Raw genomic sequence first — 57,671 nt, 5'->3', positions numbered from 1 at the left:
GATTCTGCTGGTAATACAGTTCGCGCGTCGCGTTCAGGGACGAATACGCCACCAGTGACATCACACAGACTGCAACACCGCCGGCAATGACCAGAGCAATAGCCAGCACCTGCCCCCTCATCCGCCAGAGTTCTCGCCGCAACTTGGTGCCAAGCACACTCCGGGCGAGAAACATCAGGCTACCAGCTCAGCTCTGTCGGTGGCTGGCGTTTGGTGTTGCGTCGCTCACCACTGATGCTGCCATCAGACATCGTGATTACCCGGTCCGCCATGCCGGCAATGGCCGCGTTGTGAGTGATGATCACGGTTGTGGTTCCGGTTTCGCGGTTGGCACTCTCCAGGGCTTCGAGCACCAGGATACCGGTGGTGGAATCCAGTGCTCCGGTGGGTTCGTCGCACAGCAGCACCGCCGGGCGCTTGGCGATGGCCCTCGCAATGGCCACCCGTTGCTGTTCACCGCCGGACAGTTGGGCCGGAAAATGGAGCCCACGATCCTGCAGCCCGACCAGCCTCAGTGCCTCTTCCGGGGTCATGGGGTTGGCGGCGATTTCAGTGACAACGGCAACATTTTCAAGAGCGGTCAGGCTTGGGATCAGGTTGTAGAACTGAAACACAAAACCAACATGCTCGCGGCGGTACCGGGTAAGCAGTCGATCATTCGCGACACTCAAATCCAGATCGCCATAGCTAACTTCGCCGGAGGTGGGCAAATCCAGGCCACCGAGGATATTGAGCAAAGTTGACTTGCCGGAACCGGATGCCCCCAGCAAGACCACCAGTTCGCCGGTGTACAGTTCCAGATCCACACCGCGGAGTGCGCGAACGGTAACCTCCCCCTGATCATAGGATTTGGTTAGGCCCCGGGTCCGGAAGACTGGCTGTGACTCCATCGTCGTCCAAACTCACCGGCGGCCGTCACTCACCGGCGCAGTCCACACAGACGGTGGTGTATGGCAGCACCTGCAAGCGTCGGGGATCGATAGGCTCGCCACAGGATGCACACTCGTCGCCCAGGCCGTGCTCGATGCGCTCCAGGGCACGCTCAATTTGCACCAGTTCCTCACGGGTTTCGGTTTCAAGAGAATCCACCACTTCGTCATTCTGGGTTTGGGTGGCCTGCTCCTCGAAATCTTTGTCCAGAGCACCATCTTCCCGATGCTGGTGGGCTTCAAAGCGGGACAACCTGGCCTTCAGGTCCGCTCTCAGGGTTTCAAGTTCTGCTTTGCGATTCGTCATCAGCGTCTCCTGCCAGTCCGCAGACCGGTCGTGTATTGGCTATTCCTCACCTTAAAGGATAAGCCCGTCCTTTGATTGATGCTTGTCAAAATTCCAAACGCGGCAGGGATAAGCACCCCAAGCCCCGCCATGGCGCGGTTCTGACTCGCCGCTCCCAAGCGGTTGTGGCACTATTGCCTTCCCTTTGACTGGCGGAGCCCCCAAATGTTCTACACCACCGTGGCAGCACTGACTGCCGCCCTGCTCGTGTTTACCTGGTTGGGGCTGCGCGCCCGTCTGGCCGACGGCGGCCTGGACGATTTCGTCACCGCTCGCAATACCCAGGGTGCCCGGGCACTGGGGCTTTCGTTCCTGGCTTCAGGTATGGGTGGCTGGATTCTGTTCGCGCCGCCTGAAGTGGGCGCCCTGGTTGGCCCGGTAGCACTGGCCGGTTACGCCATCGGTGCCGCACTGCCGTTCATCGTGTTCGCCTTCTGTGGGCCGGCAATCCGGCGTTTTCTGCCTCAAGGTCGCAGCATTGGAGAGTTCGCACAGGCTTGTTACGGCCGTGGCGTGAGGCACTACGTCTCGCTGATTTCCGTACTCTACATGCTGTGTTTTCTGACCGCCGAATTGACCGCTATTGGCGCAATCACTTCCATGCTGTCGGGAATCAACGGCAAACTGGTGGTGCTGGGCGTTGCCATCACCACCCTGATCTACACCGCTTGGGGCGGCTTGCGCGCCAGCATTGTGACTGACCAGTGGCAGGCGTTCCTGCTGATTGGCCTGCTTGCCATCGTGGGCTTTGTTGGGCTTGGGCAACTGCCGGAACTTTCCGCAGCGCGTCTGCCCGATGTACCCACAGCCAGCGCCCTCAGCGTGGCGCTCACTCTGGTGATTGCCGTTACCGCGGCCAACCTGTTTCATCAGGGCTACTGGCAGCGCCTTTGGTCGGCCCGGGACACCGGCAGCCTGAGCCGTGGCGCTGCCCTGGGCGGCATCATTACCGTTATCGTCGTCGCGCTTGTCGGCGGCCTGGGCATCATGGCCGCTCTCAGCGGTACCGACCTGGGTAACCCTCCGATTCCGTTCTTTGCCTTGCTGTCAGAGGCACCGGTGTGGCTTACGCTGCCGGCACTCATCCTTGCCATAACCTTGGTCGCCTCGTCGGTTGATACCTTGCAGAACGCCCTGGCCTCTCTGGCGGTCACCGAAAAAAAGGGCCTGTCCTTGAATACGGCGCGTTGGATCACCGTGGCGCTGATGGTACCGGTGGTGCTGGTGGCATTGCAGGGCATCTCGGTTCTGAGGCTTTTCCTGATCGCGGACCTGCTGTGTGCCACCGCCGTTCTGCCGGTATTGATGGGTTTGTGGTCACGGATGACGACGACAGCCGCCATCCTCGGTGGGCTGGCCGGTCTTCTGGGAGCAATCCTGCCGGGCTGGATCGCAGGCGGATCGGTGATGGCGGGTCTGGAAGCGGCCAGTTTCCCCGGCAGTATCCCGACCCTGATGCCGTTCGTAGGCGCCCTGGTCGGCTCGGGTCTGGTCAGTGTGGCGTTTGCCCTGGCCCGGTCGAAAAACACCCGGGCCTGAGCAGGGAACAACTGTTGTCCGGCCAGGTCTTAGCTGGACAACAGTTCAATCGGGTAGCGGATCTTGGTGGTGTCGACGCCCGGACGGGCCCCAAAATCCACCAACCGCAGGCGGTTACAGATTTTGTTCTCGAGCGCCGGTGCATTGAGAGTCGATTCCACCACCGAGCAGCTGGAAACACGGCCACTCTCCTCGATCACCAATTCCGGCGTGATACTGCCCTGCAACGAGGGTTTGCGTCGTAGCTCCCGATTGTAAATGCTGTAAATCGCTGACTTGTTGGCATCCATGGTGCGCCGCAATTCTTCCTTGCTACGCGTCTTCGAGGCCACTTGTTGCTGCTCGCGTCGCGCTGCCACTTTGGCCGCCGCTACCCGTTCAGCCTCTTTGACTTCCGCTCGCTGCCGCTCGGCCAGCGCCACCTGACGGGTTTCCCGCTGCAGTGCCCCCTCGTCCACCCCGGCACTTTTGCTGGTCGCCGTGGCTCGGGCCGCCAACGCGTCTGTGGTCTTGCGGGCGATCGGCTCAGCCGTTTTGGTCACCGGCGCGTCCAGTTTCACCGACTTCGCCAGTGAACTCAGTTTGGAGAGTTCGTTGCCCATGGCCAGGATGCCAGTATTCCGTGCTTTCTCACGGGCCTTCTCAACCTCCTGAGGCTTGGGCTCAGGTTCAGGCTTTTCGGCCAATTCAGGTTCAGGCTCAGGCTCAGGTTCCGGAGCCGCTGCCGGCGGTTCGGGAACCGGTTCAGGCTCGGCCACCTCCACCGGCTTTTCCTCCGGCTCTGGTTTTTCCGGCTCGGGCTCTGGTTCCGGTTCAGGCATTGCCGGTTTCGGCGGTTCTTTTTTGTCGATGATGAGCTTCGCCAGTTGCGGCGGCAGCGCCTCTTTTTCCTTGCGATCCTGCTCCGGCAACTCGATCCAGGTGACGTACCCGCCAAAGGCGAGAAACAGCGGAAGCACCACCGACGCCACCGTCAGCAGGCGTTTCCGCTCGCCACGCTCGCGGTTCCAGGGGAGTCCGTGCCGATAATCCATCATGATCAGGCCCCCTGCTCTGTGCGCTGGTTCACCGCCAGGGAAATGGCCGCGTAACCGGCATCCACACAAGTGGACATGATCTTCTTCAGCAACTCATAAGGCAGTTCCCGATCCGCCAGGATGGTTATCGGGCGACCTGCCTCAGGCGCCGGTGTGCTGGAACGTCCGGCCTGGTAGCTGAGTTCTTCCTTCAACGCCGGCTCCACCTGGCCGTCAAAGGCCTGGAAACGGGCACGATCGAGCACTACCCGACCGTTCACCAGGATATCGCTGTCGGTCACGGTGAGCGCCAAGACATCATCCGGACGTTGCTCAGCGGTGGAATCCGGCAGTTTGATGGTGCTGTCCTGGTTCAGGACCTGCACGTCGGAGGACGAGTTCACCATCAGAAAGAACACTAGGATGGTAAAGATGTCCATCAGCGACACCAGATTCATCTTGCCCTGGTTCTTATTGCGCCGGTAATGACGTTTGAGCCTTCTCGCTTTTGCGGATTCTTTCATGAGCTCACCTCGCCACCCTTGACCGTGCCAGCCTGCTCGGCCTGCACCGGCGCGTCACCCAGAGAGATATCCGGGAACAGCTCGGCTTCGACCACGCTTCCAGCCACCACTGCTTCGTAAGACCTGACTGTGTCCATCACCGACACCAGGGTCTGATACGAGGTTTTCCGGGAGGGCATGATGATGACGTCCTTCTTGTCCGGGACCCGGCTCTTCAGTTCTTTCATGACGTCTTTCAGCAGCCCGAAATCGTAGTTGCCTTCGTGCTCCGGGATATTTTTGATCACCCCGCCCTGGTTGTCGGCAACCACCAGGCGGTTATCGTAAATCACCACCTGAATCTGTAGTTCTTCCTTCCGCTCCGACGACACACTGTCTCCGGTCGGGAAATTGAGCTCGAGCACGCTGGTATGGGCGAACACCATATTCAGCAGCAGAACCGGCACCAGCACGATCATGAGATTCATGAACGGGGTGATGTCGAGATCCGCCTCACTCTGTAGCCTGCGATGCTTGCGTCTCATGGCCTGATGTCCTTTTTACTGGTTATCAGGCCACCGATCCTGCCGGTGCAGAATTGTGTGCTGCCGCGGGCGCACCCTGCGGCTGTGCCGGAGCACGCTGTCCTGAACCATCGCTCAGGAGGTTAAGCACCTTGATGCCCGCCATCTCAAAGCTGTCGACGATTTCGTTGGTCTTGGTCTGAAGCAGCGAGTGAATCAGCAGCATGGGAATGGCCGACATCAGGCCGAACGCCGTGGTGTTCATGGCCACAGAGATACTCTGGGACAACAGACTGGCCTTTTGCGCCGGATCGGCCGCTGCCACCGCGGTGAACGCGGAAATCAGGCCGATGATGGTGCCCAGCAGGCCCAGCAGCGTGGCAATGTTGGCAAGAGTTGCCAGATATTGGGTGCGTTTCTCCAGACGCGGCATTACGTCCAGCAAGCCCTCTTCCATCGCGTACTCGATCTCTTCCCGACCTTGGCGACGAGCCAGACGCTGCAGCCCAAAACCAATCATGGTCGACATGGCGCTGCCAGATTCCTGGGAAAAATTGAGCGCTCCTTTGAGATCACGCTTGGCGATCATCTGGTGCAGGCGATTGAAGTCGCGTCGGTTGGTCAGCTTCTGGGCTGACAGGTATACGTATCGCTCGATGGCTACAATGAGTCCGACGATCAGCACTACGGCTATCGGATACATAAAAAAGCCACCTTCCTGGAAAAAGCGAACGGCGGTATCAATCATTATCTGGGCGCTCCATGGTGCGGGTTTTGGATCAGTGTAATAGGTGGCTTCTGCAGAAGCCGTAAGTTCGCGAAAGACTTTGTTGCGGTTTGTGTTTGCTTGCGGTCAGCCACAGAAAATCTGTGATGCGGATCACACAAATTCTCGATTCAGGTTTCAGGGATCAATGTCATTGCCTTGCTCATTGCCCTGCTGGTCGCTGAACGCCTGGTGATACCGAATGAGGCGCTGAAACTCGTAGCGCTCGATCGGCGCAAACGCCTGGTCCACCATCAGGCGCTCATCGGGCGCACGCAACTCTTCCACTTCCGGTGGTTGCCAGGGCACCAGATACATCACGGTGGGGACTTCCTGGTCACCCCGGATGCGCGTTCCCTCAATGGTCACAATGCCAGAATCCTGGGCCAGTACCGTAACCGGCACCAACACCGCAGCAACAGCGGCAATCAGACGAACGGGCAGTCGCATAGGTCACTCACTCTGGTCGTGGCGTCAGATTTAAGGACGAAGTTACAGTCGGTTTTTTGCATCGAAAATCCAGTCTTCCAGCCTCGGATTAGGATCCGTGGCCTGGCTTTGGTATTGCTCATACAGCCCCAGGGCATCACCCGGACGTCCCAGATAGATATCCAGCAGGAAAGCCAGGTTGAGCATGGCCGGCAGATGGTTCGGATCGGCGTCCAGCGCTCGCCGGTAATACGCTTCGGCGGCCTCGAATTCACCAGCCTCACGGGCAATCACCCCCAGGTGGTTGAGCGCAACGGGGTGGCTGTCATCCAGAGCAAGCACGGCGTCGAAATGGGCGCTGGCCTGTTCGGTGTCGCCAGCCTCATAAGCGAGAATACCCAGGTTCGCGAGGGGGCCGGTGCGGGCTGGGTATTGCTCGGCCAGTTGCCCGAACCGGTCCCTGGCGGCCTCCAACTCACCCGCCTGTTTCAGGGCGACCGCAGCCTGGAAGTCCTCAGCCAACTGCGCTTCTGCCCGCTGGCCCTCGGCCTCCGGTGATGCCAAGGCGTCATCCTGTCCCGGGCTCAGGGCGCAGCCAGACAGGACCACCAGCAACATTGCCACAGCGATTGTTTTATCCCAGCTCATTGACCACCCCGGCAGTGATTTCCTGCTTGTTGTAACGGCCCGGCAGCAGGCGCTTCAGCGCTTCATAGCTCCGCTGCACCCATTCGTCGTAGATGCCCTCGCGGGCGCGCCGAATGTTCTGCTCATGGATATCGATGGCGTTATCCTCAAACGGATACGCCTGCTCTTCCAGCAGCAACTCGTATTGGGCCAGCTCCAACTCACTCAAACCGGGCGGCCGCTCCGATGCCATCAGATCAGCCCCCAGGCGTCCGTATATGTGGGCGATCTGATAGCCCGCCTCGGTTGAAAACGCGGACAGTCCGTAACTGGCAGTTTTCTGATACGCGTTGACCGCTTCCTCCAGCGCATTCGTTTTAGCCACCATGCTTTCATTAAGCGGCAGGGTCAGGCTGATGGCGTCGTAACGTTCCAAGGCTTCCCGCGCCAGCGTGGCCGACGCCGATGCCGCCAGCCAACGCATGCGGTCGTCGCTGGATTCCGGATTGTCATCAACAAACGCCATCTGCCGACGCAGCCAGAAATCCCGACGAGTAATGTCCCCCTCGGCCTGGTAAAGCTCGGCCAGGCGGTTAGAAGCCTCCATGTAGGCATCCGCCGGTTCCGGATAGGCGTTGGCGTACTGTCGCCAGGTATCGATAGCCTTGCCGGTGTTACCCGCCTGGTCGTACAGCTCTGCGGCAATCTGCAGGTTCTGCCGCTGCTCTTCCGGTGTCGATGCCAGCGCGACCATGCGTCTGAGCTCATCGCCGGCCTGTTCCCACTGTCCGGTCTCCCGATAAGCCAATGCCAGTTTTGGGGGTACCGTGTCGATCAGCTCATGGTCAGGGAATTCGGCCCGGAAAGCCGTCAGTACCGAGATTGCTTCATCCCAGCGTGCGGCGGTAACCAACAAGGACGCCGCGTCGTATTCGGCATTGGCCCGCAACGCGGATTCCGGCACGGCTGCTCCCACTCGGAGGTACTCGCTCACCGCTGCGTCCACGTTGCCCGCTGCTGCCAGTTGCTCGGCCTGCCGGAACACGGTTGCCGCAAGATTTTCACGCACGCCGTCGCGGCGCTCGTCGGTCTCGGCCATGGCCACTAGCGCATCGCGATAGGCCTGCTCCGCTTTGGCATAACGCTCAAGCTCAAACAGACTGTGTCCGGACAGCAACAGCGCCTCGGTGATCAGCTCTTTTCTGGGTGCCGGTTGCCAGGCCGCCAGACGACTGGACATGGCCACCGAGTCTTCCCAGTTCTGCTGATCAAACTCTCGTTGCAATGCCATGAAGAACACGTCCGGAGCCCGTGAATCAGCTGGAAAAGCATTGGCAAACCGCAAGCGATTCAGCTGTTGCATATCCTCATAACTCTGCTGCTCGCTCGCCGACTCGGCCTGCCAGGCCCGAGCATATTCCCGGTAGGCCAGAACCGAGGCGTAACCCGCTTCAGCGGCCCGTGCCGGCGGCTGTCCCTCATAGGGGAAATCGTACGCGACGCGCTCGAACGCCTCGATGGCCGAGGCCCAGTCTTCCAGTTCCAGGTAGGTTTCACCGAGCAGGAACAGACGTTCGGGCGTTCTTGGATGGCTTGGGAAAGTTGCAGCAAATTCCGCGTAATACTCAGCCGCCCGGTAGTAATTGTCGCGCGCGCTGGTTTCCGATTCCGCTTTACCCGCGAGCAGATAGTGGCGATCCGCCAGCTCGGGCAATAGCTGCTCCAGCTGTTCCCGGATGTAGACCAGCGTGTCCGGTTCAGCATTGCGCCAGTAGCTGCTGTACAGGCCGTAGTTGGCGACGAATTCGGCCTTGCGCTCGGGCAGTGTGCGTTCAAAGCCGGCCAATTCGAGCGTGGCAATGATGTTCATGTGATAACGAGGCGCCCAGCGACTACCGGGATGGTCTTCAATGAAGGCCTCGTAGACGTCGATGGCGTCAGAGTACTGTTCCCGCTCCAGTAGCAAGCTGCTGTAGCGGTCGTAAATCAGGATTTCATAGGGCCGACTGCCGGTCTGCCTGAACAGAGCCTGCAGGGTTTCAGCGCCCTCGAGATAAGACAGGGACAGTCCGAACACCCGGAACAGGTCTTCAATCAGGGTTTTGTTGCGTTGATCAATGTCCTGTACCGGCTGGCCTTCCGGCAGGACCCGGTCCAGCACCTCGATGTAGCTGGTCAGAGCAAGCCGATACTGGCCCTGTTTGAACTGGCTCCAGCCACGCATGTAATAGGCGTTAACCAGGAACGAGGGATCGGTCTGCTGTTGCTGGCTGGTCTGGGCCACCTGATGGAACGCCTGCTCGGCCTCGTCGTAACGGCCATTGATGAACAGCAGGTCGGCCCGCCGGAACTGGGCTTCGGTCCAGTAGGAGGAGTCCGGGTAGCGCTCAACCAGGGTATTGAGCGCAGACAATTGCTGAGACGTCATGCCCCGCAGCTCCCAGGCGCGGGATAGCTGATAGTAGATCTGGTCATTGCCAGCCCGATCCGGGTATTCGCGGAGCAGGGCCTGATACGCCTCAATGGCGTCATCCAGCTCGTCCTGCGCAGTGTCCGCCATTTTCCGCTCGGCACGGGTGAATTCCAGGTCTGCCAACCGATGGCGAATGGTCACCTGTTTGCGCGGGTCCTCTACCAAGGGAAGCAGCGATCTATAGCTGGCCATGACGGTTTCCAGAGACACCGGCTCAGCACTTGCCGACGCGGACTCCAGGCGTACGGGCGCAGAAGGTTGCCCTGCTTGCGGGTCGGACGTCGCAGCGACGGCGCCAATGGTCCCCGCTCGCATTTCCGGCGTTGTTCCATCGCCGCCCCCCATCGGCCATGTCAGGCTTTGACAGCCGGCCAGCGCTACCGCCAAGGGCAAGACGGCCAATCCACGCCGGGGCATAAGCCTGGAGACTCTATTCATCGCCCGCCCCCTGTCTGCTTTGGAGCTGATACAGGCGGTCGGCCAGGCGGGCCTGGGCATGACGAGAAGCCACCCGATAGCTACGCATTTGTTTACGCTGCTCCAGCAAGGCCTGATCCACCCCGGCCATCAACCGGCCCCGGGCCTCCGACAAGGCAAGTTCCAACTCTTGGCGCAGGCTTGTCAGCTCCGTTTCCCTCGCTGCCAAGCGATCGCTCAGCCGCTGATGCTGTTTGTCGTCAGCCATCAACGTCTCGATGGTCTGACGTTGCGACCGGAATTCCGCCATCGCCGTGTCCAGCTCACGAAGCTGTCTTTGCGCGGCCCAGCGATTCACGCCGTAGTCATCCACGATCATCCAGTCGAAATGGGCCTGCATCCGCCGATACTGGGCGCGCTGACGCTGGGTGCGTTCGTCGTCGGGCAAGGCCGCCAGGGACTCGGCAACGCGCTCAAGCCTGGTTTTCAGTTCTTTTTGTTCGGCGGTCATGAAGAATTGGTAGTCTTCCCGCGCCAATGCCTCGGTAATCTGCTGCCGGTACTCCTGATGTTCCGCCGCCCACTGATCGGCCTCTTGCTCGGCCAGTGCCTGCCGGGTGGCTTTAATCCGGGCCGTGCGTTGCAACTGGCGGGTCTCCAGCATCAGCTCAAAGGACGCCAGTTGCTGCTGCCAGTCATCCAGGAAAGCCTGCATGCGATAGAGATCGTGCAACTCGCTGAGGGCTTGCTGAAACGACTCCGTTGCCAGGATTTCAGATAAACCAAAATCACTGGGTATGACCTTCAGCCGCCCGTAGGCATCGGTCATCTTTCCGTCGCCGTCCTGCTGGAACTCCAACCGGGCCATCAACGAGTCTTCGTTGAGCGCGGTCCGGGCCGTAACCAGTTCCGCCTCCAGTCGTGCATATCGATCAGCGGCTTCTTGGAAGGCTGCCAGCGCCTCTGCCGGTCGATTCATCTGCTCCAGCAGATAGCCGCGGGCGTAGGGCACCTGTTGCAACCAGGGGCTGAACAATTGCCGCGAGGACAACACGTTAATCGCGTTCAACGCCCGATCCATCTCACCCTGCCCGGCTGCCGCAACGGCATACTCGAACAGCGCCCGGTCGGAAAAAGGCCCCTCCGCCGAGAGCAATTCCAGCGTTCTGAAAGCCTGATCAAAGCGACCGTTCGCCAGGTAAATTCGCGCCAGGGACAGTCGGCTTTTTTCCACCAGCGCCTGCTGCTCCGCGTTATCTGCAGGGCTATCGCCGGCTTCGGCTTCCATCTGCCGGATCAGCTCCGCCAGAGTGGCAATCGCTGCTTCACCATTGCCATCGGCAAGCTCCGCCATGGCGGCGTTATAAGTAAGGTAATGCGCCCAAATGGCATTTGGGTCGAGCTGATCCCGAAACTGGCCAATGGCGTCCGGGTCTGGCTGACTGGCCAGCTGCCCTGCCAGACGGGCCTGCAGATAGAGCCACTCCTGGTAGAGTTCAGGCTCGCTGGTTTCCAGTGTTGCACCGTCGACCCGGTTCAGATTGGCTTCCGCGAGCTGGTAATCGCCCTCCAGATACAGCACCTTGCCAAGATAGAACCAGGCCTGGTTGCGAACCTCAGGCGACAGCGCACTGCCCTTGCCATCGTCACCCAACAGCCTGGTAAACAGTTCACCAGCCTCACGGGTCATGCCATAAGACAGCAACAGGCCGCCTTCAACCAGGGCGGGATGGGCGCCATGGCCCTGAATACCGCCTTGCACACTGGCAACCGACAGCTGGGTCAGCGCATCGAAGGCCTGGCCCTGGTGGTAGTTGTAGAGCACCCAGCCATAACGGAGATCCTGGACCCGTTCCGGCGCAGGCTCATTCGCCCACCCCGGCGCGCTCGCCATCAGCCACAGGCAGCTGACCGCGATCCAGGTCGAACGTTTTCTGGCTAAGATGCCCGCTTTCAATGCCACGATTCAGTTCACTCCCCAGCTCAATCCCACGCCGCTAATCCCACGCCACTATCGACACGGTGGGTTGGTAGTCGGAGGAGCGGTCCTGCACCCGGATTTCCAGTGCTGCCGTGCCGGTGCCCTTTTCGAAATCGAGGGTGGCTGCTTGTTTGTAGGCGCGATTGTCTGGCCCGATGCCCTCGACAAACGCTGTCACTTCGTGGTTTCCGGTCTTCAGGTTGCCCACGTACAGACGCTGCATGCCACCCCGCTCTAGGGCCTGAACCTGGCGCTCGGTGTAGAGGTACGAGGCCACCACTTCCCCATCGACCTTGAGTTTCACCGCGTCCAGTTTCAGGAACTGGCCGGTGTCGACACTCACGAACACCGCAAACTGGGTACTGGCGGGGAACAACAGGTCCTCTTCCAGAATGAACAGATCCCGATTCAGGCGAATGACCTGCTTCTTCAAGGATTCGACACTCTGGGCAACGGACTTGTCGTCGGCATTGTCACCGGACTGAGCCAGCGCCGGGCCGGAAATCAAAACAGCGCAGCCGGTTGCCAGAGCAAAAATGAGGGACTTAAGTGGTTTCACCATGATCAGTGTTCCTGCCAACTCAGTATTCAAGAATCAAGGACGCGCGCGTAACCAGCGCGTCAAACGAATAAAGCGGTTCTTCCCCGGGCAAGAAATCGCCCTTGGCGGTCACGTCCCGGAAATCGTCGTATTCGAAGTTCAGCCAATCCAACAACAGGCTGAACTGAAGCCGTTTGATGCCGGGCAGCGAGGTCTGCTTCCACTCATAGACTGCACCGGTACCCAGGGTGGTGCCCGACAACGTGCTCAGTTCCTTGTCCCGGGCCAAGTGAGTTTGGGAGTTCTCGAACTCGTACAGATCGCTGTAGAAGTCAGCCGCTTCCTGGGTGTAATAACGGACCGAACCTTCCAGGGTCCAGCGATTGTTCAGGGCATGCACATAGGCCAGTTCAACGGTATGGGCATCGATACCCCAGCTGTCCGTAAAATAACGATACTCGCCGCGAATTGAGGCCCGGTATGGCAGGTAGTACAGGGCCCGGGTCGCCACCGAGGTGCTGGTTCGGGTCTCCGGGTACCGCTCCGGCTGATACAGGAACGACGTTGAATCATTCGGGTCGCGATACCGGTTCTGGCGGTAGGGGTTCTGAAGAAAGCCTTCATCGGACACCACTTCCAGATCGATTCCCAGCAGGCTGTTTCGGGTCAGGACCTGGCTCAAACCAAGCTGGTAATTCCGTCGGTCGGCTTCTTCACTGAAGTTGTCGTTGCCAACCCGGCCCACGTCGTCCCAGCCATTGGCATAGCCCATGGTTACGGTGGACATGCCACCGAAGAATTCCTGACTGACGGAGAAGTAGACAGTGTTGGCTTCGTAGTCGTTTTCCGAGCTGTTGGTGTAGCCCAGGCTGAGGATGGCGTCTTCATGCAGGTAGTCCACGCCCAGTGAATACTCATCCCGCTCTTCCGTGTAGGGGCTGGCAGTAGCCAACACATCCACCGACGCGGCGGACACCGAGTCCACGTAGTACTGGCCGGTAAACGACACCTGGGGCCCGGCATTCTTCCGCACTAAAACGGACGGTCCGTCGATCACCATGCCACCACCGTCGTAGCGATGGTAAAGCATATCGACGTTGTCCTCGGGCAGGGTCGCGGCCGAAACCAGCGGCGCCGCCAAGGCCAGTAACAGGGCCAGCAGCAGCGCCAGGCCATAGTGGATTCGGCGCGCCTCAGTTACAGCCACAACCACCTCCAGAACCGCCCTCAGAGCCACGCGCCGATTCCCGGGCCTGGTAAACGTGGTGCATATAGACGTCGGCCTTGCCATGCCGGCTCAGACTCATCACCGGGTCCGCCAGCTTGTCGCGCTCATACGGTTTCACCCAGGGTTTGATGTCGCTGCAGCCCGCGGTGGACATCAGCACCAGCACCAAACCCAGGAGCATCGTCAGAGATACACCACGCATAACGTCCAACCTTCCCCGGTTAATCCTGCCCCAGCTCACTCGCGCACCAATTCCCGAATCTGCTGTTCGTAGTCGTCCTCGTAGCCCGGCTGATAACCGTAATGCACGAATCGGGCATTGCCATTGCGGTCTATCATGACCGTAGTAGGCATGGCCTGGACTTCGTACAGCTCACTGACCCGGCTCTCGGGGTCATAGAGAATCGGGTAATCCACCGGCACGGCATCCAGAAACCGCAAAGCTTCGTCCCGGTTCTCATCGACATTGACCGCCAGGATGGTAAAGCCAAGATCCTTGTACTGGCTGTAGAGCTCGTCCATCAGCGGCATCTCCTGACGACAGGGGCCACACCAGGAGGCCCAGAAATTCAGCATCACCACTTCGCCGCGGTAGTCTTCCAGGCGCAGGTTTTCACCGGACCGGCTCTCCAGGGTAAAGTCCGGCGCCGGCACGTTGATGGCCTCGGCCTGGGCCATCATCGCCAGCCCGGTGAACGCCATACCAACCATCAGCAAGGGCAATAATCTGGTCATAACAAGTGACTCCCGTTGTTATTGAGTTGTTGTTAGAAAAAGACCGACAGGCCGGAACTGACCTCGGTGTTAATGGACGTTTTCTCGCTGCCCAGGACATCTATCCGGTAAAAGTGCTGGCGAACACCAAGGTGCACGGCAACGCTGTCCGTCAGCAGTACCTGGTAGCCCGCACCGGCATTTACGGTGAAGCGCGTGTCACCCGCGAAATCCGTCGCGCCGGCCCCGGCAATTAAATAGAAGTTGGTGTTAAAGGCGTAGTTCTCGGTCAGGAACGCTTCACCGGGCAACACGTTGTAGCCCAGGTTGATGTTGTAATAGGTGTAGTCCCGCTCGTCTTCGGTCAGAACTTCCACATTACCGGCCAGTTTTTCGAAACTGGTTTCGCCGGCTTCGGCAAATCCTACTCCGGCTTCGAAGAAGAACGATTCGCTGAGGTGATAAGTAAGCTTGCCGCCATACACCACAGAGCTTTCGAAATCTTCGATGGTGAGGAAACCCACAAAGGCACCCACCTCGAAATTCTCGGTATCGATCAGGGACTCATCCACCGGCACCGGTGTTACGTCCGACTCAATCAATGGACGGTCGTCGTCGGCTGCCATCGCGCCTACCGGCATCAGCAGGGCGGCGGACAGACACAGTCCGTTCAGAAAAAGATGCTTAGTCCGATTTTCCATTCTGTCGCTTCTTCGTTGGTCGAGCGCGTGGTGAAGATCTTGTAGTCCTTCACTTCCGCCCGAATAAAGTATCGATCGGTGATGTATGCCCGGACGCCGAGGCCAGCATGGCCAACCGTGTTATCCCGTTCCTCCGGTTCGGCCAGGGTCACCTTCGGGTCAACCCAGATATGGCCAATACCAAGGGTAAAAAACGGCGATACCCGCCAGTGTGGGAATGGCTGGTGCACCAGATTGGCGTTAACCAGACGCAGTTCCGAGGCGCTACCCAGCACCTGCGATGCCCAGAGTTCAGCGGACAGGTTCCGGGTCATCCCGTAACCGCCGTAGGCCGAGGTGACTGCGGCACCCTGGAACTCGCCCATCATCAGTCCGGCTTCCCAGCGACGATTGCGAAATTCCTCGAAGCTGGGCACCGACAGCTGCACCAACTCGCCCGTGGCATCCCGGGTCTGGGCAATCGCAGCCACCGAAATCCAGCCTTCCCGGCCCCGTTCGTCGCGAACCTTGATCCAACCGGTTTTCCGTTGAAGCAGTTGCAACCATTCCCCTTGCTCACTGGTGTGGAACACCGGGTAGCCCACCGCCGGGCCACTGCGCCATTCAACAAACGGTTCGCTGACCTGAACCTTCGGCAACGCCTGCTCGCCAGAGTCCCACAGCCAGCCGGCCCAGCCGGTAACAGGCAAAATAAAACTCAGCAGCAGCAAGGCGAGGCGCATGATTCGGGGGTCGGTCCTATGTCAGTCTTCAGGGGCATCGAACGGGTTGTTGTAATACTGGGCACCAATATCCAGCCATTCCGCAATCAGACGCAGTTCGGCGTCGGTCATGCGGCCTTCATGAGTACCACCGGCCTGGAACAGGGACATGAAACGACTGGCCCGGGCGCCGTTGACCGACATGCTGGCCGCTACTGGCACCGTGGCAAAGATGGGCTGTTGCATACCATTGGCATCGAGAATGGGGTTGCCCTCCTCGTCCCGCAACACTTCGCCGGTGTCGACCAGGCGATCCACCAGGGCATCATTGACCAGCTCCTGCTCGTTATCGGTGAACAGCAACTCGCGATAGGCGTTGAAATGCAACGGCTCAGCCGGCGAGGGTCCGTTGGTCAGGTCGAGCTGGCCGGCAGGCACCTGGGCCATGCCACCGTCATCAGTGGGGGCGTGACAGCCGGTGCAGGTGTTGTCTTCCAGTACGGTGACACCGTTGGTGTCCAGGACCTCACGATTCAAATTCCACAGAGGGTGAACGTTCTGCTCGTAATTGATCACAATCCGGCAATTGGGCGCCCACTCGGTGGCACAGACTCCAGAAATGGGTGGAGGGGTATCCAGATCACCGTAGGCAAGCGTGAAACTTGCGGCTTTGGCCGTTGCCCCTGGATCAGTCCATTCGTCTTCGTAGATCAGGTCGGCCGTTGGTTTGCGGGTTTCATTCACCCGGGCATAGGTCTGCGCCATGGTTTCGCCCATGTCAGCGAACAGCGCGGATTCGGTATTTGGAAACGGCAGGCCGGTGGTGGGCGCCCCGGCCCACACCGAATCCGGGCCGGCATCCGGACGACCGTGAGGAACATCACTGTTGGGATCGTGACAGCCCTGGCAGGCCAACACCTCGCCCGGGCGCACCGACAGCCAATTCTGGTGGCGTGGGCCAACCCGCTGGCCGTCTGCATCCAGGACACTGACCGCAAAGGCAACATTGGCAGGCACCGCCACCCTCACTGAACCATCAGGTTCCACCGGCACATAGCCGAGGATTTCCCGCATCAGCTGACCGCGACTGCGACCGAACGCGCTATTGTCGAAGTCGCGCACGTTGTCATCGGGCATGGCCACCGGTTTTTCCAACCGCAGGAAACGTGCGGGGCGGGCATCGGCTGGGGTTTGTACCGGATCGGCCGTTATTGAAATGCCACCTGGAGCGGTATCCACGCCGTCCAGATCGTACACGCTGCGGATATCGAGCACTCCGTAGCCATCGTCCGCCAGCACCCCCTGATCACCGGAGAACTGGCTCTCAGGCAAGAAGGTTTCCAGAGTGCGCTCTTTCAGCAACACCGCCTCATCAAACTGTTCGCCTTCAATGGGCGGAACGACAGGACGCAGGGTGCCACTGGCAACGTCCAGCAGCCAGAGACCGTAAACCGGGGCGGCCGGTTCGTAGGCTTCTGAATCCAGTCGTTCCTGGGTGCAATTCACGATCTGCTCGCGAGCGATATCCCGCAGCCGGCACGGCGTCCAACTCACCAGGTAACGGCCGGTACCATCCAGCAATGGCGATACTGATCCGTAACTGCCCTGCAACGACGGCTCACCGTCAAAACCCACGTCGGCCACCAGCGTGCGCTGACCGGAGCCGGCACTGCCGTCCAGGCGCATGTCGGCCTCAACGTATTCGTCCACAGATATTTCCGCGGGTACCGATGCGTAATCGTTACTTTCAAAGGGTCGCAGCTGAACCTGCACAGCACCGGAGTCAGTTTTCTGCGGCTTCAGATACTGAACGTCGCTGCTGTCGGACACTGAATCATGAGAATGCCGGCCATACAGATAGCTGAGGCCGGTGCCATCAGGGTTGACCTGGTAAAGATTGACGCCGTTATCGCGGGTTTGCCCGGCGTTGTCCCATCGGCTGAACACAATGGTGCCGTTGTCGGTCACCAGCGGGTCCAGGTCGTGGCTTTGATTGAAGGTCATCTGTTCGATGTTTTCGCCGTCATCGTCCATCACGTGCAGCACGAATGCGGCGGTGTCCCGGTCTTCATCCAGGCCCGGGAACTGGGGCTTGCCCTCATCGAGCAGAATGGCCTTGGAGGTGCGCTGGCGCGTGGATGAAAACACAATCCGGCCATCGGGCAGATAGGCTGGCGCTACGTCCTGCCCGGCCCGGGCAGTAACATCGGAACCAATAATCCGGCTGAGTGTGTCGGACGCTGAGTCGTACTCCCAGATGTTCCAGGTCGGCTGATCCTCGTTGTCCGCGCCCTCAATTTCCGGCGCGCGCATGGCAAACAACAGCCGCGTGCCATCCTGGGACACGTGCAGGTCCTTGACGTCGTAGCGCAATTCGCCTTCATCATTCAGGAAACCGGCACCGGCGAAGGCCCTTGAGGTGATGTCCCGCGCGCTGGCGCCAGCCGCTGCGCTAGGCTTCAGATAGAGCCTTGCACCCGGTCTAAACGCCGCCGGGTCCGCCAGATTGTCTTCAACCAGCGCCCCAGAATTCTCTTCAATCTGCAGGGTGCGCTGGACATAGGCGACCGGATTTTCGACCACCACAGGGTCTGCGGTCTGGCTGTCACTGCTGGACAGGCAGCCGGACAGCGAAACCGCACTGATCAGGCCAAAGGCTGGCATCAGTGATGGCAGAATCGCTCGTAATGAAAATCGTGTAGTCAAAATGGACAAACCCTGTGCTGGTCAACGTTTCCATCAATAAACTAAGTCGGATTCGGTCCCCAGCTCCAAGGCTTTTGAGTAACGCAATGTAATTCCGTGGCCCATCCCTCATTTTGGCCTAGATTACCAAGATTAAACTGTTGACTGTGTTAACTCTGGTTTACGTTAGCGTCGCGAATAACCCACCGAGGACCCGGACATGAAAGCCCGACACCGCACCAGACTGCTGGTAGGCAAGGCGAGTAGTACATTGCTCCTTCTCACATTGGCACTGTTTCAGGCCAGCGTTGCCCAGGCCGGCCCCAGAGAACAGGCCAAACGAATTCACGATCGGATTGCGGGTGTTCCACCCTCAGCCACGGTCCTCAATAACATGGCAGCACAGATCAGCGGTGGTAACGAACTCGCCGCCGCTGACATTGCCATGGAAAACAGCGCCTTCTACGACGTTACCCTGAAAAACCTGGCGGCGCCCTGGACCAACGAAGCCCAGTCCAAGTTCGTACCATTAAATGACTACATCGCCACGGTGATCGGGCTGGTGCGGGACGACGCGGATTTTCGCACCGTGCTTTACGACGATGTTCTCTACATCGGTAACCCGGCGCTCGGCCTTCCGGGCTACTCCCAGAGCAACAACAACCATTACGAAGCGCTGGAAGACGGCGGCTTCAGCCTCAAGGACAACCTGATCCGGGTGAACCAGTCGACCTACTCCGGCTTGCCAACGTCGGCCACCGCCGGTGTCATGACCTCCCGTGCTGCGGCCCGGGCCTTCTTCAGTGCGGGGACCAATCGGGCCATGTTCCGTTTCACACTGATGAACCACATGTGCAACGACCTCGAGCAGGTTGCCGACGTGACCCGACCGCCCGATCGAATTCGCCAGGACGTGTCACGCAGCCCCGGAGGTGACAGCCGGGTGTTCCTGAACAACTGCGTCGGCTGCCACAGTGGCATGGACCCGATGGCCCAAGCCTTCGCTTACTACGACTATGAGTATGACGCTAATGCCGATCCCGACGGTGAGCTGGGCCGGCTGGTGTACAACACCGCCAGCGATCTCGATCCGGTAACCGGTACCCGGGTGCAAGCGAAATACCACATCAATTCCGCCACCTTTGAACAGGGCTACGTCACGCCCGACGACAGCTGGGACAATTACTGGCGCTCCGGTGCCAACCGGCGGCTAGGCTGGGATTCAGCCCTGAGCGGCAGTGGTCAGGGCGCCAAGAGTCTGGGGCGTGAATTCGCCCAATCCGAAGCGTTCGCCGAATGCCAGGTGAAAAAGGTGTTTGAAAACGTGTGCCTGCGACCACCCTCCAATGCCTCTGACCGCTCTCAGGTCAGCAGCATGGTTAGCAGTTTCCGCGCCCAAGGCTTTGACCTGAAACAGGTCTTTGCCGAATCCGCCGTTTACTGCATGGGAGATTGAGGACGCCATGATGACCATAAACCGCCCGTCAATGACCCCCATGCGCTCCTTTCTGGCACTGATCGCAGCCGCTTTGCTGCTGAGTGCTTGCGGAGGCGAATCCACCGAATCCCTGCCCAACACCTCGGCGAGCGCGTCCAGTGTGAATTACACCGGCCCTGCGCCCGAGAACGACGATGTCCAGGCCTTCAAACTGGCGGTCTGGGACAACCTGGCCACTCAGGACAAGTGTGGCGCCTGCCACAACGCCGGTGGCCAGTCCCCAACGTTCGTCAACGAGCAGGACATCAACACTGCCTACGCCCAGGCGCGCACGGTGGTGAATCTGGATGCCCCATCCCAGTCTGAAATGGTGGCTAAGGTCGCCGGCGGCCACAATTGCTGGACCTCCAGCACGGCCGCCTGTGTGGACATCCTGACCACCTACCTAACTAACTGGGCCGGTGGTGCAGCCGGTTCGGTGAAAACGGTTGAGTTGAGAGCACCGGCAGAGAAAGATCCTGGCGCTACCCTCACCTTCCCGGCCAGTAGCGGTGATTTCGAAAGCACTGTATATCCGGTGCTGACGACTTATTGCAGCGATTGCCACACGGAAAATGGCCAAACGCCCTACATTGCCAGCTCAAATGGCGCGACTGCCTACGAGCAGGCCCAAAGCCGGATGAACCTGGAGACGCCATCAGCGTCCCGACTGGTACAGCGCCTGAGAGCCGACTTCCACAACTGCTGGGATGACGACTGCGACTTATCCGCTGACACTATGCAAATGGCGATTGAGGATTTTGCCGATCTTCAGAGTCCCCAGACCGTGGATGCCGATCTTGTGGTCAGCAAGGCCCTCAACCTGGCGGAAGACGGCCTGCTGGCCAATTCCGGTGGCCGCTATGAGAACAACATCATCGCCCTGTACGAGTTCAAGGCCGGTGAAGGCCAGACCGCGTTCGACACCAGCGGGGTGTCACCGGCGCTGGATCTGACCCTGAGTGGTAACACCGAATGGGTCGGTGGTTGGGGCATCGCTTTGGGCGGCGCCTACCAAAACGAACAGAACTTCATGGTTCCTGCTGGCAAGGCGCAAGGCTCCACTTCAAATAGCCAGAAACTGCACACCTTCCTGACCGCCTCTGGCGAGTACAGCCTGGAGGCCTGGGTGGCCCCGGGCAACATCACCCAGGAAGACGCCCGGATTGTCACCTACTCGGGCTCGGCTACGACCCGAAACCTGACCCTGAGCCAGAGCTTGCAGCGCTACGAAGTGCTGCACCGCAGCACCAGCAGCGATGAGAACACACCGTTCGGTACCCAGGACGCCGACATGCTGCTGCAGGCCACCCTGCAGCACGTGGTGGTGAACTACTCACCGGGCACCGGTCGCCAGATCTTTATTAATGGCGAGCCAAGCGGCGATGTTGATCCGGATTCTGCCGGCCTGCTGTCAGAGTGGGACGACAGCTTTGCCCTGGTGCTGGGCAACGAAACCGATGGCAACTCCCCCTGGGAAGGCACCATTCGAATGGTGGCGTTCCACAACCGGGCGCTGACACCGGAACAGGTCCAGACCAACTTCGAGGTGGGCGTGGGCCAGAAGTTCTACATGCTGTTTGGCGTATCGCACCTGATCAACGTGCCGGAGAGCTTCATCGTGTTCGAGGTGAGTCAGTTCGACAGCTACAGCTATCGCTTCACCAGCCCGTTCTTTATCAGCCTGGATAACACCGTTGAGCCCTCCAACATCCGCCTGACCGGTATGCGCCTGGGCGTGAATGGCAAGGAGCCAGCCGTGGGCCAGGCCTGGGCTAACCTGGATGTGACGCTGAATGCCGACGATTACGAGCCGGGCACCGGCCAGCCATTGTCGCGCCTGGGCACCATCATTGCGCTGGAAGAAGGTCCGGAGACCGATGAGTTCTTCCTGACCTTCGATCAACTCGGAAGCGAAACCTACGCCCGGTCCGAGCCTGCCCTGCCCCCGGCAGCTACGCCAGCGGATTTGCCACCGTCGTCCGACATCGGCCTGAAAACCTTTGATGAAATCAACGACACCATGGCCAACCTGACCGGCGTCGACAAGACTCAAACCGATGTCTACAACACCTACGTCACGGTGAAGCAGCAGTTACCGACGGTAGAAACGATCGAAGGCTTTCTGTCGTCCCACCAGATGGCAATCACACAGATGGCGATTCAGTACTGTGATGTACTTGTCTCCGACATCGGGCTGCGGACCACATTTTTCCCCGGCTTCAACTTCAGCGAATCGGCGGACACCGCCTTCGACGCCACCGGCCGCAGCCAGGTCATCGACCCACTGCTGGACCGGTTCGTGGGTGAAAACCTGGCTACCCAGCCTGCGGATGCGGATGTCGAAACCGAGCTGAATAGCCTGATTGATAACCTGACCAGTTGCGGCGGCTCCTGCGATGCAGGTCGCACCGAAACCATTGTCAAAGCCAGCTGCGCCGCTGTTCTGGGCAGCGCCACCACTCTGGTTCAGTAAAGGACGTTGACCATGTTTATACGCAGATCACGTAACAAGACCCTGGCCAACGGTGAACCGCTGCGCCACTCCGACCACGGCCGGCCACGCACTCGCCGGGAATTCATTGCCCAGGGCTTTATGGCCGGCAGCGCTACCGTATTCGGCGCGTCCATTTTCAGCCTGTTCGGCAACCCACGTAGTGCGTCGGCAGCACTCTCGTCAGACCTGGAAACCCTGAAACAAAGCTGCGGCATCGCGGTCAATGGTGCCGGGAAGATCCCCTTCATCTGCTTTGATCTGGCTGGTGGCGCCAACATCGCCGGCTCCAACGTGCTCATGGGCAAATCCGGGGGACAGATGGATTTTCTCAGCACCGCCGGTTACAACCGCCTCGGCCTGCCCGGGGATATGCTGCCCAACAACCCCTCGTTCGTGAACAACGAAATGGGGTTGGCATTTCATAGCGACAGCGGCTTTTTGAGGGGCATTCAGCAAAGCACCAGCGCTGGCACCCGAGCCGCCACCAACGGCACCATCATTGCCGCCCGTTCGGAGAATGACACTGGCAACAATCCGCACAACCCCATGTACGGAATTCACCAGGCTGGGGCTGACGGTTCGCTACTGTCATTGGTGGGCTCCCAGAGTTCCGAGTCTGGCGGTAATTCCATGGCACCGATGAACCTGATCAATCCCCAGGTTCGTCCTACCAAAATTGACCGGCCTTCCGACGTAACCGGCCTGGTGGATGTCGGCGATCTGATTGGCATCCTAGATCAGGGCGATGCCGTTGCCGTTATGGAATCCATTCAGCGAATCAGCGATGCCAAGATGAACCGAATGGACACCAAGATATCCAGCGATGAGGTGGTGAAGGATCTGGTGCGGTGCGGCTATGTGAAGAGTGCGGATTTGGCCGATCGCTTCGGTGATCCCAGCGCCCTCAACCCTGATCTCGATATGGAGATTGTCGGGCCAACAGGCATCTTCACCCGCGACGAATTCGACAACAACCGCGAGTTCCGCAAAACCGCCTCGGTAATGAAACTGGTGATGAATGGCTATGCCGGTGCGGGCACCGTCACCATGGGTGGCTATGACTACCATACTGGCGAGCGTGGCACCGGCGAACGCCGGGATGAGCTGGCCGGTCGCTGCATGGGCGCCTGCCTGGAGTACGCTGCCCGAGTCGGCATGCCACTGATGCTCTACGTGTTCAGCGACGGATCGGTCTCAAGCAACGGCCGTATCGACGACTCTATGGACGGTCGTGGAAAGGGAGAATGGACCGGGGATAACCAGCAAACCGCAGCGTCGTTTTTCCTCGTGTACAACCCCAATGGGCGGCCAACGGCCATCCGCAACCAGATCGGTTTCATGCGTTCGGATGCGTCGGTGGAAACCGCTTCCAGTCCCGCCGCCAACAACGTTAACCAGCTGGTTCAGACGGTGCTTCTGAACTACATGGCACTGCACGGCGAAGAGGCCGATTTTGGCAATCGCTTCAACGGCCATGGGCTGGGCAACAGCACCATGCAGGACAGCCTGATCGCCATGCCCGGCATTGTAAACGGCACTATCTCTTAACAGGTCAAGGAAGTTCCTGAGCCTGGTTACTGATCAGGCTCAGGTGGTTGCAAGCCCTCGGAGTAATGCATCCGGCGCTCTTCATCGATGATGATGGCGTCGATACCCGGCAACCGGTTCACCATGGCCAACCCCTGCTCGGGCCCCAGCACAAACACCGCGGTGGACAGGCCGTCGGTCGTCAAGGCATCAGTTCCGAGAATGGTGACACTCTGCACCCCCCGCACCGGCTTACCGGTGGATGGCGCCAGAATGTGGTGCACTCTCTCGCCCGCGTCGTTAACGAAATACCGCTCGTAATCCCCTGAGGTGGAAATAGCCGTGTCGGTCATCGGTAACACCACCGCATTGCGATCCTCCGAGCGTGGGTCGCGCACCCCGACCACCCAGGGGCGCCCGCGCCGGTCCCCAAGCAGACGCATATCGCCACCGGCACTGAGCTGGGCATGGCGAACGCCGGCACGCTTAAGCTCCGCGATCCCGAGATCCACCGCATACCCCTTGGCGATGCCGCCCAGATCCAACTTCAGGCCGTTTTGGCGAAACTGCACCGTACGGTCCTTCTCATCAAGGATGATGTCCCGGTAGTTGATGTGCCCGAGTTCAGAGGCAATATGGTCGGCCGACGGTTGCTGCCGGGCGCGATAATCGTAGAGAAATCCCACCGACCCGAAACTGATGTCAAAGGCGCCACCGCTGAGTTCCGACACCTGTTTGGCTTTTTGCAGCACGTTGAATAGATCCGCCGAAACCTGTACTGCCCGATTCGCCGCTTCCCGATTTACCTTCGACAGTTCGGAATCGGCGCGGTAGCGACTCATGGTTCGATCAACGTGGTGGAACACCGCCAACACCGACTCGGCGATATTGTCGGCCTTGGCCTGATCTTCCGCCCAGAACTCCAGGTGGATGGGCGTGGTCATGGCGGTGTCGGAGTATCGGTGCCACTCGGCTTGGGCGAAGCCGCTGGCCGTCAGAAACATCAACCCGGTTACCGCTTTGGCCCACAGAAGGAGCGATTTGACCTGCCTGAAATAACAATGCTGCACACGAGCCTCCGGAACGGTGGATCGGCGGGCTGGCCCGCCGGAATTCACGGAAGTCTAGCCAGCTCAGGCGCCGAAGCCAATGCCGCCGATTTGGTCAGGCCACCTCCGCCGACACCTGGAACTGGCCGGTCAGTCTTTGCAGCTTGCTGGCGGAGGCTTGCGTGCGCTCGGCACTCAATGTCAGCTGCTCAATCACACCGTTCATCACGGATGCGCTCTCGGACACGCCCGCGGTCTGGGTGCTCTGTTGAACATTGGTACTCTCAATGCCGGCGATCGCCCGAAACAGGTTTTCCACCATGACATGCAGAGTGGAGTTATCGTCGGCGGCAGCCTCAGCTTTGCGCAGGCGCTCCTCCATTTCCGACATGCCCTCTTCCATCGTGATAACCGCGCGGCGGGTTTCCTCCTGAACGCCTTGTAACCGTTCGCTGATATCCTTGGTGGCCTGGGTCGTGCGGGAAGCCAGCTGACGTACCTCGTCGGCAACCACGGCAAATCCACGCCCCGAATCACCGGCCCGGGCCGCTTCAATCGCTGCGTTGAGGGCCAGCAGGTTGGTCTGGGCGGCGATATCGTTAATCACCAGTGCCGTTTTGCTAATTTCCTCGGTGCGATCGTTGGCAGCCCGAATACCGTCCGCCGATCGGGTAATGACATTGCGAATACTCTGAGTTTCCTGACTGACCCTGGCAAACTGCTCTCGGGCCCGCTCCACCACTTCCTCCATGCTTGAGCGCATCTCCTGGGCCGTCGTCGACGCATTCCGGATCTCATTCTCCTGAGAGGTTGCGCCCCGCACCATATCTTCGATGTGCGCGAGCACCTGTCGAACCCTTTCGTCCGCCAGCCGGTTCTGGGTCATCAACTGATCGCTGGCCTGGCGCGAATCTGCAGCCAGTGAGATGACCTGTCCGACCATGCCATCAAGACTGTCGATAAAGCTGTTAATCCAACGTGCCAGGTCGCCTGTCTCGTCACGTGGCATCGAGGATGGGTCCATGCGCTGGCGCAAGTTGCCACCACCTTCAGCAATGTTTCGGATGATGTCCGCCATGGCTCCGAGGTTTTCAGACAGCGGTTTTGCCGAAATACTCCGAAACAGAAGCACACCCGCCAATGCAGAGCCTGCCGTCACCGCAGCTTCCAGCCAAAGCGATACACCGCTCCAGGCCATGGCCAGGTTAATGCCCCACAAAAGACCGATAAGCACCGTCATCCGCGCAGTCAGGCGCCAGGATACCGAGCGGCGCCGGTACACTTCCTCCAGGTCGCCCTCGCACATCATGCCCCATCGATCTGGCGAACCGGGCATCTGGAAGGTCACGCCCTTGCCGATCACCGGAATGTGCCGGTAATCCGAATACCCGGGGTAGGTAACAAACAGGTTTTCTCCGTTGGCGATGGTTTCCCGCACGCCTGGGTGCAAGCGGCCTGTCGCCGGATCAGTAAAGCGGATCTCAAACTCTGTGTGCTCCCGGACGCCCACGGTGCCGAACCCCGTGCGGATGCCGTCTTTCAAGTTGTCGCCATGACTGAAGGTGGCATCCTCGAATCGGGAACGGGACAGCGCCGTGCCGGTCTGGATGGTTCGGTCGAACTGGCTGTCGATCATGAACAGATAGTTGTCGCCGGATTCCTCAAACACATGCCCCGCCTCCCGTTGGATCAGGTCGCTCATGACATCGTTGGGAATACGGGCACAGATCGCTGCCGCGCCACCGGATTCAAGGGTGACCGGATGATAGAACATCAGGGTCACTGCATCATGGAATCGAGAGGTCGTGGCGCCCAGGCTCAGCGTAACCGGATCCCGATAAGGCCCGTGTAGTAAACGCTCGTGAGTGCCTCGCCGAACCGCCTCTTGGGGCAGATCTCGCCTGCCCTGTCGTGCGGATGCCGACGATGCCAACACCAGGCCTTCCTCGTTCACTACAAACAGCTCGGATATTTCCCGAAGCCGGCCAGATGATGTCTCGATCAGCTCCCGCATGCCGTCGTCATCCTGCCCCTCAAGCCGGACAGCCAGCGTGTTCAGGAACGACCATTTGTGATCCGCCCAGGTAATCAGGGCATCCCGGCGGGTTCGGGCAATACTCTCGAAAATCTGCTCGTTGGTGCCGTAAAGGCCCCGATTGAGAAAACAGGACCAGCCCATGGCCAGTTTTCCTGTCGCTCCCCAGACTGGCAACCAGCTGCGCTCGGCACTGGTCAGTTTCATAAATTCACTCTTCAGGGTCATGCTGCTGGCCTCCAAACCGCACAACTGGACTGCGTGGCTCTTGGCGGCCACAGTCAAACCGGAATGAAGGAATCGTTTGCAAGGTTCGGGCCTAGAATTAAGCTCAGGAAAGTGCGGCTTTGCGTTCAAAAGCGCACCGATTTCACGCCCATTGGTTACCTGGCAATCAGAGCACGCACCGAATAAGGGCAATGCCAGACCGTCTCCGCCCTGCTACGCCCCCCTCCTCCCCCGGACTACGCCAACAAAAAGTCAGCCAGGAGGATGAACAGGGTTAACAATCGGCTCAGTATGACTTGCTTCTAACTGGGTTAGAGACCTTTTATCCGTGCTCTACCCTGACAACCTTTCACCACCGGAGTATAAGAGAGGAACAATGAACAAGAATCCGGACTGGTGGCGTGGCGCCGTCATCTACCAAGTTTATCCACGGAGTTTCTTCGATTCCAACGGCGACGGAATTGGCGACCTGCCTGGGATCACCGCAAAGCTGGACTACATTGCCGGTCTGAATGTGGATGCGATCTGGCTGTCACCGTTTTTTACCTCGCCCATGAAGGATTTCGGTTACGACGTTGCCGACTACCGGGACGTTGACCCTATCTTTGGCACTCTGGCGGACTTCGATGAGCTGGTATCAAAGGCCCACGACCGCGGCCTGAAGATCATGATTGACCAGGTGCTCAGCCACTCCTCGGACCAGCACACCTGGTTCAAGGAAAGCCGAGCCAACCGCACTAACGACAAAGCCGACTGGTACGTGTGGGCCGACCCCAAGCCCGATGGGACGCCACCCAACAACTGGCTGTCGGTATTCGGTGGTTCGGCCTGGGCCTGGGACAGCCGGCGCAAGCAGTACTACCTGCACAACTTTCTCACCAGCCAGCCGGATCTGAACTTCCACAACGAGGAAGTCCAGAACCAGGCACTGTCTGACGTTAAATTCTGGCTGGAACGGGGCGTTGACGGTTTCCGCCTGGACGCAGTCAATTTCTGCTTCCACGATCCCAAGCTTCGGGACAACCCGGCCAGCAATGCCATCGCTGAGGGTTCGATAGGTGTGCGCAAGGAAAACCCTTACGCCTACCAGTTCCACAAGTACGACAAGACCCAGCCCGAGAACCTGGCCTTCCTGCAGCGCCTGCGTGCCCTGCTTGATGAATACCCGGGAACCACGACGGTTGGTGAAATTGGCGATGACAACTCGCTGCAGACCATGGCCGACTACACCCGTGACGGCGACAAGCTGCACATGGCCTACTCATTCGATCTGCTGACCGAAGAGCACGGCTCCGAGTTCTTTCACAGAACCGTCAGCACCATCGAAGACAAACTGACCGATGGCTGGCCCTGCTGGGCTATTGGCAACCACGACGTCACCCGGGTAGCCACCCGCTGGCAGGCCAAATCCGATCAACAGTTGAAAGCCTACATGGCCATGCTGCTGACCCTGCGCGGCAGCGTCTGCCTGTACCAGGGCGAGGAATTGGGACTCACCGAGGCCGAACTGCAGTACGAAGACCTGGTCGATCCCTACGGCATCAACTTCTGGCCGGAGTACAAAGGCCGGGACGGATGTCGCACGCCGATGGTCTGGGATCATCAGAAGACTAACGGTGGCTTCTCAGATACACCGCCTTGGCTGCCTGTTTATGATGAGCACTACAGCGCCGCTGTGGATGTGCAGGACGGGAAGGACAAGTCAATGCTGTCCGCGTACCGGGCATTTCTCGGGTGGCGGAAAGATCAGAGCGTGGTGCTAAAGGGCGATATTGAATTCCTCGAAAGCCCCAAGGACACCCTTGTCTACACCCGCAGCCTGGACGGCGAGCGACTCCTGATCGCATTGAACCTGAGCGACAACGCCACCCGCATTACCCTGCCGGCAGAAGGCACGCCAGTGTCAGAGACGCCGGACTTTGTCGGCGGTCAGTGGCAAGGATCCAACCTGAACCTGGAGCCTTGGGGCGTTGAAATCGCCAGGCTCTGAGACACATAAGACCAAACAAGAAGATTCCAGTTATGGCCAGCGTCACTTTACGTAATATCTGCAAAAGCTATGACGAAGCCCAGGTCACCCGAGATGTGAACCTGGACATTCAGGACGGTGAATTCGTGGTATTTGTCGGCCCCTCGGGCTGCGGCAAGTCCACGTTGCTGCGCATGATTGCCGGACTTGAGGAGATCACCTCCGGCGACATGTACATCGGTAACGATCGAGTCAATGATCTCCCACCCAAAGAGCGGGAAGTGGGTATGGTGTTTCAGTCCTATGCGCTCTACCCGCACATGGACGTGGCCGAGAACATGGCCTTTGGCCTGAAGCTTGCCAAAACCCAGAAGTCCGAAATCGATCGCCGGGTTCAGGACGCAGCAAACCTGCTGCAGCTCGACAAGCTCTTGGCCCGCAAGCCCAAGGACCTGTCCGGCGGCCAGCGCCAGCGCGTGGCCATCGGCCGCACCATCGTGCGCGAGCCGGAAGTGTTCCTGTTCGACGAACCACTGTCGAACCTGGATGCCTCGCTGCGGGTGCAGATGCGCATCGAGATTTCCAAGCTGCACAAGCGCCTGGGCGCCACCATGATTTACGTCACCCACGACCAGGTAGAAGCCATGACCATGGCCGACAAGATCGTGGCCCTCGACAACGGCGCCATCGCCCAGGTCGGCCGGCCCATGGAACTCTACCACTACCCGGCCACCCGCTTTGTCGCCGGCTTTATTGGCTCGCCCAAGATGAACTTCATCGATTGCGTGGTGGAGGCTGCCAGCAGCCAGAGCGTGACCGTTGTGCTGGCCGGCAACCACTGCCTGGAACTGCCGGTTAATGGTGGCGATCTGTCCGTTGGCGAGCAGGTGACGCTGGGTATCCGTCCGGAACACCTGCTGGAAAACCAGGAGGCCGACATGTACGTCAAAGGCGAGGTACACGTGGTTGAGCGCCTGGGCTACCAGACGCTGGTGCATTTGGAACTGGAAAACGTTGAAGGTGTGCAGACGATGCGTACCGACGGCAGCAATCCGATTCAGGAAGGCGCTACCATGACCCTGGGACTCAATGGCAGCAAGTGTCACCTGTTCCGGGCCGATGGGTCAGCCTGCCCTCGCCTGTACCAGGAACCTTGCATCGAGTTCTGAGTCGGTAACAAGTGTAATCAAGGGGGTCAAGGCTCCCTTTTTTCATGCCTGATTAAATGGCGGCCATGGTGAAGCGGGTAATAATGGTCAAAGTCATAAAAGGTCCTATTTCCGCTAAACTAGAACTTTTATCACGGTTTTGCTGGAAAAGAGTTCACGACGAGCAACTGTAATGCGAGGATCCACCAAGATCGAAGAGCTCTAGCGGCTTGAGCCGGTAGTATTTGTCTTCCGAAACGTTCGATTGCTCGGCGTACGGCTGCGTCATGACCTCCTGCAGTTCTCTCAATAAAGCGTAGTTCCCCTCTGCGGCTTGCTGATAGGCAGGCACAACGAACCATTCTCTTAGACTGTACTTCGGGTTAACCCCTTTCATCTGATGAGACAACTCTTCACGGGAGCAAGGTCGAGTGCACGATTTCCATTTTTTGAGCCATTCTGACCAGCGCTTGTCCAGCCCTTCTGGATCTGCAGCATAGGTTCGCCCCTCGTAGAAGCTTTTCTTGAGTTCCTCAACGTCGTCGGGCACCGACGAGAGTTCCCGGAAGAACACGGTGTAATCGACGGGTGTTTGCATCATCAGCGTTGCTAACTCACTGAACAATTCTGCATCAAAGGCGTCAAGGCCAAGTTTGGCCGCCCACATTTTCTCCATTTCCTCTTGCATCACCTGCGGGAAGTTACCTTGAATCTCGTCGAGTTGACGCAGGCAGCCCGGATGCGCCGCCAACAGCGGCCGCAGGGCGGTACAAAACGAGTAGAAGTTGCGATCGGCTGCCGCCGGTTGGTTAAGGAATGCGTAGTGATGCCCGCCGCCTGTCCACGGCTGGTACTGCGGATCAAATACATCGCAGAATCCAAAGGGGCCATAGTCGAGCGTATAACCGCCGGCTGCGCAGTTGTCACTGTTGAAGTTGCCCTGGCAATACCCAACACGGACCCAGTTCGCCACAAGCGACGTTAGTCGGCGGCGAAACGCATGTGCCAGCATCACCACTTTTTCTGGGGTGGCCAATGTCTGATCGATAACCTCGTTGTACTCCCGATCAATCAGGTGCAAGACAATTTTCTCGAGCTCCTCCATCGCCTGCGGGTGTTCCTGCTTTCGGGCACGGCGACTAAAGAGCTCAAGCTGCCCTACCCGAATGAACGACGGCGCAACGCGGGTCGATATGGCAACCGGCTCAGATACAAGAACATCGGGATCCGTTGATCGTGAGCCTTTCGAGTACCATGGACGCCTGACCTTCTCGGTTGTCGACACGTACAAACTCAGCGACCGTGACGTCGGCACACCCAGAGCGTGCATATGCTCCTGCGCCAGGAACTCCCGAACACTGGACCGCAGAACTGCCCGGCCGTCTCCTCCGCGGCAGTAGGGTGTCCGCCCTCCTCCCTTCAGCTGCATTTCCCAGCGCTGGTTATTGGCTACAACTTCAAGCACCGAAATGGCGCGACCGTCGCCATAACCATTGCCGGTTTGAAACGGGCATTGGCGTGTGTACTCGTTGCCGTAAATTGAAAGCGCGTAGCCACAAGCCCACCCGGCTTTTCGAATGGGTTCCGGAACAAGCGATAGGTCTCCAGAGAACATGCGGGCAAAGTCGTCCGACTGAGCCAGACTGTCGGCGAAGCCCAGTTCATTAAACAGCGTTTTCCCATGCGCAACGTATTCAGGATTTTCGATGGGCGTGGGTTTGACCGGAACATAGTGACCCGAAAAAACCTGTCTTGGCGCGTGTTCAGCCCCGTCTTCTCTCCCGTGAGGGTCGCAGTTGAGTTGGTCCATGAACGAATAGTCGGCCAACCTGGCAAGATCGTCTATGGTCCCGACCATCGTGGACATATCCCGTGGCATTCGCTTTTGCATAGGGGCTCCTGAAGCGTGAGTTTGATGATGAGCGGATAAACAGACGAAGTGACCTGATCAAAGAGGTCTGAGTATGACAAGGGTCGCAAAGCGAACACTTAGGTTAGGTATCCGTTGAGGCGAAGGTATGCTTTGCCTATATGTTCAAACCCAGCTTACAGAAACAAGGTGCCGTATATAACCTGACTGCCAGGTCTTGGTTTTTATCGACTCTTTGCATCGAAGGGCGTTCCATATGCTTGCCCTAAAAGTTTCCTAGAGGTTTTGATTAAAATTATTCATTTACGAATTCAAAATCACTTGTTCATCTTCGCCAAGCCTCGCTCAAGGGCTTTCGCCAACTCTGCGCCATCCTTGATTGCCGGCGAAAACGCTACATATAGAGGCTCCGAGTTGACTAATCCCGCGTAACGCAATGGGTTGTCCTGGTTTCTCGATTGAAAGTGATAATTCAGGACTTCCTTTTCGGCTATAATGACATCAAGGCGGCCAAGATGAAGCATTTTTACCAGTCTCCCCAAAGCTCGATTACCCCTGAGAATAACCACGCGAGATTCATCATCCCGATTACCCTCAATGTAATCCTCATAAAGTCCACCATACGAGTAGTCTTGGATAACCCCAATGCGAACCTCTTCCAACGATTCAAGACCCTGATATTTCCAATCCTTGTTGGGCAACGTGAAGGCGCTATGGAGAGCAGTTTGAAGCGGTTTGCGAGCATAATGAAAATTTGGCGTTTCGTCAGGCCCTGCACCAACAATGGCGTCGTAACGACCGACACCAACGTCGTTTATTGCCCGACTCCAAGGTATCTCCGAATAACTAACCTCATAGCCTTCCAGCTCTAGCGCGGTTGCCGCCCTTTCAACCAATAAGCCGCGGCCTTTCGGGTGGTCACTACAATTGAACGGACACCAGTAATCTGCGACAAACGTTATTGTTCGCTCCTGTGCTAACCCTTCTCCAGTTAATAAAAAAAATAAACTGGCTACAAATGCACGTGGAATCATTCTAAAGCCTTGGTTAAAAATCAATTTTAGCGGCGCTCCACAATTCGCCTTGCCCATTTCCAGGACCTCAATAGTCGCAACTGGATTTGCTTCGGTCGCACAGGTTTCGATTGTTTTTATTATGGCATGTGGAGACCAATCAAGCTTCCTTTGAAATGTTCACCTTTGTTTATGAGAGGACTGAGGGGCGGCCAAAACTTACAGCTCACGCCGCCAAAACCTGGCTGCTTCGGCCACAGTATGATGACAAACTCTCTGAAGGAAGAAAAAAGCCCGGTCAGTGGGGGGGATAAATCTGACCGGGTCGCGAAAAATCACTCTGGAAGACGCCGTTGTCGCGGAGAGACCGGGCGGAATCTTCCGCCCGGCCTAGGAGGATTCTGGATCGAACGTGAGGGCCGGCCTTGGCGGCTCAGCCCTTCACCCCGCCGGCCGTCAGGCCGCCGACGATCCACTTCTGGCAGTACAGGAAGATGATGGTGATCGGCAGCCCCGAGAGCACCGCCGCGGCGGCAAAATCGCCCCACAGGTAGTTCTGCTCGTACAGGTACTGTTGCGCCCCCACGGCCAGTGTCAGCTTATCGGTGTCCACCAGCAGCACCGAGGCCATGGGGTATTCCATGATGGTCATGATAAAGGCCAGGATGAACACCACCACCAGAATCGGCACCGACAGCGGCAGCAGGATGTAGCGGAATGCCTGCCAGGTAGTGGCACCATCAACAATGGCAGCCTCTTCCAGGGACCGATCGATGGAGTCGAAATAGCCCTTGATGGTCCAGATGTGCAGCGCCATGCCGCCCAGGGACGCGACGATTACCGCGCCGTGGGTGTTCAGGCCGAGCCAGCTGACGTGGTTGCCAATCTGGTCAAACAACGCGTACAACGCCACCAGCGACAGCACCGGCGGGAACATCTGGAAGATCAGCATGGATTTCAGCACCGCGCCTTTGCCGGCGAAGCGCATGCGCGCGAAGGCATAGGCACTGGTGGTGGACAGCGCCAAGATCAGCACCGATGACACCACGGCCACTTTGATTGAGTTCCACAACCACAGCAACACCGGGAACGGTGGCTGGGTGGTGATGCCGTCTTCGCCGGTATACGGCAGGCCAAGCGCCAAGTACCAGTGCTCCAGGGAGGGGTTTTCGGGCAGCAGGCTGCCCGAGGCAAAGTTACCACTGCGGAAGGAGATGGAAATCACCATCAGCAGCGGGAACAGAACGATCGCGATGAAGGCCAGCATGCCAAGATGAGAAGCCAGCACGCGATACTTGGTTGAGCGGGGTTGAACCATCGCCATGGGAAGCTCCTATACCTTGATCTTGGACAGTTTAAGATTGACCAGCGACAGCGCGCCCACCACCAGGAAGATGGCAGTGGCAATGGCGGCAGCCAGACCAAAGTTCTGTCCGGAATCCTGGAACGCAATCCGATAGGTGTAGCTCACAAGCAGGTCGGTGGTTCCGGCCGGCGTGCTTGCACCAATAATGTCGGGTGCCCCACCGGTCAGCAATGCGATCAGGACAAAGTTATTGAAGTTGAATGCAAAACTGGCAATCAGCAGAGGCATCAACGGCTTGATGATCAACGGCAACGTGATGTTGAACAGATTGCTAATTGGGCCGGCGCCATCCATCGCGGAGGCCTCGTACAGATCCCTGGGGATGGCCTGCAACAGCCCCATGCACAGCAGCATCATGTAGGGGTAGCCGAGCCAGGTATTCACAGTCAGGATCATGGTTCGCGCCAGTGCCGGATCGCTGAACCAGTCCGGGCGCAACCCGAACAGGCCTTCCAGTACCAGATTGATTTCACCAAAGTTCTGGTTGAACAGACCCTTGAACACCAGGATCGAAATGAACGCCGGTACCGCGTACGGCAGGATCAGCATGGTGCGGTAGAAGCCTTTGCCCCGGATCTGGTCCCACTGCAGCAGGTTCGCCAGCAGCAGGCCTAGCGCCAGTGTGAAGATCACGGTGGCTACGGCAAAGGACAGAGTCCAGACAAAGATCTGGAAAAAAGGACCACGGATGGTCGGATCGCTGACCACCTTGAGGTAATTGTCCCACCCGATATTGACGGTCCAGCCTGGCGACAGGGTCTCGCCATCGGCACTGCGGTAAAAACCGGTCTCGTGATCCGGGAAATAGGTTGTTCCGCTTTGATTGTCTGTCAGGCTGCCATTGTCGTGCTGACTGAATTGTGGATGAATCGCCGCGAAGGAGCGCAAGCTGGCCCGACTGAGTTCACGCCCGTCTTCGGTGATCAAAGTGACCTGCGCCAGCAACTCACGCAGCTGAATGATGTCGCGAATGCCCAGAGCCTCGCCTCGGGGCTGGCCCGACAGCGGCAGCACCGGCGCTGTAGTTTCGCCGGCCTCCAGCTCCATGGGTGCCGAGGTCAGATTCTGGTGTTTGCCCTTCAGGTGAACGATGTAACCGGCATTGGTCTTGAAGAGCTCGTAGTCATAGCGAACCGCTTCGGACTGGTAGGTTCGGCTCAGCAGGTTTTCCTGTACTTGTCCAAAACTTAGCAGGTTACTGGCACTGTAGTTGGTGAAACCAATGCCAATGGTGTACATCAGCGGGAAGATTACGAACAGGCCCATGCCGGCGATCGCCGGAAAGATATACCGGTGCGCGTAGAGTTTGCGGTTGAAGAACACCATCACCGCAGAGGCTGTAAGCACCAAGAACAGCATGGCGAATACGAACTCGCGCTGGGCGTACAAGGCCAGGATCAGGTAGAGCGACATGCCAACCAAGGTGGCAAGGGCGCCCCACTTCAAAAATGCTCGAAACATGAAGTATCTGCTTTCGATTCCGGGGGAGGACAGGGTTTCCGTTATCATTGTAGTCAGCCCGTAGGTTGCCACCGTTTCAGGGGGGCGGTGGCAGATTGTCGTCCATGGGTGTACTCGTGCGGTTACGGGCAGCGGTCCCTGCTGCCCGAACGGCCCACCGGTATTACCGGGTGATGCGCTGGGCCGCCGCGTTCAAGGCATCTTCGACAGGCTGTCGGCCAGAGGTGATGTTCTGCAGAGCCGGCCCCATGGATGACCAGAAGGCTCCCATGGCGGGAACGTTAGGCATGGGTTCACCCAGCTGAGCATTCTCGAACGTCGCCTTGATGTTCGGGTTTGACGACAGTTCGTCCATGAATTCCTTGTTGGCGACAGCGCCCAGTGGAACGTCGTCATTCACCATTTTCAGGCCTTTGACCGACAGGGCGTAGTTCTCCAGGAACTCAACCGCCAGATCCTTGTTGGGGCTGGCTGAGTTCAGTGTCGCCGCCATGACGCCGACCATCGGCTTGCTGGGCTGACCATCAACAGTCGGCAGCGTGGTTACACCAAAGTTGATGCCGCTCTTCTCCAGGTTTCCCCACGCCCAAGGACCGTTGATTATCATCGCGGTCTCGCCCTTGTTAAAGCTCGACTCCATGGCGCTGTAATCGGCGCCACGGGGCATAACGCCCTCCTCGATCAACGTGGTCAGCGCTTGTGCGCCCTTGACCGCGCCTTCGGTGTTCACCCCGGTGTCCTTCACATTTACGGAGCCGTCATCCGCCTCGGCGAATATGTAGCCGCCGGCAGCTGCCAGCATGGGCCAGGTGAAGTAGGTGTTGTTGTAGTCCCAAAGAATCGCCTTCTTGCCATTTTTCGCCAGTTTCTTGTGCACCTCGGGAATGTCCTCGAACGCGCTTGGTGGTTCCAGCAGCAGGTCTTTGTTGTAGATCAGGCCAATCGATTCAACAGCCATGGGGTAGCCGTACTTCTTACCGTCGACGGTGACGGCATCCCAGGTGAAACCGTAGTTGGCATCAACCACTTTGCTGGAAGGCTTGATCTCGGAAATGATGCCGCTCTGAGCCCACTCGCCAAAACGGTCATGGGCCCAGATAAAGATGTCGGGACCATTGCCGGTAGCGGCGGACTGCTGGAATTTGTCGGTGGCATTGTCAGGGTGGGCAACCTCAACCGGAATGCCGGTTTCCTGGGTAAACCAGTCCCCCACTTCCTGCAGGCCATCGTAGCCCTTGTCACCGTTGATCCATACCAGCAGCTTGCCGGATTCGATTTCGGCGTGGGCCGGCGCGGACAGGCCAACGGTGGCGGCAACAATGGAAGCGGCGAGAGTACTGCGAATAAAGAGTCGACGATTCATCAGGTGTTTCCTCTGTTTGTTCTTACCTTATTCTTGTTTTCCGGCCGTTTTAGAGGTTGTCGGGGCCGGGCTGAACGCAAATCACGCTTTTGCGAGTCTTTGCACTGTGTTGCAACCGGGTGAAATAAGCATCCCCCCTTATTTCATTCCCCGAGGCGTAGCGTGGGGGAGTAGAAAGGCGTAGAGATCTCCGTCTACCACCCCGGTTCCGACTCTGCTTTCATGTCATGCACTAAAACCATCATCCCGACCGGAGCTGACACCATGAAACCCTGCGTCACCCCACTGTCTTTCTCGACCGGCATGGCCGCTGCGCTGCTGATCACCGGCTGTGCGACCGATTATTCGCAGCGCCCCCACGCCGCAGCTGTGGCAGGTCCGCCAGGTGCCGTCCCGACAGACATGTTCTGCGAGGCCAGTACCAGCGAGATCAGTATCCCGGTCGGTAACACCTTTGCCGAGGGCGAGCAGGTTCGCGACTTTTACAGCGGCCGTATGGCCAGGGTTCAGAATGGCCAGGTCACCCTGAAGCCGGCAGACGGGGCTGAAGGCCTGGTTTTGTTGGAGCCGGCAGAAGATAGCATTGGCCAGTTCAAATGGGCAGGTGCCACTGTCTATTTCGCGGTAACAGACCGTTTTGCCAATGGCCGCACGGATAACGATCTGAATTACGGCCGCCAGCGCGACGGCAAAGACGAGATTGGCACCTTCCACGGCGGCGACCGGGGCGATTTCCGCCATTATGGCTACCACGGCTACTACGCCCTCGATTTCACCGTGCCCGACGCCAACTTTGGCACCCGGGAAGAATTTCGCACGCTGGTCGACGAGGCCCACAAGCGGGACATCCGCGTGGTCATGGACGTGGTGATGAACCACCCCGGCTACAGCACCCTGCAGGACATGCAAACGTTCGGTTTTGGCTCACTGTATAACGGCTTCGAGAAGCATTTGCCTGACCAATGGGGCCAATGGCAGCCTGAGTCCTGGGAGAACAACCACGCCTACCATGCCTTCATCGATTACGACCACAGCGACTGGCGCCACTGGTGGGGTAAGGACTGGGTCAGAGCCGGTATCGCCGACTATGACACCCCGCCGAACGCCTCGATTGATGCCCAGCGCGGCTCCCTCGCGTTCCTGCCCGATTTCAAAACCGAGTCCGACCAGGCCGTGAACCTGCCACTATTCCTGCAAAACAAGTCGTCATCCCGGGCCGAAGCCATGGCTGACGCTACTGTGCGTGACTACCTCGTCAGCTGGCTGACCAGCTGGGTTAGAGACTTTGGCGTAGACGGGTTCCGAGTCGACACTGCCAAGCATGTTGAACCCGAGGCCTGGAACGAACTCAAGCAACAGGCCCAGCAGGCGCTGAACGATTACCGGGCGGCCAACCCGGATGCCGCCCTGCCCGCCGAGGAGTTCTGGATGGTGGCCGAAGTGTTCCCGCACTCGGTTCGCCGCAGTGGCTACTTTGACGCTGGCTTCGATGCCGTGATTAACTTCGACCTACAAGAAGAGGCCAGAGCCGGCGCCAAGTGCCTGGCCGCCATGGAATCGGTCTATCAGGACTACGCCAGCAGAATGCATGGCGAGACTCCGTTCAACGTGTTGAGCTACATCTCATCCCATGACACCAACCTGTTCAGCCGCATTGCAGGCGATGATCCGGTGTTGCAGAAACGGGCTGCCGCGGCTCTGTTGCTGACACCTGGTGCGGTACAGATTTTCTACGGTGACGAGACCGGACGCCCTTTCGGAGCAACGGGCTCGGACCCGCACCAGGGCACCCGGTCGGACATGAACTGGGCCGACCTTGAGCAGCCAGAGACAGCAAACATCCTGGGTCACTGGCAGGCCCTCGGACAATTCAGGGACCGCCACCCCGCTGTTGGCGCCGGTACTCACAAGCTGATCAGCCAGCAACCCTACACCTTCTCAAGAACCCACGGGGACGACCGAATCATCGTCGCCTTCGCAAGGAAATAGCACTGATGACAGACTCAACCGATTATCTGGCTCATACGCCACTGATCCTCGGCATGATGCGGCTGCATGATCACACCGAGCTGACCAACCCCGCCAACCTCGCCAACTGGATCAACGCGAGGCTGGACCAGGGCCTGAACGTGTTCGACCACGCTGACATTTATGGCGATACCGAGTGTGAGCGGATTTTCGGCGAGGCGCTGGCCGCCGATCCGAGCCTGCGCCAGAAGGTGCGGATCATCACCAAAACCGGCATCGTTCATGGGCATCAGGACGAAAGTCGGTGGAAGACGAAGCACTACCGCGCGGAGGCAGGCTACATTGCCAATGCCATTGATCGCGCTCTGACGCGTCTGCAGGTGGAGCAAATCGATACTTTCCTGATTCATAGGCCGGATCCGCTGATGCAGGCAGATGCCACCATGGCGGCGCTGGAAAGAGCGGTCGAGGCGGGCAAAATCCGGCAAATCGGTGTATCCAACTTCCTGCCGGAGCAGTGGCGCTGGCTCCAGCACAACTGCAAACTGCCGCTGGTGTGCAACCAGAGCGAGCTGTCGCTGAGCCATACCAAGGCGTTGTTCGACGGCACCATGGAGGCGCATCTGAAAGATGAACTGCGCTGGCTGGCATGGTCACCGCTGGGCGGCGGCGCACTGGCCAATGCCCTTCCGCAGGAACTGCTGGAGGCAGCGAAAGAGGAAACCGGCCTGTGCGAAACCGGCTTGGCCATTGCCTGGCTGCGGCAACTGCCAGGTTCGCCGATCCCGGTTCTGGGGTCTATGCGCGAATCTCGCATTCGGGCAGCCCAGGCCGGCGCCCAGAGCGTGCTGCCAAGGTCGCTCTGGTTTGCACTGCTGGAGGCCGTCCGCGGCCATCGCGTGGCCTGACGGGCAACACAACGGCGTCAATTGCCGACACAAAAAAGCCCGGCCACTTTACAGTGGGCCGGGCTTTTTTCTGGTAACGAATACCGCGTTTAGCGGGCTTCTTCCCAGGTCTTCAACAGCTCATCGTAGGCAACAGTCTTACCCTGGGGCTTCTCGTTGGCCAGTTTGGCCTTCGGCGAGCCCGGCTGATCCAGCCAGTACTGCGGATCACGCTCCTCGTTCAGCTTCGGACCACAGTTCGGCATTACGCTGGCACGCTCCAGGCGCTCCATTACGCGATCCTGAGCCTGCGCCAGTCCGTCCAGTGCTTTCTGGGGAGTTGCCTCACCGCTTGCGGCCTGGGCGATATACTGCCACCACAGCTGCGCCAGCTTCGGATAGTCAGGCACGTTGGTACCGGTTGGCGACCACTGCACCCGAGCCGGGCTGCGGTAGAACTCAACCAGGCCGCCCAGCTTGGGCGCCATTTCCGTCATCGCCTCAGACTCGATGTCAGACTCACGAATAGGCGTCAGACCCGCGATGGTCTTTTCCAGTGACACAGTCTTGGACACCGTGAACTGTGCATACAGCCACGCGGCCAGACGACGCTTCTCCGGGGTGGATTTCATGAAGGTCCAGGAACCCACGTCCTGATAACCCAGCTTCATGCCCTCTTCCCAGTAGGGTCCGCGAGGAGACGGAGCCATCCGCCACTTGGGCGTGCCATCTTCGTTGACCACCGGCAGGCCGTCTTCGATCATGCTGGCTGTGAAGGCGGTGTACCAGAAAATCTGCTGAGCCACGCCACCCTGGGCAGGCACCGGGCCAGCTTCGGAGAAGGTCATGCCCTGCGCTTCAGGCGGCGCGTACTTACGCAGCCAGTCCACGTACTTGGTGGTGGCAAAAACCGCGGCCGGTCCATTGGTGGCACCACCACGACTGACACTGGATCCTACCGGATGACATTCCTCAACCCGGATACCCCACTCATCAACCGGCAGGCCATTGGGCAGGCCCTTGTCGCCAGCACCCGCCATGGAGAACCAGGCGTCGGTGAAACGCCAGCCCAGTGACGGATCTTTCTTGCCGTAGTCCATGTGACCATAGACTTTCTCGCCGTCGATCTCTTTGACGTGGACAGAGAAAAATTCGGCGATGTCTTCGTAGGCCGACCAGTTAACCGGCACACCCAGCTCGTAACCGTAAATTTCCTGGAACTGTTTCTTCAGGTCTTCGCGCTCAAACCAGTCGGCGCGGAACCAGTACAGGTTGGCAAATTGCTGGTCTGGCAGCTGGTAGAGCTTACCGTCAGGACCGGTGGTGAATTCGAGACCGATGAAGTCCTCAAGATCCAGCGTTGGCAAGGTCAGGTCCTTGCCTTCACCGTTCATGATGTCCTCAACCGGCATCACCTTTCCGTAACGGAAGTGTGTACCGATCAGGTCTGAGTCGTTCACCCAGCCATCATAGATGTTACGGCCAGACTGCATTTGGGTCTGCAGCTTCTCGATCACGTCGCCTTCCTGAATCAGGGTATGAGTCAGGTTGATGCCGGTGATTTCAGAAAACGCCTTGGCCAGAACGTTGGATTCATACTCGTGTGTAGCAATCGTTTCAGAGACTACGTTGATGTCCATGCCACGAAATTCCTTCGCGGCTTCGATGAACCACTTCATCTCCTCCATTTGCTGCTCTTTGGTCAGCGTCGACCGCTTGAAAGAGTCGTTCACCCACTTTTCAGCGGCGTCCGAATACTGATCGGCGCTGGCCTGAAAGCTCAAACCAAGCGCCGCAGCACCGATCGCGGCGCCCAGAAGCATGGTTCGAGGATATTTATTATTCTTGAACATATCCAACCTCGTTCGTCCTTATTGAATGGAGCGGAACAGCCTCTGTCCCGCTTCCAGAGTCATAGCGCTCATACGTCGCTATTCTTTCACGTCGAAACCGAAAACTGCTCGGTTCCGACCATGATTCAGAAATTAGTTCGTTTGCGAAATCTTTACAACCGGCACCCGGTCTAAGGTGATCCGGCTAACCCCAGCGCAACAGCACCAGCAGCCAAACCACCGACACCGCCAGCGCAACCAGCAACGTGATATCGCTGACCGCGAGAAAGGTCAGGTGGATATACGCCGCCGACAGCAGGCCAATGAACAGGCGATCACCCCGTGTGGTGGCGATGGGCAGAAAGCCCTTACGCTCGGTGCAAGGGGACACAATTTCGTAAACGGTCATCACCGCCAGAATGGCTGCAATGACAGCGAAAAAAATGGCAACGGACGGAGTCCAGTTCATCCACGCAAGCATGTCTGTTCTCCTTTAAACGCGTCCAAGAGCGAAGCCAGTGGCAACGTGGTTGCGCACGAACCAGATCACCAGAATGCCGGGAATGATGGTGAGCACACCGGCTGCCGCCAGAACCCCCCAGTCGATCCCGCTCGCCCCCACCGTTCGGGTCATGATGGCGGCGATGGGCTGGGCATCCACTGACGTCAGCGTTCGCGCCAGCAGCAGCTCAACCCATGAGAACATGAACGCGAAGAACGCGGTTACACCAATGCCGGACCGAATCATCGGCAAAAAGATCTTCACGAAGAATTTGGGGAAACTGTAACCATCAATGTAGGCCATTTCGTCGTACTCGCGCGGTACCCCGGACATAAAGCCCTCCAGGATCCAGACCGCCAGCGGCACATTGAACAGGCAGTGCGCCAGGGCGACCGCAATGTGGGTATCGAACAGGCCAATGGACGAATACAGTTGAAAGAATGGCAGCAGGAAAACCGCGGGCGGTGCCATCCGGTTACTCAGCAACCAGAAGAACAGATGCTTGTCGCCGACGAACTTGTAGCGGCTGAATGCGTAGGCGGCCGGCAGCGCCACCAGCAGCGTGATCACCACGTTAATCGAGACGTACAGCATGGAGTTCAGGTAACCGTTGTACCAGCTCGGGTCGGTAAAGATGGTCGCGTAGTTGGCGAAGGTGAAATTCTCCGGCCAAAGGGTCAGCCCGCTCAGAATCTCCTGGTTCGTCTTGAACGACATGTTCAGCAACCAGTAGATCGGCGTCAGCAGCAGCACGATGTAGATCGTGATCCCGATGTTTTTGGAACGTGTCTGTTTCATCGCGCCCTCCTTATTTTTCTTTGTCGGCGTGAGTGATGGCGGTAAAGAACAGCCAGGAAATCAGCAATACGATCAGGAAGTAGATCAGGGAGAACGCCGCCGCGCGGCCCAAATCGAATTGACCTATGGCCATGGTGGTCAGGGTCTGGCTGAGGAACGTGGTTGAGCTTCCCGGGCCACCCCCGGTCAATACGAAGGGCTCGGTGTAGATCATGAAGCTGTCCATGAAACGCAGCAGTACCGCGATGATCAGCACGTTCTTCAGCCGTGGCAGCTGGATGTAGCGGAACACCGCCCACTTCGAGGCCCGGTCGATCTCCGCGGCCTGATAAAACGCCTCCGGAATCGCCCGCAATCCCGAGTAGCACAGCAGCGCCACCAGCGGAGTCCAGTGCCACACATCCATCAACAACACGGTAAACCAGGCATCGACGGTGTCGCCGGTGTAGTTGTAATCAAAGCCCATGGAGTTCAATGCCCAGCCGAATAGGCCGATATCACCCCGGCCGAAGATCTGCCAGATGGTGCCCACCACGTTCCAGGGAATCAGCAGCGGAATCGCCAGCAGGATCAGCACCAGCGATGCCTTCATGCCGGATTTCGGCATCATCAGGGCAATACCAATACCGAGGGGTATCTGGATCATCAGCACGGCGCCCGAAAACAGGAACTGGCGCATCAGTGAGTCCTGCAAACGCTCGTTGGTGAGCACCTCTTTGAACCATTCGGTGCCCACATAGTAGGCCTGGCCGGGTCCGAAGATATCCTGAACCGAGTAGTTCACCACCGTCATCAACGGTACCAAGGCCGAGAAGGCAACCAGAAGGAAAACCGGCAGCACCAGCCACCAGGCACGGTTGTTGGGTATTTTGACCATCACTGCTGCTCCTTGATCAGAAACTCATCCACGTACAGCATCAGCCACTGTTTCGGGAAAAGGAGATGAACACTGGCGCCCACGTCGCTGTGGAAGTCTTCGCTCTGGCGCACTTTCAGCTTCTGGCCACCCACCTCAACGGTGACAATCTTGTAGGTGCCAAGGTCCTCCACGTCCAGAACCGAAGCCTCCAGAGAGTCATCCGACGGGCTTTCAGAAATTTCGATAAATTCCGGGCGAATACCAATCTTCAGGTTATCGCTCTTCACCCGTTGCAGCAGGTTGTTCTGCCAGGCCTCAAGCGGCACGAACACACCGTTGAACATCACCCCTTCCGGGCGCCGCTCAACGGGGATCAGGTTCATCCCCGGACTGCCGATAAAGAAACCCACGAAGGTGTGGTTAGGCCGCTCGAACAGCTCCGTTGGCGTACCGAACTGAACAATCTGCCCCCCGTACATCACCGCGATCTTGTCAGCGAAGGTGGACGCCTCAAGCTGGTCATGGGTGACGTACACCATAGTGATGTCGAACTTTTCGTGGATCTGCTTGAGCTTGCGTCGCAACTTCCACTTCAGCTGTGGATCGATCACCGTCAGAGGCTCGTCAAACAGGATCGCGGAGACGTCCTCGCGCACCAGGCCGCGCCCCATGGACACTTTCTGCTTTTCATCAGCAGTCAGGTTCTTCGCCTTTTTGTAGAGTTTGTCCCCAATTTCCAGCACTTCCGCGATCTCGTGGACCCGGGCCTTGATCTGGGAGGTGGGCACCTTGTTGTTCTTGAGCGGGAACGCCAGGTTGTCGAATACGGTCATCGAGTCGTAGATCACCGGGAACTGGAACACCTGAGCGATGTTGCGTTCCCTGGGCGATAATTCATTCACCCGGCGGCCATCGAACAGTACATCACCCTCAGAGGGCGCCAGCAGTCCGGAAATGATGTTGAGCATGGTGCTCTTGCCACAACCCGAGGGGCCCAACAGTGCGTACGCACCACCCTTCTCCCAAACATGGTCGAGTTGGCGAATGGCGTAGTCTTCCGCTCCGGTTGGCGTGGCACTGTAGCTGTGCGCCAGCGATTTCAATTGAATTTCAGCCATCAGGCAGCTCCTCCTGAAACCTGGGACGGGGTGTGCACCAGCTGTTCGTTGCTGTCGAATACGAACAGCTTATTGATCGGCAGGTAGACCTTGACCGGCGCACCGGTGTGGTAGGAATGAACGCCCATCAGCTGCAGCACCATTTCGAAATGACTGTTCTCAACGTGCATGAAGGTTTCCGAGCCACTGATTTCGCTCAGCTCCACCTCCATAGACATTTCAAGATCATCATCGCTGGTCGGCACCAGGCCGATGTGACTTGGGCGAATACCGAACCAGTAATCGCCAGGCGTCAGCTTTGACAGCCCCTGTGTCAGGGCGTGATGGGAGTATTCGTCAAAGGTGACTTCGGTGGCCGATACCCGGCCCCGAATCATGTTCATGGGCGGCTCGCTGAACAACTGGGCTGCCAGCGTATTGACCGGTGCCCGGTATACATCCATCACCGGCCCGCTCTGCACCACTTTTCCTTCGTGCAACAGGGTCGTCGTGCCACCTAGGGCGAGTGCTTCATTGGCTTCCGTAGTTGCGTACACGGCGATGCACTGGCGCTCCCGGAACAGATGACGCAGCTCCGCCCGCAGCTCTTCCCGCAGTTTGTAGTCCAGGTTTACCAGGGGCTCATCAAACAGCACCAGGGTCGAATCCTTGACGAGGGCACGGGCCATGGCCGTGCGCTGCTGCTGGCCACCAGACAACTCCAGGGGGTGACGCTTTAGCAACGGCTCGATTTGCAGCATCGAGGCGGTTTCCTTAACCCGACGATCGATCTCGCTCTCGGGTGTCTTGGCCAGACGCAGCGGTGAGGCAATGTTTTCGTAGACGGTGAGGTTCGGGTAGTTGATGAACTGCTGATAGATCATCGAAATGTTGCGGCTCTGGACTGACTGGCCAGTTACGTCGGTGCCGTTATAGATCAGGCGGCCGCTGGTCGGCTTATCCAGACCAGCCATCAGGCGCATCAGAGACGTTTTCCCAGCCAGGGTACGACCAAGCAGAACATTGAAAGAACCCGCCTCAAAGGTGAGGTTGGCATCCCGGATGAAATCGACACCATCGACCTCATGGGAGAGATTCTCCAGTACTAAGGACATAGACCTTCCTTTTTGTTCTTTTGCGAACGCTAAGCGGAGTGTGTTGGCGGACTCCGAACACTACAAATGCCAAACGCCAACGCAATCCATGTACCACTTTTGTGCAGACTGTAAGTGCAAACACTTACAACTCTGTTTTTTAGACATTTTTTCAGATCTTCAAAAATCTTTCCGCCAATGTTCGAATGTTCGTTTAACACTGTTTTGTGCAGTTTGAACATTGACGAACCGGTCAATTGAACACATCATTGAACAATTCGTGCCACCAATCTGAACAGTTACGGCGCACTCGGCCAACAATAAAAGCTAAGGCGACCACCGGGATCAGGGTTATGCGAAAAAACGAACGCTCAGAAGAACGACAGCTCGTAACCGACTCCTGGAACCGCTGCCTGGCCTGGGGCCTAGGCCACGACGACAAACCGGCACCCCAAATCGCCGATCCGGCCTATCTGAAAGAAGTCGAGCTGAAGCACCAGGAACTGATGACCAGCACTGCTGCCGAAGTGGTGCCCTATTACCGGAACGTCCTATCCAGCAGCCGCTGCCTGATCCTGATGGCCGACCCGGACGCCACCATCCTTAAAAGCTGGGGTGATGAGCGCGTCACCGACGCCCGCCTCCGCCCCTGGCTCCAGCGTGGCGCCAACTGGCAGGAATCCGTGTGCGGCACCAACGCCATTGGCACCGCGATTGCCAGCCAACTGCCCGTTCAAGTCCAGCGCAATGAACATTTTCTCAAACAGTTCCGCAGTCTGATTGGTTCGGCCGCGCCCATTTTCGACACTGAGAAACAGCTCGCGGGCGTGCTCAGCGTCTTCAGCGACGCCTACCTGCCCCAGGCCCACACCCTGGGCATGGTGCGCCTGCTGTCCCAGTCGGTGGAAAATCGTTTGATCATTCGGCAATTCGAAGCCAGCCACGTCCAGATCACCCTGAATACCACCGCTGACAATTTCGACAGCCCCTGGTCCGGCATCCTGATTTGCGACAGCACGGGTAAGGTCGTGGCCAGCAACCAGCGCGCCGACCAGCTGCTGGCCACCAGCACGGTGCAGCGTTACCTCGACGAACTGTTCACCAGTTCTCGCCAGCACATCCTGGGCCACCCCGAGCACACCGCCATACAGCTTGTCACCAGGGGCAAAGTACGCCTGAGCGCCCGGCTGAAGCGACCATCTGCACCCACCAGCGCGGCCACCACCACGACAGCCGCTGCCGGAAACCCCGACTCACAGGCCAACCCGGATAGCCGCGACATAACGTCGCGCCAGGATCTCTCCAGCCTTGAGTACGGTGACAACTCGGTGCGTCGCTGTGCCGATCAGTCGCTTAAAGTACTCCACCGTGGGGTACCGGTACTGATCACCGGCGAAACAGGGGTGGGCAAGGAGGTTATGGTGAAAGCCCTGCACCGGGCCAGTCCGCGCTGCAATGAACCATTGGTGGCGGTCAATTGCGCGGCTATCCCGCCGGAGCTGGTGGAGTCAGAGCTGTTTGGCTACGAATCGGGCGCCTTTACCGGCGCGCGGGCGCAGGGCTCGCTGGGCTTAATCCGAAAAGCCCACAAGGGCATTCTGTTTCTCGATGAAATTGGCGAAATGCCACTGGCCGCGCAATCCCGCCTGCTTCGGGTGCTGCAGGAGCGCGTTGTCACCCCGGTCGGCTCCACCGAGAGTGTGCCCGTGGACATCCTGTTGATCACTGCGACCAACAGGCCTCTTTCTTCACGAATTGACGCCGGTCAGTTCCGGGCGGATCTGTTTTACCGGATTAACGGCTTGTCGGTGCAGCTACCGCCCCTGCGCCAACGCACCGACAAACGAGAGCTGATCCAGGATATTTACCGCCAGCACCGGGATCCGGGCCAGTGTGAGGAACTACCCCCTCAGGTGCTGTCGGCGCTGGAAAACCACCCCTGGCCGGGCAACATTCGGCAGTTAGTCAATGTACTGCGGGTCGCCATCGCGATTGCCGACGGCGAAGAAGTGGATATCTGGCATTTGCCGGAGGACTTTTTGGCGGAATACGACACGGCCTCACCCACCCAGCAAAGCCGGCCAGATCGCGCTGACCGGGCCAGCCTGAGCAACCCGGAGCAAGACCCTGAGCCTCCGACCGACCCACTCACCCGAACCTTGCAGGTTTATCGGGAGTGCACCGGCAACGTGTCGGAGACCGCGCGACAGCTTTCCATAAGCCGCAACACACTTTACAAGAGATTGCGCGAACTAGGGATCCGCTGACTCAGAGCCGACCGAGGCAAACAAGGATAGTGCGGGAACCGATGGTGCCTCGATCGATGGAGAGAAGGTAATGGGTCATTGGCTGCTCATGGTCCGGGTTCTTTTTATGGGACTTTATTTGGTGAGGTTCTATTTTTTTCGGCTTTTTACCTTTTTGAACATAAATGCCAAGAGATTTTCCCATGCAGGTTCAGCCGAGTTGAGACAAGCCATTAAAAAGGCTGCACAAACTGGCCTTAAGCACTAAACTTCGGGAATGTTTTCAGACGCTCACTGTTTCGCATCAGAAAAAGAAATCACGCGGAGGTAAATGCCATGGCACAGCGGCGCCGACAGGACTTGATCATGGAGCTGATCCAGCAAAACGGGTTCGTGACCACCGAGCAACTCGTTGATCAGTTCAAGGTGACGCCCCAGACCATCCGCCGAGACCTGAATGAGCTTGCCGAACAGAACAAGTTACGCCGTCATCACGGCGGTGCCGGTATCGACTCCAGCACCACCAATACCGCGTACCAGGCTCGAAAGATCATGGATTTGGAGGCCAAAGAGCGCATCGCGGCCGCCATGGTCAAGATGATCCCGGATAACTCCTCCATGTTCATCAACATTGGCACCACCACCGAAACCATCGCCAAGGCTCTGCTGGAGCGCAAAAACCTGCAGATCGTTACCAACAACCTGCACGTTGCCTCCATCCTCGCAGCGAAAGAGGATTTTCACGTGATCATTGCCGGTGGTGAAGTACGTAATCGCGACGGTGGCATCGTGGGCGAAGCCACGCGGGACTTCATCAATCAGTTCAAGATGGACTTCGGCATCATTGGCATCAGCGGTATCCACAGCGACGGTTCACTGCTGGATTTCGATTACCGCGAAGTACGCGTAGCCCAGGCCATCATCGCCAACTCCAATCAGGTTTTGCTGGCTGCCGACCACACCAAATTTGGCCGCAACGCCATGGTGCGCCTGGGCAACATTACTCAGGCCGACCACGTATTTACTGACAAGCAGCCGCCCTCCGAAATCAGCCAGTCCCTGGCCGAGCACAATGTGGAATTGCACATCGTTTAACCTAAGTTTTTCGCCCCGATTACCTTCAGAACCAGCGCTTCAAAACCCACCCAGGCCTTCGCTTATTATTTTCGTTTTTTTTCTCTATTTTCCTTTACGAATATGTTCCGCTTTCGCATAATGATCGTGTTGTTAATTTAGGTCGAAAAGTGAGCAGCCGGGGTGATTTTTCTGGCGCTGGCTTTTTTGGCTCAGGCAGGAGAAAGGCAGCAATGGCTAAAGAACACCAGCACTATGACGTTGTCGTCGTCGGCGGCGGGGTCAACGGCACCGGTATCGCCATGGACGCGGCAGGCCGGGGACTGAAAGTACTGCTGTGTGAAATGAACGATCTTGCATCGGCAACCTCCTCCAGCAGCAGCAAATTGATTCACGGCGGCCTGCGATACCTGGAGCACTACGAATTCCGCCTGGTGCGGGAAGCACTTGCCGAGCGCGAGTCACTGCTGCGCAACTCGCCCCACATCATGTGGCCCATGCGCTTTCGACTGCCCCACCGCCCTCACCTGCGTCCAGCCTGGATGATTCGCACGGGCCTGTTCCTGTATGACCACCTGGCCAAACGAGAACTGCTGCCGGGCTCGCGCTCGATCAAGTTCGACAGCTCTGACCCGCTCAAGCCGGAAATTACCAAGGGCTTTGAATACTCGGATGGCTGGGTGGACGATGCCCGCCTCGTAATCCTGACCGCCAAAAAGGCTGAGCAGTCCGGCGCCCGCATCCTGACCCGCACCAAGTGCGTGAAAGCTGAACGTGGCTCTGCCGACTGGAAGGTGACGCTCCGGAACATGGCTGACAACTCAGATGAAACCGTCACTGCCAAAATGATCGTCAACGCTTCCGGCCCCTGGGTAAGCAGCCTGTTTGGCGAAACCCTGTCGATGCCGGCACCCAAGATGATCCGCATGGTGAAAGGCAGTCACATTGTCGTTCCCAGAATGAACAAGGGCACCGAGGCCTACATCCTCCAGAACGAAGATGAGCGCATCGTTTTTGTTATTCCCTACGAGGACGAATTCTCTCTGGTCGGCACCACGGATGTGGATTATGAGGGCGATCCCAGGAAAGCGAAGATTTCGCCGGAGGAGACCGAGTACCTACTAGACATCGTCAATTCCCATTTCAAACGGCAGCTGACCGCCGAGGATGTGGTCTGGTCATACTCTGGCGTGCGCCCGTTGATGGACGACGAGCAGGAAAACGCCCAGAAGGCTTCCCGGGACTACTCATTTGAGGTCAGTGCCGAGAACGGCAAAGCACCCCTGATTTCGGTGTTCGGTGGCAAGATCACCACCTACCGGAAACTGGCAGAAGCGGCCACCGACAAGCTGTGCCAGTTCTTCCCGAATGCCCGCGGGCGCTGGACCAAGACCGCGCCCCTACCAGGCGGTGATTTCGCCGACCACGACAGTCTGGAATTAAAATTGACGGCCGATTTCCCGTGGTTGGATAAGGCCGTGATCAGCCGGTATGTGCGCACTTACGGCACCAGCTCCTACGACATCCTGAAAGGATGCAGCAGCATGGCAGACTTGGGCGTGCTCTTTGCCGGCACACTTTACCAGGCCGAGGTGGAGTACCTGATGACTGAGGAGTGGGCCCACACCTCCGAGGATATCCTCTGGCGGCGAACCAAGCAGGGGCTGTATGCGAATGAGGAAAATGTTCGGGCGCTGGATCAGTTCCTGATGGCGCACGCCACCGGCGACAACGACAGCGGCCCGGTGCACCAACACGCCTGAGCCTCGGCCGAATACATCGCTCCGGCCGGATGAACTTCCGCCCGGAGCTTTTTTGTGGCAGTTACTCCCTTAGCAACTGGGCCACCCTATGTTGCACGGCCGGTATCACGTCCTGCTCAAACCAAGGGTTTCGGCGCAGCCAGAGGTTGTTGCGAGGACTGGGGTGCGGCATGGGAACCACGGCCGGCCAGTGGTCCTGCCAGTGACGAACTTGGTCAGTAACTGAGCGGGCCTTACCTCCAAGATGCCAGGCGTGGGCGTACTGACCAATGACCAGGGTCAGACCAATGTTCGACAACCGCCTGAGCAGCTCCGAACGCCAGGCCGGCGCGCATTCCGGCCGTGGTGGCAAATCGCCGGATTTACCGGTACCCGGGTAGCAGAAGCCCATGGGCAGAATGGCCAGCTTCTGTTCGTCGTAAAAGGTATCCCGGGTCACCCCCATCCACTGCCGTAGCCGGTCCCCACTGGGATCGTTGAACGGCAAGCCAGTCTCATGGACACGCCGCCCGGGCGCCTGCCCCACTACTAAAATGCGTGACGACTCGGACAGCTGAATCACCGGCCTTGGGCCCAGGGGCAGGAACTCGGCACACAAGGTACACGCCCGCACCCGCGCCACTAACTCTGCAAAAGATAACTCGCTCAACTCCGCAGGCTTTTGCAAAGCAACCTCCTGATCATTGCGAACGAACGGATTTCGCCTGACTATAGGCTCTTCAGTGTATAGGAGAAAACCCGATGACCTCCAAGGCCAGCGCCCTGCCCGACATCGATGTTGAGGAATTTCGGAAGGTGGTCCGCAGCCGCCGTTCGATCCGCCGCTTCAAGCCAGACCCTATCCCAAGGGACGTCCTGAGTGAATGCCTGGAACTGGCGACCTTGGCGCCAAACTCCAGCAATTTGCAGCCGTGGGAATTTTTCGTGGTGGAATCCGCAGACCTGAAGGCCAAGCTGGCAACGGCCTGCCTGGGGCAGAACGCAGCCAAAACCGCTCCCGTGTTGATTGCCATCGTCGCCCGCCCCGACACCTGGCGCAAACACGCGCGCCAGGCCCTGGACGAATGGCCGGAAGCGTCACTACCGCCCATTGTCGACAAGTACTACCGCACCGTTGCCCCCATTCATTACAACCAGGGGCCGCTGGGTGTGTTTGGCCTGACCAAGAAAGCCGCCGGAATGGCGTTGGGCATGCTCCGCCCGATTCCCCGTGGCCCTTCATCGACCAGTGATATGAAAGTCTGGGCAACCAAATCAACCGCGCTGGCAGCGCAGAACCTGATGCTGGCCCTGCGTGCCCACGGCTACGATTCCTGCCCCATGGAAGGCTTTGACGAGTGCCGGGTGAAGTCGCTGCTGAAGATTCACCGGAAAGGCCTGGTCACCATGGTACTGGCGGCGGGTAAACGCGCTGATAACGGCGTTTATAACCGCCAGTACCGGTTCGACCACGACCAACTGGTGCATTACCTGTAACCGCCAGCCCCGAGCACTGGTTACACCTCGGGGTTGGCCAGCGCCTCGGCGGCACCCAGTAAACCGGTGTAGGGCTCGGTCACGACAAACACCGGCGTGTACTCCAGCAGTGGTCGCATCCGGCCTTTGTCTTCAAAGCCTTGCTGGAACGGGCTTTCCAGGAAGAAATCGAGAAAACGGGGCAGAATGCCGCCGCACAGATAAACGCCGCCCGTGCCCCCAAGGGTCAGTACGCCGTTCCCCGCAACTCGCCCCAAGATCTCACAAAAGTGACGAAGGGTGTGCCGGGCCAGGGAATCGACCTGCTCCAGGGCCGCCGCGGTGATCTTTTCCGGGGCATCGAGTGGCGCTGCCACACCCTGAATTTCGGCGTGGGCCTGATAGAGGTTCAGCAACCCCTGGCCACAGAGAATTCTCTCAACCGACACCCGCCCGAACCGGGCCTTCAGAATCCGCAGGATGGCCATCTCGGTGTCGTCGGTGGGGGCAAAATCCACATGCCCACCCTCGGTCATCAGTGGCACCCAACCGTGCTGCAAAGGCACCAGTCCGGAGACGCCCAGCCCGGTACCAGGCCCGATCACGAGCCGCGCACGGCGGGGATCGCCCGGCCCGCCACACACCCGCACCAAATGCTCTTCCGGCACATGGGGCACGCCCAGCGCCATGGCGGTAAAGTCATTGATAACCTTGAACGCCCGCCAGCCAAATTGCGCCCGAACCTCTTCTGTATCAAAGCGCCAATGGTTGTTGGTCATCCGGATCTGGGTGTCTCGCACCGGTGAGGCAACGGCAAAACAGGCCTCACTTACTTCACTCACCCCTACCCTGGCCAGGTAGTCCGTCACTGCACTGTCGATGTTGTCGTAGTCACCGCAGCGAAGCACCTCGATAGCCTGCGGGCGAACGTCGCCCTGCTTCACCAAGGCGAAGCGGGCGTTGGTGCCGCCGATGTCTCCGACCAGTGAATACTGTGTGTCTGTCATGCCTCGTGATTCCAGAAAAAGCTAGCGCCTTGCTCCGGGTTGCTGGCTGCACGACGCATCCAGCCAAACATCTCCCGACCGTAGCCGTGATGATACGCACTCAGGTCTGCTTTGAAAGACTCACGTTTGGCCAATTCCTCGTCATCGATGTCGATGCGCAGTGAACCCGCCTTGGCATCAACACAGATTCGGTCGCCCGACTTAACCCGCGCCAACGGGCCACCATCCAGCGCTTCCGGATAGACATGAATGGCGGCCGGCACCTTACCCGAGGCACCGGACATGCGGCCGTCGGTGACCAGCGCCACCTTGAACCCCCGGTCCTGCAGCACACCCAGATACGGTGTGAGCTTGTGAAGCTCCGGCATGCCATTGGCCTTCGGACCCTGGAACCGCACCACAACCACACAGTCCTTATCGAGATCACCGGCATCAAAAGCTGCCTTCAGCTCGTTCTGATCGTTGAACACCACCGCCGGCGCTTCCACGATTTGATGCTCGTCGGCCACCGCGGAAACCTTGATCACACCGCGCCCCAGGTTGCCATCGAGGACCCGCATGCCACCGTCCGGCGCAAAGGGCTCGGAGGCTGTGCTCAGAACATCCGGGCGCAGGCTCTTCTCCGGGGCCGGCTTCCAGACCAGCTTGTCGTTGTCCAGTTCAGGGCCCTGGGTATAACGCTCCAGGCCATGTCCCATGACTGTCTCGACATCATTGTGCAGGTAGCCCGCATTGAGCAGTTCACGGATCAGGAACGGGGTACCGCCGGCCTCGTGGAAGGCATTCACATCTTCCTGGCCATTCGGGTAGATGCGGGTCATGGACGGCACCACGGACGACAGCTCGGCGTAGTCGTTCCAGTCGATGATGATGCCGGCTGCCCGGGCAATGGCAATCCAGTGAATGGTGTGGTTGGTCGAACCGCCGGTCACCAGCAGCGCAACCAGGGCATTCACGATGCTTCTCTCGTCCACCATGTCGCCCAGGCCAAGCTCACCGCCGTGGGGCTTCGACAATTTGATCACCTGCTCCGTTGCCGCCTGGGTGAGACGGTCCCGCAATGGCGTGTTCGGATTCACAAAGGCCGAGCCCGGCAGATGCAGGCCCATCACCTCAACCAGCAACTGGTTGCTGTTGGCGGTGCCATAGAAGGTGCAGGTACCCGGGCTGTGGTAGGACTTGCTCTCGGCCTCCAGCAGTTCGTCCTTGCCGATCTTGCCCTCGGCATAGAGCTGACGGATGCGCTGTTTTTCCTTGTTCGGCAGCCCTGAGGGCATCGGCCCGGCAGGCACCAGAATGGTGGGCAGGTAGCCGAAGCTCAGGGAGCCAATCAACAACCCCGGCACAATCTTGTCGCAGATACCGAGCAGCACCGTGGCGTCAAACATGTTGTGGCTCATGGCTACCGCCGTACTCATGGCGATGGTGTCACGCGAGAACAGGCTCAGCTCCATACCTGGCTGACCCTGGGTAACGCCGTCGCACATGGCAGGCGTACCGCCGGCGAACTGCGCCACCGAACCCATGTTGTGGGCCGCCGCGCGGATCATGTCCGGGAACTTTTCATACGGTTGGTGGGCCGAAAGCATATCGTTGTACGCCGATACGATCGCCACGTTGGCCTTGTTCATGAACTTCAGGGTGTCTTTGTCACCCTGGCTGCAAGCGGCAAAGCCGTGAGCAAGGTTGCCACAGGAGAGACTGCTCCGATGGGGAGATTGCGCCTTCAGCTGGTTCATTCGGTCGAGGTAGTCCTGCCGGGTGGCACGACTGCGCTCAATGATTCGTTGGGTAACTTTTTCAACGGTTGGATGCATGATGGGCTCCATCGGTCGCATAGAAGACATATTGAATTGGGCGTAATTTTACGTTCTTTTTTGACATCTTTCACCCAAATATCGTTCAAACTTTCTTTTTTTGTTGTTATATTTACTACATTAAACTCAACAAACGAACAAAAAACACCCAAATCAGGAGTCGGACGATGACTATTCGCATCGCAATTAACGGTTTTGGCCGCATCGGTCGCAACATTCTCCGCGCACTTTATGAAAATGACTACCGCAAGCGAGTCCAGGTTGTCGCCATCAATGATCTGGGTGACGCCGAGACCAACGCCCACCTTCTTAAATACGACAGCGTCCACGGCCGCTTCGATGGCGTGGTGGGACACGATGCCGAATCACTGACCGTTAATGGCGACCGCATTGCCATTACCGCCATCCGCAATCCGGAAGAACTGCCCTGGAGCGACCTGCACGTGGACGTGGTATTCGAGTGCACTGGTCTGTTTACCAAACGCGACGAGGCAGCCGCTCACCTGAAGGCCGGCGCCCGCAAAGTCATCATCTCAGCGCCCTCACCCGACGCTGATGCCATGGTGGTTTACGGCGTCAACCACCATACCCTGACCGCCGAGCATGAAGTCATCTCCAACGCCTCCTGCACCACTAACTGCCTGGCTCCTGTTGTTGAAGCCCTGCACAAGAGCGTCGGCATCGAAAGCGGCCTGATGACCACTATCCACTCCTACACCAATGACCAGAAGCTCAGTGACGTTTACCACACTGATCTTTACCGCGCCCGCTCGGCGACCCAGTCGATGATTCCCACCAAAACCGGCGCTGCCGCTGCCATTGGCAAGGTGATTCCCGAGCTGAATGGCAAACTCGACGGCCTGGCTGTTCGGGTGCCCACCATCAATGTGTCACTGGTAGACTTCGGTTTTATCGCCGGTCGCGACACCACGGTCGAAGAAATCAACGCTGCCGTGCAAGCCGCGGCTGAAAACAACCCGGTTCTGGGCTTCAACACCGAGAAGCTGGTCAGTGTAGACTTCAACCACAATGCTCTTTCCAGCGTATTCGATGCCAATCACACGCGCGTGCTCGGCCGTCATGTAAAAGTCATGGCCTGGTACGATAATGAGTGGGGCTTCTCGAACCGCATGCTCGACAACGCCATTGCCCTGATCAAGGCTGGCCAGTAACTCTGGCTGCCTTGCCCAGTTCCGCTACTTTTAAAGAGACGCACCCGATTAACCATAGGACACCAACCATGCTCAGGCGCACCAAGATTGTCGCCACACTCGGTCCCGCGACCGACTCTCCCGAAGCCCTCGCCGCCATTATCGGCGCCGGCGTCGACGTTACCCGACTGAACTTTTCCCACGGCAGTGCGGAAGATCACATTCAGCGTGCCCGCCAGGTACGCGAAGCGGCTGCCGCACAGGGCCGGTTCGTTGCCCTGCTGGCTGACCTGCAAGGCCCGAAACTGCGGATTGCCCGTTTCGCCAACCACAAGGTCACCCTGACAGCCGGCCAAAGCTTTGTCCTCGATGCCAGCATGGACAAGGAAGCCGGAACCGAAACCCACGTCGGCATCGATTACGAGCAACTGATCGAAGACGTGAATCCAGGCGACATCCTGGTTCTGGACGACGGCCGCATCGAGATGGAAGTGCAGTCTGTGGACGACCACAGCATCACCTCCACGGTCCTGATTGGCGGCCCCCTCTCCAACAACAAGGGCCTGAACAAGCGCGGCGGCGGCCTGTCAGCGGACGCCCTGACCGAGAAAGACAAGCAGGATATCGTGACGGCAGCCCGGCTGAACGCCGACTATGTTGCGGTGTCTTTCGTGCGCACTGCCGAGGACATGCATACGGCTCGTCGACTGCTCAACGAAGCGGGCTCCGACGCCGGCCTGGTTGCCAAGATCGAACGGGCCGAACTCGCCCACGACGTGGAAGCCCTGGACGCCGTTATCGAAGCCTCTGATGCGGTCATGGTGGCCCGAGGTGATCTCGCCGTTGAGATCGGCGACGCGGAACTGGTGGGCGTGCAGAAGCACATCATCCAGCGGGCACGGGTACTGAACCGTGCGGTCATTACCGCCACCCAAATGATGGAATCGATGATCACCAGCCCGATGCCAACACGCGCCGAGGTGTCCGATGTCGCGAAC

Annotated in this window: 48 protein-coding genes (2 of these 48 cut by a window edge); 14 read left to right on the top strand and 34 right to left on the bottom strand. The window is 58.5% G+C overall.

Features of this window, described 5'->3' with window-relative positions; translation table 11 throughout:
- The 3 genes in view from FGO67_RS09720 to FGO67_RS09710 are tightly spaced (at most 25 nt apart) and all read right to left on the bottom strand, a layout consistent with a single transcriptional unit that may run on beyond the window.
- On the bottom strand, positions 1 to 175 hold the 5' end (the start) of the coding sequence (locus FGO67_RS09720; protein ID WP_203300512.1) for an ABC transporter permease. It extends 2,201 nt beyond the left edge of the window; the window shows 175 of its 2,376 coding nt (coding positions 1-175); the start codon lies at positions 173 to 175; its stop codon lies off the left edge, out of view.
- Between the two features lie 4 nt (positions 176 to 179).
- Positions 180 to 890: an ABC transporter ATP-binding protein gene (locus FGO67_RS09715; protein ID WP_203300511.1), complete on the bottom strand. Its 711-nt coding sequence runs from the start codon at positions 888 to 890 to the stop codon at positions 180 to 182.
- 25 nt (positions 891 to 915) lie between these two features.
- Positions 916 to 1,236: a TraR/DksA family transcriptional regulator gene (locus FGO67_RS09710; RefSeq protein ID WP_203300510.1), complete on the bottom strand. Its 321-nt coding sequence runs from the start codon at positions 1,234 to 1,236 to the stop codon at positions 916 to 918.
- 204 nt (positions 1,237 to 1,440) lie between these two features.
- On the opposite strand from FGO67_RS09710, the gene FGO67_RS09705 reads away from it, so the two are divergent.
- Positions 1,441 to 2,814 carry an SLC5/6 family protein gene (locus FGO67_RS09705; protein WP_203300509.1) on the top strand — a complete coding sequence of 458 codons (1,374 nt, stop codon included), beginning with the start codon at positions 1,441 to 1,443 and terminating at the stop codon, positions 2,812 to 2,814.
- Positions 2,815 to 2,843: 29 nt separating this feature from the next.
- Here FGO67_RS09705 and FGO67_RS09700 read toward each other — a convergent pair whose 3' ends face one another.
- From FGO67_RS09700 to FGO67_RS09630, 15 genes are all read right to left on the bottom strand, one after another.
- Positions 2,844 to 3,851: an AgmX/PglI C-terminal domain-containing protein gene (locus FGO67_RS09700; protein WP_203300508.1), complete on the bottom strand. Its 1,008-nt coding sequence runs from the start codon at positions 3,849 to 3,851 to the stop codon at positions 2,844 to 2,846.
- A gap of 2 nt (positions 3,852 to 3,853) precedes the next feature.
- Positions 3,854 to 4,354, bottom strand: a complete 501-nt coding sequence (locus tag FGO67_RS09695; RefSeq protein ID WP_203300507.1) for an ExbD/TolR family protein — start codon at positions 4,352 to 4,354, stop codon at positions 3,854 to 3,856.
- The gene (locus FGO67_RS09690) at positions 4,351 to 4,878 is read right to left on the bottom strand and encodes an ExbD/TolR family protein (RefSeq protein WP_203300506.1); all 528 of its coding nucleotides are present in this window, start codon (positions 4,876 to 4,878) and stop codon (positions 4,351 to 4,353) included. The genes FGO67_RS09695 and FGO67_RS09690 overlap by 4 nt, the downstream gene beginning before the upstream one ends.
- A 25-nt stretch (positions 4,879 to 4,903) precedes the next feature.
- Positions 4,904 to 5,605: a MotA/TolQ/ExbB proton channel family protein gene (locus FGO67_RS09685; protein ID WP_203300505.1), complete on the bottom strand. Its 702-nt coding sequence runs from the start codon at positions 5,603 to 5,605 to the stop codon at positions 4,904 to 4,906.
- Between the two features lie 156 nt (positions 5,606 to 5,761).
- Positions 5,762 to 6,073 (bottom strand): hypothetical protein, encoded by a 312-nt coding sequence (locus FGO67_RS09680; protein WP_203300504.1) that lies wholly within the window; start codon positions 6,071 to 6,073, stop codon positions 5,762 to 5,764.
- Between the two features lie 42 nt (positions 6,074 to 6,115).
- Entirely contained in the window at positions 6,116 to 6,700 is a 585-nt protein-coding gene (locus FGO67_RS09675) for a tetratricopeptide repeat protein (protein ID WP_203300503.1), read from the bottom strand.
- On the bottom strand, positions 6,687 to 9,590 hold the full coding sequence (locus FGO67_RS09670) for a tetratricopeptide repeat protein (RefSeq protein WP_238942321.1): 2,904 nt from the start codon (positions 9,588 to 9,590) through the stop codon (positions 6,687 to 6,689). Before FGO67_RS09670 ends, FGO67_RS09675 begins: the two co-directional genes overlap by 14 nt.
- Positions 9,583 to 11,532 carry a tetratricopeptide repeat protein gene (locus FGO67_RS09665; protein ID WP_338039551.1) on the bottom strand — a complete coding sequence of 650 codons (1,950 nt, stop codon included), beginning with the start codon at positions 11,530 to 11,532 and terminating at the stop codon, positions 9,583 to 9,585. Before FGO67_RS09665 ends, FGO67_RS09670 begins: the two co-directional genes overlap by 8 nt.
- 34 nt (positions 11,533 to 11,566) lie before the next feature.
- Positions 11,567 to 12,112, bottom strand: a complete 546-nt coding sequence (locus tag FGO67_RS09660) for a hypothetical protein (protein WP_052471897.1) — start codon at positions 12,110 to 12,112, stop codon at positions 11,567 to 11,569.
- Between the two features lie 19 nt (positions 12,113 to 12,131).
- The gene (locus FGO67_RS09655) at positions 12,132 to 13,298 is read right to left on the bottom strand and encodes a DUF3570 domain-containing protein (protein ID WP_420844503.1); all 1,167 of its coding nucleotides are present in this window, start codon (positions 13,296 to 13,298) and stop codon (positions 12,132 to 12,134) included.
- On the bottom strand, positions 13,285 to 13,521 hold the full coding sequence (locus tag FGO67_RS09650) for a DUF4266 domain-containing protein (RefSeq protein WP_203300501.1): 237 nt from the start codon (positions 13,519 to 13,521) through the stop codon (positions 13,285 to 13,287). The genes FGO67_RS09655 and FGO67_RS09650 overlap by 14 nt, the downstream gene beginning before the upstream one ends.
- A gap of 35 nt (positions 13,522 to 13,556) precedes the next feature.
- Positions 13,557 to 14,054: a TlpA family protein disulfide reductase gene (locus FGO67_RS09645; protein ID WP_203300500.1), complete on the bottom strand. Its 498-nt coding sequence runs from the start codon at positions 14,052 to 14,054 to the stop codon at positions 13,557 to 13,559.
- 32 nt (positions 14,055 to 14,086) lie between these two features.
- Positions 14,087 to 14,734, bottom strand: coding sequence for an outer membrane beta-barrel domain-containing protein (locus tag FGO67_RS09640; protein ID WP_203300499.1), 648 nt, complete (start codon positions 14,732 to 14,734; stop codon positions 14,087 to 14,089).
- The gene (locus tag FGO67_RS09635) at positions 14,704 to 15,456 is read right to left on the bottom strand and encodes an SH3 domain-containing protein (protein WP_203300498.1); all 753 of its coding nucleotides are present in this window, start codon (positions 15,454 to 15,456) and stop codon (positions 14,704 to 14,706) included. Before FGO67_RS09635 ends, FGO67_RS09640 begins: the two co-directional genes overlap by 31 nt.
- Before the next feature lie 21 nt (positions 15,457 to 15,477).
- Positions 15,478 to 18,141 carry an HzsA-related protein gene (locus FGO67_RS09630; protein ID WP_338039550.1) on the bottom strand — a complete coding sequence of 888 codons (2,664 nt, stop codon included), beginning with the start codon at positions 18,139 to 18,141 and terminating at the stop codon, positions 15,478 to 15,480.
- A gap of 199 nt (positions 18,142 to 18,340) precedes the next feature.
- Here FGO67_RS09630 and FGO67_RS09625 point away from each other — a divergent pair, with 199 nt between their 5' ends.
- Genes FGO67_RS09625 through FGO67_RS09615 form a run of 3 tightly spaced genes read left to right on the top strand, consistent with a single transcriptional unit; the run spans position 18,341 to position 23,642 of the window.
- Complete coding sequence (locus FGO67_RS09625) at positions 18,341 to 19,576, top strand: hypothetical protein (RefSeq protein ID WP_203300497.1); 1,236 nt, start codon at positions 18,341 to 18,343, stop codon at positions 19,574 to 19,576.
- A gap of 7 nt (positions 19,577 to 19,583) precedes the next feature.
- Positions 19,584 to 22,073 carry a LamG domain-containing protein gene (locus tag FGO67_RS09620; protein WP_203300496.1) on the top strand — a complete coding sequence of 830 codons (2,490 nt, stop codon included), beginning with the start codon at positions 19,584 to 19,586 and terminating at the stop codon, positions 22,071 to 22,073.
- Positions 22,074 to 22,085: 12 nt separating this feature from the next.
- Positions 22,086 to 23,642 carry a general secretion pathway protein GspF gene (locus FGO67_RS09615; protein WP_203300495.1) on the top strand — a complete coding sequence of 519 codons (1,557 nt, stop codon included), beginning with the start codon at positions 22,086 to 22,088 and terminating at the stop codon, positions 23,640 to 23,642.
- 26 nt (positions 23,643 to 23,668) lie between these two features.
- Here FGO67_RS09615 and FGO67_RS09610 read toward each other — a convergent pair whose 3' ends face one another.
- The gene (locus FGO67_RS09610; protein ID WP_338039549.1) at positions 23,669 to 24,691 is read right to left on the bottom strand and encodes an FAD:protein FMN transferase; all 1,023 of its coding nucleotides are present in this window, start codon (positions 24,689 to 24,691) and stop codon (positions 23,669 to 23,671) included.
- 94 nt (positions 24,692 to 24,785) lie between these two features.
- A complete protein-coding gene (locus tag FGO67_RS09605) occupies positions 24,786 to 26,933 on the bottom strand; it encodes a methyl-accepting chemotaxis protein (protein WP_203300494.1) in 2,148 nt (715 codons plus the stop codon).
- Positions 26,934 to 27,309: 376 nt separating this feature from the next.
- On the opposite strand from FGO67_RS09605, the gene FGO67_RS09600 reads away from it, so the two are divergent.
- Complete coding sequence (locus FGO67_RS09600) at positions 27,310 to 28,923, top strand: alpha-glucosidase family protein (RefSeq protein ID WP_203300493.1); 1,614 nt, start codon at positions 27,310 to 27,312, stop codon at positions 28,921 to 28,923.
- A 32-nt stretch (positions 28,924 to 28,955) separates the two neighbouring features.
- Positions 28,956 to 30,071, top strand: coding sequence for a maltose/maltodextrin ABC transporter ATP-binding protein MalK (gene malK / locus FGO67_RS09595; RefSeq protein ID WP_203300492.1), 1,116 nt, complete (start codon positions 28,956 to 28,958; stop codon positions 30,069 to 30,071).
- Between the two features lie 154 nt (positions 30,072 to 30,225).
- Here malK and FGO67_RS09590 read toward each other — a convergent pair whose 3' ends face one another.
- The 5 genes from FGO67_RS09590 to malE form a co-directional block, all read right to left on the bottom strand.
- A complete protein-coding gene (locus tag FGO67_RS09590; RefSeq protein ID WP_203300491.1) occupies positions 30,226 to 31,941 on the bottom strand; it encodes a protein adenylyltransferase SelO in 1,716 nt (571 codons plus the stop codon).
- Positions 31,942 to 32,237: 296 nt separating this feature from the next.
- Positions 32,238 to 33,011, bottom strand: coding sequence for a substrate-binding periplasmic protein (locus FGO67_RS09585; protein WP_203300490.1), 774 nt, complete (start codon positions 33,009 to 33,011; stop codon positions 32,238 to 32,240).
- 355 nt (positions 33,012 to 33,366) lie between these two features.
- Positions 33,367 to 34,257, bottom strand: a complete 891-nt coding sequence (malG, locus tag FGO67_RS09580; protein WP_203300489.1) for a maltose ABC transporter permease MalG — start codon at positions 34,255 to 34,257, stop codon at positions 33,367 to 33,369.
- A 9-nt stretch (positions 34,258 to 34,266) separates the two neighbouring features.
- Entirely contained in the window at positions 34,267 to 35,760 is a 1,494-nt protein-coding gene (gene malF / locus FGO67_RS09575) for a maltose ABC transporter permease MalF (RefSeq protein ID WP_203300488.1), read from the bottom strand.
- Positions 35,761 to 35,923: 163 nt separating this feature from the next.
- Positions 35,924 to 37,123: a maltose/maltodextrin ABC transporter substrate-binding protein MalE gene (gene malE / locus FGO67_RS09570; RefSeq protein WP_203300487.1), complete on the bottom strand. Its 1,200-nt coding sequence runs from the start codon at positions 37,121 to 37,123 to the stop codon at positions 35,924 to 35,926.
- A gap of 264 nt (positions 37,124 to 37,387) precedes the next feature.
- Here malE and FGO67_RS09565 point away from each other — a divergent pair, with 264 nt between their 5' ends.
- Entirely contained in the window at positions 37,388 to 39,112 is a 1,725-nt protein-coding gene (locus FGO67_RS09565) for an alpha-amylase (RefSeq protein ID WP_238942320.1), read from the top strand.
- A 5-nt stretch (positions 39,113 to 39,117) separates the two neighbouring features.
- Positions 39,118 to 39,999, top strand: coding sequence for an aldo/keto reductase (locus FGO67_RS09560; protein WP_238942319.1), 882 nt, complete (start codon positions 39,118 to 39,120; stop codon positions 39,997 to 39,999).
- Between the two features lie 89 nt (positions 40,000 to 40,088).
- Here FGO67_RS09560 and FGO67_RS09555 read toward each other — a convergent pair whose 3' ends face one another.
- The 6 genes from FGO67_RS09555 to FGO67_RS09530 all read right to left on the bottom strand — a co-directional run bounded on the left by FGO67_RS09555 (position 40,089) and on the right by FGO67_RS09530 (position 46,181).
- Entirely contained in the window at positions 40,089 to 41,831 is a 1,743-nt protein-coding gene (locus tag FGO67_RS09555; protein ID WP_203300486.1) for an ABC transporter substrate-binding protein, read from the bottom strand.
- Between the two features lie 184 nt (positions 41,832 to 42,015).
- On the bottom strand, positions 42,016 to 42,291 hold the full coding sequence (locus tag FGO67_RS09550) for a DUF2160 domain-containing protein (RefSeq protein WP_203300485.1): 276 nt from the start codon (positions 42,289 to 42,291) through the stop codon (positions 42,016 to 42,018).
- 12 nt (positions 42,292 to 42,303) lie between these two features.
- Positions 42,304 to 43,110, bottom strand: a complete 807-nt coding sequence (locus FGO67_RS09545; RefSeq protein ID WP_041341722.1) for a carbohydrate ABC transporter permease — start codon at positions 43,108 to 43,110, stop codon at positions 42,304 to 42,306.
- A 10-nt stretch (positions 43,111 to 43,120) separates the two neighbouring features.
- Positions 43,121 to 43,987, bottom strand: coding sequence for a carbohydrate ABC transporter permease (locus tag FGO67_RS09540; RefSeq protein ID WP_203300484.1), 867 nt, complete (start codon positions 43,985 to 43,987; stop codon positions 43,121 to 43,123).
- Complete coding sequence (locus FGO67_RS09535; protein ID WP_203300483.1) at positions 43,987 to 45,087, bottom strand: ABC transporter ATP-binding protein; 1,101 nt, start codon at positions 45,085 to 45,087, stop codon at positions 43,987 to 43,989. Before FGO67_RS09535 ends, FGO67_RS09540 begins: the two co-directional genes overlap by 1 nt.
- Entirely contained in the window at positions 45,087 to 46,181 is a 1,095-nt protein-coding gene (locus FGO67_RS09530) for an ABC transporter ATP-binding protein (protein ID WP_203300482.1), read from the bottom strand. Before FGO67_RS09530 ends, FGO67_RS09535 begins: the two co-directional genes overlap by 1 nt.
- Positions 46,182 to 46,513: 332 nt before the next feature.
- Between FGO67_RS09530 and FGO67_RS09525 the strand changes: the two genes are divergently transcribed.
- From FGO67_RS09525 to glpD, 3 genes are all read left to right on the top strand, one after another.
- A complete protein-coding gene (locus tag FGO67_RS09525) occupies positions 46,514 to 48,427 on the top strand; it encodes a sigma-54-dependent Fis family transcriptional regulator (protein ID WP_203300481.1) in 1,914 nt (637 codons plus the stop codon).
- Between the two features lie 315 nt (positions 48,428 to 48,742).
- Complete coding sequence (locus tag FGO67_RS09520; RefSeq protein WP_203300480.1) at positions 48,743 to 49,501, top strand: DeoR/GlpR family transcriptional regulator; 759 nt, start codon at positions 48,743 to 48,745, stop codon at positions 49,499 to 49,501.
- Between the two features lie 212 nt (positions 49,502 to 49,713).
- The gene (gene glpD, locus FGO67_RS09515; RefSeq protein ID WP_203300479.1) at positions 49,714 to 51,243 is read left to right on the top strand and encodes a glycerol-3-phosphate dehydrogenase; all 1,530 of its coding nucleotides are present in this window, start codon (positions 49,714 to 49,716) and stop codon (positions 51,241 to 51,243) included.
- A 61-nt stretch (positions 51,244 to 51,304) separates the two neighbouring features.
- On the opposite strand, the gene FGO67_RS09510 is transcribed toward glpD, so the two are convergent.
- Positions 51,305 to 51,910 carry a uracil-DNA glycosylase family protein gene (locus tag FGO67_RS09510; RefSeq protein ID WP_238942318.1) on the bottom strand — a complete coding sequence of 202 codons (606 nt, stop codon included), beginning with the start codon at positions 51,908 to 51,910 and terminating at the stop codon, positions 51,305 to 51,307.
- A gap of 74 nt (positions 51,911 to 51,984) precedes the next feature.
- On the opposite strand from FGO67_RS09510, the gene FGO67_RS09505 reads away from it, so the two are divergent.
- The gene (locus FGO67_RS09505) at positions 51,985 to 52,719 is read left to right on the top strand and encodes a nitroreductase family protein (protein WP_203300478.1); all 735 of its coding nucleotides are present in this window, start codon (positions 51,985 to 51,987) and stop codon (positions 52,717 to 52,719) included.
- A 20-nt stretch (positions 52,720 to 52,739) separates the two neighbouring features.
- Here the strand turns inward: FGO67_RS09505 and FGO67_RS09500 are convergent, their stop codons facing one another.
- Both FGO67_RS09500 and edd read right to left on the bottom strand, forming a co-directional pair.
- A complete protein-coding gene (locus tag FGO67_RS09500) occupies positions 52,740 to 53,705 on the bottom strand; it encodes a glucokinase (RefSeq protein WP_203300477.1) in 966 nt (321 codons plus the stop codon).
- Entirely contained in the window at positions 53,702 to 55,522 is a 1,821-nt protein-coding gene (edd, locus tag FGO67_RS09495; protein ID WP_203300476.1) for a phosphogluconate dehydratase, read from the bottom strand. The genes FGO67_RS09500 and edd overlap by 4 nt, the downstream gene beginning before the upstream one ends.
- Before the next feature lie 167 nt (positions 55,523 to 55,689).
- Between edd and gap the strand changes: the two genes are divergently transcribed.
- Both gap and pyk read left to right on the top strand, forming a co-directional pair.
- Positions 55,690 to 56,694, top strand: coding sequence for a type I glyceraldehyde-3-phosphate dehydrogenase (gene gap / locus FGO67_RS09490; protein WP_203300475.1), 1,005 nt, complete (start codon positions 55,690 to 55,692; stop codon positions 56,692 to 56,694).
- 68 nt (positions 56,695 to 56,762) lie between these two features.
- A protein-coding gene (gene pyk, locus FGO67_RS09485) for a pyruvate kinase (protein WP_203300474.1) crosses the window boundary here: on the top strand, positions 56,763 to 57,671 show its 5' portion. Its footprint extends 540 nt past the window's final position; 909 of the gene's 1,449 nt are visible here — the first part of the coding sequence; the start codon lies at positions 56,763 to 56,765; the stop codon falls past the right edge of the window.

The sequence above is a fragment of the Marinobacter sediminum genome (assembly GCF_016820575.1).
GTDB lineage: Bacteria > Pseudomonadota > Gammaproteobacteria > Pseudomonadales > Oleiphilaceae > Marinobacter > Marinobacter sediminum.
This window is presented reverse-complemented; position numbering and strand designations above follow the sequence as displayed.

What these genes read in the sequence shown, in the direction of transcription:
- FGO67_RS09715 (WP_203300511.1), bottom strand. Translation starts at nt 890, where the DNA reads ATGGAGTCACAGCCAGTCTTCCGGACCCGGGGCCTAACCAAATCCTAT.
- FGO67_RS09710 (WP_203300510.1), bottom strand. Translation starts at nt 1,236, where the DNA reads ATGACGAATCGCAAAGCAGAACTTGAAACCCTGAGAGCGGACCTGAAG.
- FGO67_RS09705 (WP_203300509.1), top strand. Translation starts at nt 1,441, where the DNA reads ATGTTCTACACCACCGTGGCAGCACTGACTGCCGCCCTGCTCGTGTTT.
- FGO67_RS09700 (WP_203300508.1), bottom strand. Translation starts at nt 3,851, where the DNA reads ATGATGGATTATCGGCACGGACTCCCCTGGAACCGCGAGCGTGGCGAG.
- FGO67_RS09695 (WP_203300507.1), bottom strand. Translation starts at nt 4,354, where the DNA reads ATGAAAGAATCCGCAAAAGCGAGAAGGCTCAAACGTCATTACCGGCGC.
- FGO67_RS09690 (WP_203300506.1), bottom strand. Translation starts at nt 4,878, where the DNA reads ATGAGACGCAAGCATCGCAGGCTACAGAGTGAGGCGGATCTCGACATC.
- FGO67_RS09685 (WP_203300505.1), bottom strand. Translation starts at nt 5,605, where the DNA reads ATGATTGATACCGCCGTTCGCTTTTTCCAGGAAGGTGGCTTTTTTATG.
- FGO67_RS09680 (WP_203300504.1), bottom strand. Translation starts at nt 6,073, where the DNA reads ATGCGACTGCCCGTTCGTCTGATTGCCGCTGTTGCTGCGGTGTTGGTG.
- FGO67_RS09675 (WP_203300503.1), bottom strand. Translation starts at nt 6,700, where the DNA reads ATGAGCTGGGATAAAACAATCGCTGTGGCAATGTTGCTGGTGGTCCTG.
- FGO67_RS09670 (WP_238942321.1), bottom strand. Translation starts at nt 9,590, where the DNA reads ATGAATAGAGTCTCCAGGCTTATGCCCCGGCGTGGATTGGCCGTCTTG.
- FGO67_RS09660 (WP_052471897.1), bottom strand. Translation starts at nt 12,112, where the DNA reads ATGGTGAAACCACTTAAGTCCCTCATTTTTGCTCTGGCAACCGGCTGC.
- FGO67_RS09650 (WP_203300501.1), bottom strand. Translation starts at nt 13,521, where the DNA reads ATGCGTGGTGTATCTCTGACGATGCTCCTGGGTTTGGTGCTGGTGCTG.
- FGO67_RS09645 (WP_203300500.1), bottom strand. Translation starts at nt 14,054, where the DNA reads ATGACCAGATTATTGCCCTTGCTGATGGTTGGTATGGCGTTCACCGGG.
- FGO67_RS09640 (WP_203300499.1), bottom strand. Translation starts at nt 14,734, where the DNA reads ATGGAAAATCGGACTAAGCATCTTTTTCTGAACGGACTGTGTCTGTCC.
- FGO67_RS09635 (WP_203300498.1), bottom strand. Translation starts at nt 15,456, where the DNA reads ATGCGCCTCGCCTTGCTGCTGCTGAGTTTTATTTTGCCTGTTACCGGC.
- FGO67_RS09625 (WP_203300497.1), top strand. Translation starts at nt 18,341, where the DNA reads ATGAAAGCCCGACACCGCACCAGACTGCTGGTAGGCAAGGCGAGTAGT.
- FGO67_RS09620 (WP_203300496.1), top strand. Translation starts at nt 19,584, where the DNA reads ATGATGACCATAAACCGCCCGTCAATGACCCCCATGCGCTCCTTTCTG.
- FGO67_RS09615 (WP_203300495.1), top strand. Translation starts at nt 22,086, where the DNA reads ATGTTTATACGCAGATCACGTAACAAGACCCTGGCCAACGGTGAACCG.
- FGO67_RS09605 (WP_203300494.1), bottom strand. Translation starts at nt 26,933, where the DNA reads ATGACCCTGAAGAGTGAATTTATGAAACTGACCAGTGCCGAGCGCAGC.
- FGO67_RS09600 (WP_203300493.1), top strand. Translation starts at nt 27,310, where the DNA reads ATGAACAAGAATCCGGACTGGTGGCGTGGCGCCGTCATCTACCAAGTT.
- malK (WP_203300492.1), top strand. Translation starts at nt 28,956, where the DNA reads ATGGCCAGCGTCACTTTACGTAATATCTGCAAAAGCTATGACGAAGCC.
- FGO67_RS09590 (WP_203300491.1), bottom strand. Translation starts at nt 31,941, where the DNA reads ATGCAAAAGCGAATGCCACGGGATATGTCCACGATGGTCGGGACCATA.
- FGO67_RS09585 (WP_203300490.1), bottom strand. Translation starts at nt 33,011, where the DNA reads ATGGGCAAGGCGAATTGTGGAGCGCCGCTAAAATTGATTTTTAACCAA.
- malG (WP_203300489.1), bottom strand. Translation starts at nt 34,257, where the DNA reads ATGGCGATGGTTCAACCCCGCTCAACCAAGTATCGCGTGCTGGCTTCT.
- malF (WP_203300488.1), bottom strand. Translation starts at nt 35,760, where the DNA reads ATGTTTCGAGCATTTTTGAAGTGGGGCGCCCTTGCCACCTTGGTTGGC.
- malE (WP_203300487.1), bottom strand. Translation starts at nt 37,123, where the DNA reads ATGAATCGTCGACTCTTTATTCGCAGTACTCTCGCCGCTTCCATTGTT.
- FGO67_RS09565 (WP_238942320.1), top strand. Translation starts at nt 37,388, where the DNA reads ATGAAACCCTGCGTCACCCCACTGTCTTTCTCGACCGGCATGGCCGCT.
- FGO67_RS09560 (WP_238942319.1), top strand. Translation starts at nt 39,118, where the DNA reads ATGACAGACTCAACCGATTATCTGGCTCATACGCCACTGATCCTCGGC.
- FGO67_RS09555 (WP_203300486.1), bottom strand. Translation starts at nt 41,831, where the DNA reads ATGTTCAAGAATAATAAATATCCTCGAACCATGCTTCTGGGCGCCGCG.
- FGO67_RS09550 (WP_203300485.1), bottom strand. Translation starts at nt 42,291, where the DNA reads ATGCTTGCGTGGATGAACTGGACTCCGTCCGTTGCCATTTTTTTCGCT.
- FGO67_RS09545 (WP_041341722.1), bottom strand. Translation starts at nt 43,110, where the DNA reads ATGAAACAGACACGTTCCAAAAACATCGGGATCACGATCTACATCGTG.
- FGO67_RS09540 (WP_203300484.1), bottom strand. Translation starts at nt 43,987, where the DNA reads ATGGTCAAAATACCCAACAACCGTGCCTGGTGGCTGGTGCTGCCGGTT.
- FGO67_RS09535 (WP_203300483.1), bottom strand. Translation starts at nt 45,087, where the DNA reads ATGGCTGAAATTCAATTGAAATCGCTGGCGCACAGCTACAGTGCCACG.
- FGO67_RS09530 (WP_203300482.1), bottom strand. Translation starts at nt 46,181, where the DNA reads ATGTCCTTAGTACTGGAGAATCTCTCCCATGAGGTCGATGGTGTCGAT.
- FGO67_RS09525 (WP_203300481.1), top strand. Translation starts at nt 46,514, where the DNA reads ATGCGAAAAAACGAACGCTCAGAAGAACGACAGCTCGTAACCGACTCC.
- FGO67_RS09520 (WP_203300480.1), top strand. Translation starts at nt 48,743, where the DNA reads ATGGCACAGCGGCGCCGACAGGACTTGATCATGGAGCTGATCCAGCAA.
- glpD (WP_203300479.1), top strand. Translation starts at nt 49,714, where the DNA reads ATGGCTAAAGAACACCAGCACTATGACGTTGTCGTCGTCGGCGGCGGG.
- FGO67_RS09505 (WP_203300478.1), top strand. Translation starts at nt 51,985, where the DNA reads ATGACCTCCAAGGCCAGCGCCCTGCCCGACATCGATGTTGAGGAATTT.
- FGO67_RS09500 (WP_203300477.1), bottom strand. Translation starts at nt 53,705, where the DNA reads ATGACAGACACACAGTATTCACTGGTCGGAGACATCGGCGGCACCAAC.
- edd (WP_203300476.1), bottom strand. Translation starts at nt 55,522, where the DNA reads ATGCATCCAACCGTTGAAAAAGTTACCCAACGAATCATTGAGCGCAGT.
- gap (WP_203300475.1), top strand. Translation starts at nt 55,690, where the DNA reads ATGACTATTCGCATCGCAATTAACGGTTTTGGCCGCATCGGTCGCAAC.